The following is a 57671-nucleotide window of genomic DNA, read 5'->3' as shown; positions in this document are numbered from 1 at the left end:
CATGTGGCTCAGGTATCGTACCTCCTCCTGCGTCATTTCGTTGCTTTCACCACCGCAGCCTGTCAGAACCAGGAAAATAGCAGCGAATAGAGCCGTGGCGGTTAACGTTGCTAATTTGTTCATGTCTCTATTCCTTCCTGTTCTTATGCATTCTGGGGGCCTCGGTGCGGATCAGTCTTCCGATGGCTCGGTGGAAGTTTGAATCCGGTATTTGTCTGTCAGGTTGTAGAGGGTGGGCCGGGTGACCCCCAGCAGACGAGATGCCTGTGACATATTAAAGCTACAGCTTTGCAGGGCTTGCAGGATCGTATTGCGTTCTGCATTTTCTCTGACCTGGCGCAGGTTTAGCTGATTGCCCTGGCTTTGGTTGTCGGGATCAAGCTCCAGGTCGGCTGCCGAGACGCGTCGGCTATCGGCCATTATGATGGCTCGCTTGACCTTGTTAATCATCTCGCGAACATTTCCTGGCCATGAGTAGGACTGAATTGCGTTGGCAGCATCATCACTGTACGTGAGGTTGGGGCGCTCCATCTGCTTGCCGAGAGTCTTGAGCAATGACTGAGCGATAACGAGGGCGTCTCCATTCCGTTCGCGAACGGCCGGAACATCAAGGGTTATTTCGCTGATGCGGTAATACAGATCTTCCCGGAAATCACCGGATTCGATAAGTTCTCTCACATTCCGGTGGGTAGCGCAGACTACGCGAACATCAACCGCAATCGCGTTGACCGATCCGACGCGATCAATCATCCGTTCCTGTAAAAAGCGCAATAGTTTCGCTTGAAGTGCCATCGGCATATCGCCGATTTCGTCGAGGAAAAGAGTGCCTCCATTTGCACTTTCGATCTTGCCTTTTTTCGAATGGGTTGCGCCGGTGAATGAACCTTTCTCGAAACCGAAAAGTTCGCTTTCAAGCAAGTTTTCAGGAATTGCGGCACAGTTTATGGCTGCAAAGGGTTTACTTGCTCTGGGGCTTAGCTCGTGCAGAGCTTTTGCAAGCAGCTCCTTGCCAGTGCCAGTCTCTCCGGTAATCAGGGTCGTGATGTCGGTAGGGGCGACCTTTTCAAGGGTTCGGCAAACCGCAAGCATCTCCGGGCTGGCTGCAACAATGCCTTTGATGCTGGTACCGGCGCTTTGGAATGCGAGTTCCCGGTTTTCCCGTTCAAGCTCCGCCAACCGAAACGCCCGATTCACAACAAAGGTCAGAATATCCGCGTCGACAGGTTTCTGATAAAAGTCGGAGGCCCCCATGCCGATGGCTTTCACGGCATTCTCTTTGTCTTCTCGGCCGGTTACCACAATCACTTTGGTCAGGGGTGCAAGGCGGAGAATGTCCTCCAGCAGGGCAAAGCCTTCCGAGGCTCCGCCCGGGTCGGGTGGCAGGCCCAGGTCCAGAGTGACGACTTCAGGCTCCAGACGGCGAAGTGCCGCCAGTGCCGAGTCACGGTCGGCTGCGACAGTAACTTCTACTTCATCGCTGAAGCACCAGCGCATCTGGCTTTGCAGGCCAGGATCATCTTCCACTATCAACAGTTGCTTCACAACAACAACCAATCCTTTGTTCCGTGTACGTGAAGGGTAGCCGACGACAACGGATTCGGCGATTCCTGTCTAGAGTTTTATCTGTTCATTGACACTTTGCAATCCTTGCAAGAAAAAAACCTTCATGGCGTTAATTTATTGACGGCATGCTGGCGTCGCGGTGGCTCGGATTCTGGCACCTCCGGGCTTTGCACGGTTCCGGAAACCTCGGCGAATGGCGTGTCTGCCAGAGGGATGCGAACGGAAAAGCAGGAACCGACGTCCACTTCGCTGGTTACATCAATGGAGCCGCCCAGACCTTGAATATACTCTCTGGCCTGGAAGGCGCCAATGCCCATTCCGGTCAGCCCTTTGGTGCTCTCAAACGGCTTGAACAGGCGGGTATGGATAAAATCCTCGCTCATGCCGGTACCTGTGTCTTGAATAAACAGCACCACGCTGCCTTTTGAGGTCTTAAGGTTCAGGGTGATCTCGCCGGTTGGGGGGGTTGCGTCCTGTGCATTTTGGATCAGGTGATCCAGCACACTGCGAAGTTGCTCCTCATCCGCATAGACATTGATGGCTGGTGGATCTCCAAGCAGGACAGGGGCTGGATTTCGATGACTATTGTGTTCGATGAGCGCTTTCACCTGAGCCGTCAGATCAAGACGAGTTCGCTGCTCGTCGTTTGTCAGCGAAGGCTTGCGGATATGATCTACCAGATTGGACATCTTCCGGACGGCGTGGTCCGTGGTGGAGATCATGTCGTCGATGAAGGCGGGGTTGTTTCGGTGCCTGGGGGCGTTCTTTACCAGCAGCGAGAGTTGCGCAATCAGTGTTTTCAGGTCGTGAACCATAAACGCACTGGCTTTGCTGACGGCCTCAAATTGCATCGCTCTTGAAAGCCGATTCTGGGCATCGTTTTGGGCGATCAGGTTACAGGTTTGCCGGGCAACCACCTTGATCAGGTCAAAGTTTTCCCAGTTCAGTTCCACCTTGGCATAGGGAGAGCCCACCATCACCAGTCCATAGAGTTCGTTATCCAGGTAGAGAGGGATGATTAGCCAGGCCTCTGGTATGTCCGCAATGGCATCGGGTATTTCCAACAGGTTGTAGCTGATGGGGTCTCTTCGGTATTCGTGCAGGTCAATGATCCACTCCCGCTCCTGAAAAAAGCGAACAAGATCCGAGTCGCTGTCGATAATGGTGTACTTGGGGGGCGCAACATTGGTGCTTGAATTAAGAATGAACTCGCCTTTGTCACCCTTGATCCAGATAGCGCCGGTATTGCTTTCTACCAGGCCTGCCAGGGTGCGAACCACCCGTTCAGGCAGGGGTGGGTCATCGCTCAGGTCGGCCAGCTCTTTCGTCAGTTTCAGCCACTCTTCCCGGTAGTCGTACTTGTAATCGAAAAAGTTCTGACTGATGAAGACCATTAGTCGGGCACGGATGCGGCGCGAGACCAGAAGGGTGACCAGGAAGGCGAGAGAGATGGAGATGAACAGCACCTGAAGCGCTTCGCCCCATTCGCCACCAAGTGCCCGAACGTAGTAACCGCCAATGGCCAGAACCAGCAGATAGGAGCCCGCAAAAACCAGGGTGCCGACATGAAAGACGGCCGTGCGCGAGAGCTGGAAATCAACGGGTTGTTTGCGGGTATTGATTACGTTGACTGCAAACAGTGGCATAAGCGCCGCATTCACAAAACCCCGGGCGGTCCAGAAAGAGTCGGCCAGTTCTCCAAACAGCAGCGCGTCGGCGTACATAAAAAAGTCGAAGCAAAATATTGTTGCCACACCAATGCACAGGTACTTCATGCTGGAGCGACCGAACGAGGGTGAGTTCCGCCAGATTTGCTCCACCAGAGACAGGCCCATCAGCGACAGTGCAATTTGCCCTAGCACTTTGGTCTTACCGCTGGCCAATTCGAGCCCGAAAATAAATTCCAGAGTGCCCAGTGATAACAGTGTGACAATGAGAATGGCGGTGGCCGTGCCGAGCACACGTTTGAGCTGACTGTTCAGGTGGCTTTGCCGGAAGCCGTCCCGCAGCATGGCGAAGAGCAGAAGTATCCAGGACGTATCCCTGAGCAGTTCCAGCAGATAGCGCACAAAGAATCCGGGGTGGCCGGTCAGGCTTTGCGTAACCATGATGCCGGACCAGGCCGACGTAATCAGGGCGGCAAGAAGTAGCGCCCGGTCGATGTCACGACGAAGATAACGTGAGGCAACAAGTATGGCCAGAACGCCATACACAGCCGATGCGGCAGCGTTGCTGATAACGCTCAGGTCGCTGATCATGGGCGCTTTCCCTTGCGCCCCAGAAACAGGCCCAGGGTATGGCTTTGCCCTTCATTAAGGACGCGGTAGTCGGAGGCTGCATTAGCGGTTTCGATACAGAGCATTTTTTGCCACCCGGACTCCGGGAAATCGGAAAGCCGCTTCGCTTTCTCCGGCCCGGGGTTCCAGACCACAGTCGAATCGCTGCCAACCGGGTTTAGAATGCGCTTGTTGCCCGGCGTAACCAGACTAACCGGCTCGCCGGCCTCATAAATGCGGTCAACTTCGCCATCAAAATATACCGGGCCCTCCTGGTTAACGTACTGCCAGCCCTGGAGTGTGTCTATGTACTGGCTGCTGCCGAGCCCGAGAATTCGGGTTCGGACGATGTCTTCCGTGGGCAGGTAGGTGTGCAGGGCCTGACTGAAAGCCAAGGGATCCCGGCCAAGGTTGGTGGTGGTCAGGCCAACCTGGCAGCCCCTTACGGAAAAGCTGAAGGTGATCAGAGCCATAGCATGGCCGTGCCATACTGCGGCAAATTCATCATTGGCATGCAGCGATAGACTGATTTCGACCTCGTGGGCGCTTTCACGCACATCTTCCAGGCGCCATAAAGAGGTTCGGGCAAACCCGTGTGGCGTGTCTCTCAGAATGCGTTTGCGTATTTCGGGTGCATTTCTTGCGGGGATGCCGAACCAGGGCCAGCACACCGGCATTCCGCCCCGGATTGCCCGGCCAGGCTGAAAGCGGGCCAGTTCGCTCATCCACAGCCAGTTTCGTTCGTCTGCCGGTGCGAAGTGAGTAAGTTGCGCGCCCTGTAGAAATAACACGGCCCTGAATAGTGGGTGGTTCACCTCAAGAGCTTCGAGTTGGCCCACGGTATTCCAGCGGGTGAACGACCAGTGCCCCGGTGTGGCGGTTGCTGGCGGCCTGCTACTGCTGTCTGACATGATAGGGTACCGCGCCTGTCAAGATTGCTTGCTGTGCTCAGGGTAAATTAAAACGCTAAGATCGGCGAGTTTCAGCGTAGAATAAAAACGGCTGTATACAAGAGGTCTGAACATGGATTCAGAAAAAGGCAATACCATCGTGTTGCCGTTGCACGATCCTCGCCTGGAGCGAACGATCGGGCAGTGGGACAAAGCAGCGGGTGAAGTGTGTGAATTTGGCGGGGCAACGGGTGAGGCAGGCATCGGCGTAAGCGCTGGCTGGCTGGACGATCTGGCCGACGCACTGAGTGAGCGATCCTGGGTTGAGTTGGATCTTTCTACGCGAGTGCCAAACGGGCTATTGCAGGCCCTTCGTGATGAAGTGCGGATTCTGCATAAAACAGAATCCATGGCCCGTGCTGGTATCGGTCGTGGTGCAGAGCTTACCCGGGACCGCAGGGTTCGGCGCGATAAAATTGCCTGGCTGGATGGTGTAACGGCCGCTCAGGCCGAATTGTTCCGCTTTTTTGAAGCGCTTCGACTTGGGCTGAACCAGAGGCTATACCTCGGGCTAAAGCGCTTCGAAGCACACTATGCAACCTATCAGCCCGGGGACTTTTACCTGCGCCACCTCGACAGTTTCAAGGGCAGGGCATCCCGCGCACTCAGTCTGGTTCTGTACCTGAATGAAGGCTGGGGCCTGGAAGATGGAGGCGAGCTGAGGGCATTCAGAGCCGAGCATGACGATGAGGTAGTGAGTGTAATGCGCCCGGAACTTGGGAGGGCGATACTGTTCCTGAGTGAGGAGATTCCCCACGAGGTATTGCCGGCAAGGCGCACCCGCCACAGCATTGCTTGCTGGTTCCGGCAGGATGAAGTGCCCTTGCCGTTGTAGTCCTGATATCCTTCTGTTACTATGCGCGCCGCTTTCGGGGGAAATGCCCGGGAGCGACGTTATGGTGGCCCCATTGGTGCCTCCGCAACACGAAACCGTGAACCCGGTCAGGCCCGGAAGGGAGCAGCCGCAGCGGTGGATGTGTGTGCCGGAGAATTGCTGGTGGGGCCACCCCCAATTCCGCCCCGCGTTTTGCCTTTCCTCTTGTCATTCTGTGTGCTCTCAGCCCGGATCTTTGCTTCTTCTCAACTCCCGTACATGCTAGAGTTAGTGGCATTTTTCAGAGCAGTTGACGGATCATGAGCTATCAGGTTTTAGCCCGAAAATGGCGCCCCCGTACCTTTCAGGACATGGTGGGCCAGGAGCACGTGCTGCAGGCACTGGTTCATGCCCTGGAGCATCAGCGTTTACACCATGCCTATCTGTTCACGGGCACTCGTGGTGTCGGTAAGACGACGATAGGGCGTTTGTTGGCGCGATGCCTGAACTGTGAGACCGGCATTACCCCGAATCCCTGTGGTGAATGCGACAGTTGCAAGGAAATTCTTGAGAACCGCTTTGTTGATCTGATTGAAATTGATGCGGCATCCCGTACCGGCGTCGACGATATGCGGGAGCTCACCGATAACGTTCAGTACGCGCCTACGCGAGGGCGTTTTAAGGTGTACCTGATTGACGAGGTACACATGCTCACCAATCAGTCGTTTAATGCTTTTCTGAAAACACTGGAAGAGCCTCCCGAGCATGTGAAGTTTCTTCTGGCAACCACAGATCCCCAGAAGCTCCCGGTGACCGTGCTGTCCCGTTGCCTGCAGTTCAACCTCAAGCGCATGACCCCGGAACATATCGTCGGCCATTTGAATCATGTGCTGACAGCCGAGACAATTCCCTTCGAAGAGCCTGCACTGTGGCTGCTGGCCCGAGCTGCCGACGGCAGTATGCGCGATGCGCTCAGCCTGACCGATCAGGCTATTGCCTTTGGCAACGAAAACCTCGCCGCCAGCGATGTCAGCAATATGCTGGGCACGATTGATCAGCGGGATATCCAGCGCATAGTGGATACACTGGTTGAACGGGATGGCCCCGGACTACTCTCAGAAATCAGTCGGATTGCTGATTTTGCCCCGGATTACGGTGTGATTCTGGCCGACATGCTCTCGCTGTTTCATCGGGTTACCATGGAGCAGGTGGTACCCGGCAGCGCCGACAACGCCATGGGAGATGCTGCCCAGGTTCAGGCGCTGGCCCGGCGGCTCAGCGCTGAGGATGCGCAGTTGTTTTATCAAACGGCGCTCATTGGCCGTAAGGATCTGGCGGTTACACCGGATGCCCGAATGGGGTTCGAAATGACCATGCTCAGGATGCTGGCGTTCCGGCCGGGCACGGATCGAAGGGAGCCGCCGGTGCTGTCTTCGGCCGGGGAAACGGGCGGCCCGGCAGATTCTGAGCCCGAGCCCGCACAATCTCGGCATCCGGTTCAGGCTGCGGATTCTGCGGTGGCTGCACCGGAGTCTGCCTGGGGTGAGCCTGCTACAGGGCATCAAAAAACGGAAGCGCCAGCACCTTTGGCGCCCGAACAGCCGGTGCCCGTGGATACTCCGCCCTGGGAGCCATTGGATGAGCCTGCGATTGCCGAGGGTGCCGCTTCGGCAGCCGAACCTGAAGCAGCCGGCCAGGGCCCGGCGCCTGTGCCTCAGATGCCGGCGCAATTGGCAGCGGCACCAGCCGACCCACCGTCACCCGCTCACGCGCAACCGACAGATGAAGAATCCCCGGCCGTACCCGATCCCGAGGCGTTCGTGTGGGAGCGGGATTTCCGGGGTCTCGGAATATCCGGGATGCCGGGCAATCTCGCCAGCTACAGCGCAATGGCACAAGACGGTGACGCCATCGTACTTACTATCGACGAAGGGCATGCCCGGCTTTTGAACGCCAGGCATGAAGAAAAGATACTGGCGGCCTTGAGATCCCGGTTCGGAGATGCCACAACCCTCAAGGTAGTGCAGGGAAACCCGGGGCAAAACACCCCGGCTGCCTATGAGGAGCGTCAGCGCGTTGCCCGGCAGAAGGCCGCCGAGGAGTCCATACGACAGGATCCTCTGGTGCAAAGTATTGTGGAACGATTTGACGGGCGGGTCGTCGAAGAGAGTATCCGCCCTGCAGAAACAGTCAGGAGATAGAAACGATGATGAATAACATGGGCGACCTGATGAAAAAGGCCCAGCAGATGCAAGAGCAGATGCAGAAGGCCCAGGAAGAGATCGCCAAAGCAGAAGTTGTGGGAGAGTCCGGTGCCGGGCTGGTAAAAGTCACCATGAATGGCAGGCACGATGTGCGCAAGGTAGACATTGACTCGTCGCTGATGTCTGAGGACAAGGAAATTCTGGAAGATCTTCTGGCCGCCGCTGTCAACGACGCAGTGCGCCGGGTTGAGGCAAACCAGAAAGATAAAATGTCTGGCATGATGTCTGGCATGGGCATGCCGCCCGGCTTCAAGATGCCATTCTGACCGGTTTGTCAAACCTTCTGTGAGGAGTTGTCATGGCATTCAGCCCTCTGGTTGACGAACTGGTGGAGTCCCTGCGCTGCCTGCCCGGCGTAGGGCAAAAAACCGCACAGCGTATGGCTTTTCACCTGCTTGAGCGCGGCCGTTCTGGTGGGATACGTCTATCTTCCGCGCTGAGTCATGCGATGGAGGGTGTACGCCGTTGCGACCGGTGTCAGAACTTTTCAGATGCCGAAGTCTGTCAGATTTGCGAAAATGAGCAGCGCCGCACCGGTACCCTGTGCGTGGTGGAGAGCCCCTCCGATTTGCTGGCGATTGAGCAGGCGGGCGATTACAAAGGTGGCTATTTTGTGCTGATGGGGCATTTGTCGCCTATCGATGGCGTGGGTCCGGAGGAAATCGGTATCGAGCGTTTGCTGTCGCGCGTTCGGGAGGAGGGCGTGAGCGAGTTGATTCTCGCCACCAATCCCACGGTTGAAGGAGAGGCGACGGCCCATTATATAGCCGACCGTCTGGACGGCCACGCTATTCTCATTACCCGACTGGCTCACGGCATCCCCGTAGGTGGCGAATTGGGCTACGTTGACGGTTTTACACTTACCCATGCATTCCGGGGTCGAAAGCCCCTGTCTGACTGAATTCAGGTTGTTTTTATGGTCCAGGTTAATCCGGACAACGGCATTACAGAGTCGCCGGGTACATCCCGCTGGCTATCCACCCCTTCGGAACTGGATCAGTGGTTGCTGGGCCTTCCTCTCGAGGCTCCCGTGGCTTTGGATACCGAATTCGAGCGGGTTTCCACGTTTTACCCCATCCCTGGTTTGGTTCAGCTTGGCGGTGCAGGCCAGTTGTGGTTAGTAGACCCGGAAGTGGCCGCTGGTTCCGATCAGTTTCGGGCCATGCTGAACGATCCAACTCGCCCAAAGCTGTTGTATGCAATGAGTGAGGATCTGGAGCTTTTCCGCCACTGGCTTGATCTGGAGCCCCGGGGAGTGATCGACCTTCAGGTCGGTGCAGCTTTGGCCGGTGCGGGTTTTTCAGTTGGTTATGCCCGCCTGGTCGAAACCCTGTTTGGTGAAGTGCTGGATAAGTCCGCAACACGTTCAGACTGGGTGTCACGCCCGCTCAGTGCCCAGCAAGAAAAGTACGCCATTGATGACATTCGGTTTCTTGAGCCGGTGTATCAATGGGTTGCACCGCGGTTGCAGGAGCGCGGCCTGTCGGCCGCCATGGCTGAGGAGTCGGAACGTTTTGCTGAGGAAGCAGCGGCTGCAGAAAATCCCGAAACCCATTACCTGAAACTTCGTGGTGGCTGGGGGCTGAACCCGGATCAGCAGGTGTTGCTCCAGGCTCTGGTGGCCTGGCGGGAGCGGGAATGCCGCCGGGTAGACAGGCCGAGGAGTCGGGTAATCAACGATGGGTTGCTGATTGCGATTGCCGAGCGCCAGCCTGAATCGCTGGAAGCACTGAGCGATGTGCAGGGCGTGGCGCCGGGTTTTGTTCGCCGCTATGGTGAATCTCTGCTGCAGTTAACCACGGCTGCGCCCGAACTTGACGGAGGGGATTTCGAGTTCATTCCCCGGCCGCTCACGAGGGATCAACAGGCTCTCTACAAAAAGGTTAAAAAGCACTTCAGGAATGCAGCGGAATCTATTGATATTCCTATTGAAATTCTGGCACCCAGAAAGCGTATCGAGGCTGTCATCCAGAGCCGGAACCTGACCGGAAGTCCGTTTTTTGAGGGCTGGAGGCGACAGGTAATCGCCCCGGTTGCGTCTGACATCGAGGAGTTGCTCCGACAATGACCGAGCGAGAGTTTGTAACCGTTTATCGTAGCAGCAAGAAAAGCGACACCTACCTGTTTGTCCGGCGCGGAAAGAACTGGGACGAATTGCCCGAGGCCCTGCGTGAAATCTTCGGTGCTCCGGTGCATGCCATGGATCTGCTGATGACTCCGGAAAAGAAACTGGCCAGAACCAACGGGCGGGATGTTCTGGCGGCCATCGCAGAAAAAGAGTTCTATCTGCAAATGCCGGAAGAGCAGGACACTTACATCGTCGATTTCAGGCGCAAGATTGAGCAACGCCGTAAATGATTGCCTCGATTCCCTTCTGGCAACGGAAACGCCTGGGCGAAATGACGCCTCAGGAATGGGAGTCGCTGTGCGATGGCTGTGGCAAATGTTGCCTGCACAAGCTGGAAGATGAGGATACCGGTGAGGTTTATCATACGGAACTTGCGTGCCGCTACCTTGATACCGACAGCTGTCGTTGCACAGACTATCAGCAGAGGCTGAAAAATGTGCCGGGCTGCACGGTGTTGAGTGCTGAAACGGTGCACCTCTACAGTTGGCTACCCTGGACCTGCGCCTATCGCACCCTGGCCGAGGGGCGACCGCTTTCATCCTGGCATCCTTTGCTAAGCGGAGATCCTGACTCCGTGCATGCCGCAGGTGAATCTGTTCGCGGCAAGGCTGTTTCGGAGGACACGGTGCCGGAAGAGGACTGGGAAGAACATATTATTCATTGGGTTTTATAAATGATGGATGCAGATACGTCTTTGGCCTATGGGATTTTCTGGGCCGCCTATGCGATTGCCTTTGTGGTGCTTTTTTTTATGATGAGGGCGCTTTTCCGGCTGCTGCCATTGTACGGGCTGCAAACCCTTCTGTTGTCAGTGCTGGTAGTGCTCCTGTTAACTCCGGTGGAGTCGCCGGATGTCGCAGGCTGGTGGATACCGGCCTGGCTATTTGCGGGGTACGAACTGATTCTGGGTGACACCAGCGCAGCAGCAACCGCATTGTTCAATTTTACCGTCGCGGGCATGGTAATGGCGCTGGTCTGGATTCTGGATCTGGTGCGTTACCGGTTAGTGAACAAGTAACAAAGACGCAGAACAAGAAAGCAAGGATACAGTAGCCATGGGTGGTTTCCGTCACGTTATTGTCGCAGTCATTACGGTGGTGATGTTCGGGCAGGCAGTTGCCGCCCAACCGCCGCTGGTTTTACCGGAAGATGCGGACGTTCGTATTATTGTCGACATTTCCGGCTCCATGAAAGAGACCGATCCGGACAATCTGCGTCGGCCTGCGGTGCGGTTGCTGGCGCGGATGTTGCCAGCGGGGTCAGACGCCGGACTTTGGACCTTCGGCCAGTATGTGAACATGCTTGTGCCTTACGGTGAGGTGGACGAAGCCTGGCGTGCGAACGCAATTGAGCGGTCGGAGCAGATCAACTCCGTGGCACTGCATACCAACCTCGGGCTGGCTCTGGAAAAAGCCGCAAACGACTGGTTGTCCGGTGGAACGCTTGAAAATACACATCTGATTGTTCTGAGTGACGGTAAAGTTGATATACCCGGTGGGGATCAGGCCAGCAGCGATGAAGAGCAACGTATCAGCAGCGACCTGCTACCCCGCCTGAAAGCCAAAGGCGCGACCATCCACACCGTTGGTTTGTCTGAGCGTGCCGATATCCGCTTTCTGCGACACCTTGCCCGGGAAACCGGTGGTAGTTTTCAGCTGGCACAGTCGGCCGCTGCGCTGAACCTTGCGTTCGCCAATGCCCTGAACACGGCAGTGCCCCAGGAGCAAGTGCCGATCGAGGGCGACGGATTCAGTGTCGACGAGGGTGTTTCAGAGTTTACTGCGCTGATCTTCTCCGGCAGTGATACGCCCCTTGCATTGGCTGAACCGGGCGCGGAGCCGTTCGGGGCCGATAACCTTCCTGACAATGTGCGTTGGGCATCAGAGCCCGGCTACGATCTGATTACGGTGACCAACCCCAAAGCAGGTCGATGGCAGATTGTGGGAGATCTGGGGCAGGGCAGCCGGGTAACCGTTGTCAGCGATCTTCGTATGGCGGTCAGCCCTGTGTCTCTGGAATTCTCTGAAGACGAACCTCTGGTGATAGAGGTAGCCTTCTACGAGCAGGCGGTGCAACTGCAAGATCCGGACTTTCTATCGGTGATGGATGTCAGTCTCTCGATTACCGCCAGTGATGGTCGCAAGGGCACCAAGTTGTTGTCGACGGAAACACCGCCTGAAGACGGGGTTTATCGTGACAAGGTAGCCAGGCTGCCCGCGCCGGGCAGGTACCAGATTGATGTAGTTGCCGACGCCAAAACGTTCTCCCGCAAGTTCAGCGCCATTAGCAGTTTTGTGGTGCCGGGGCAGGAGCCCCCGCTGGAAGTTGTTACCGAGCCGCTGGTACCGGATTTGTCCGAGCAGGCAGAAGCTCCACCGTTGATGGTGCCTGAAGAGGAGCCCGCCGCCAGTGATGAACAGGCAGCAGATGCGGTGCCTGTAACGGCTGAGTCAGAGGCAGAACCGGGCGCGAACGCCGATATCGCCGATGTGGAACCTGCCCCAACTGCGGAAAGCCCGGTGCCCAACACAGAGGCCGGGCCGTCGGCTGAACAATCGCCGGAAACCGACGACTCCGGTTCACTGTGGGGTATCCCACTGTGGGTGCTGGGTGCGGGTGGCGGTGTGCTTGTACTGATTCTGATGTTGGGGGTTATCGCTGCCCGCAAAAAGAAGGCAAGAGCCGCGGAAGAGGCCGCAGCCGGAGAGCGGGAGACAGTTGCAGATCTGCCTGAAGAAGCGCAGGAGCCGCCCGTTGTCGAGGCCGAAGCAGAACCCGAACTTGAGTTAGAGTCTGAACCGGAACCGGATGCAATTCCCGAAGTAACGGATACCCTGCCAGAAGAGCCAGAGCCAGAGCCAGAGCCAGAGCCAGAGCCAGAGCCAGAGCCAGAGCCAGAGCTGGGTATTGCTGAAGAGTTGCCGGAGGAATTCGACTTCAGCGAGGAGTCAGATGATCAGGCTATTCCCGAGTTGACCGAGATTGAAGATACCGCATCGGAAGAGTTGGACGTTCAGGACATTCCGCTGGCAGACGAGGTGGTGACCGATGATGAGCTTGCAGAGACTCAGGTGGCGGCCTTGGAAGACGGCCTGGTGGATGACGAAGACGAGGATGAATTTGGTCTTGAAGACTTTGATTTGTCAGAGTTTGATGATCTTCCGGATATCGACGATGATCCGTCCGAATCAGATAACGAAAAACAGAATACGAAAAAGTAACTCACAGGAAGCACAGACATGAAGTTTACCGGTACCGAAAAGTACGTAGCCACCGATGACCTGCAAATGGCCGTAAACGCCGCGATCTCGCTGCAGCGCCCCTTGTTGATCAAGGGCGAGCCGGGCACCGGGAAAACCTTGCTGGCGGAAGAAATGGCCGCTGCCCTGGGCATGAAGCTGATTCCCTGGCACATAAAATCCACCACTAAGGCCCAGCAGGGGCTGTATGAGTACGATGCGGTATCCCGCCTTCGTGATTCTCAGCTCGGCGATGAAAAGGTCAAGGACATCCGCAATTACATTGTCAAAGGCAAGCTCTGGGAAGCCTTCGAGGCCGATGAACAGGTGGTGCTGCTGATCGACGAAATCGACAAGGCGGACATCGAATTCCCCAACGATTTGCTGCTGGAACTGGACCGCATGGAGTTCTTTGTTTACGAAACCCAGGAGTTCGTAAAGGCCAGGAAACGCCCCATCGTGGTAATTACCAGTAATAACGAAAAAGAGCTGCCGGATGCCTTCCTGCGCCGCTGTTTCTTTCACTACATCAGCTTCCCGAACCACGACACCATGAAAGAAATCGTGGATGTGCACTTCCCGGGTATTCAGCAGCAGGTCGTCAGGGATGCGCTGGAGGTGTTTTTTGATGTTCGGAAAGTGCCAGGGTTGAAGAAAAAGCCCTCTACCTCGGAATTGATTGACTGGCTGAAGTTGCTGATGGCCGATGAGTTGTCCGCACGGGTGCTGCAGGAAAAGGATGCCAGCTCGGCGTTGCCGCCCTTGTACGGGGCTCTGGTGAAGAACGAGCAGGATGTGCACCTGCTGCAGAAGCTGGCGTTCATGGCCCGTCGCCGAAACTGATCTCTGACAAGAGCTCTGCGATATGTTAATCGACTTTTTTCTTGAGGTGCGGCGGGCGAAGGTGCCCGCCAGTCTTCGGGAGTTTCTGGATCTTCTCGAAGCCATCGAGAAGCGCCTGGCCTTTGCCGACATGGAAGAATTCTATTATCTGGCGAGGGTATGCCTGGTCAAGGATGAGCGGCATTTTGACAAGTTCGACCGGGCCTTCCAGGCCTATTTCGAAGGCATCAAGAATCTGGATGACCTGCTCGAAGCCTTGATTCCCGATGACTGGCTGCGCGCCGAATTCGAGAAGCATCTGACCGACGAAGAAAAGGCCAAAATTGATTCTCTGGGCGGCCTGGAAGAGTTGATCGAAACCTTCAAAAAGCGCATGGAAGAACAGCAGGAGCGCCATGCGGGTGGTAACAAGTGGATCGGAACCGGCGGAACATCGCCGTTCGGTGCGAATGGCTATAACCCTGAGGGATTCCGCATTGGCCAGAAGAACGGGCGCCATGGCCGGGCGGTAAAGGTCTGGGAAAAGCGGGAGTTCCGGGATCTGGATGACAGCGTTACGCTGGGCATCCGCAACATCAAGGTGGCGTTGCGCAGGTTGCGTAAATTTGCCCGACAGGGGGCCGCCGATCAGCTGGATATGGATGACACCATTCGTTCCACCGCTCGTAACGCAGGCTACCTGGACCTCAAAATGGTACCGGAACGCCATAATGCGGTGAAAGTGCTGATTTTCTTTGATGTGGGTGGGTCGATGGACCCCCACGTTCGGGTATGCGAAGAACTGTTCTCTGCCGCACGGCTGGAGTTCAAGCACATGGAGTACTTCTACTTCCATAACTTCGTCTATGAGAGCGTCTGGAAGAACAATATCCGGCGCATGAATGAAACCACCAGTACCTGGGATATCCTGCACAAGTACAGCCCGGACTATAAAGTGATTTTCGTCGGTGATGCCACCATGGCCCCTTATGAAATAACCCATCCCGGTGGCTCCATCGAGCACTGGAACGAAGAGGCCGGAGCAACCTGGTTCCAGCGTTTGTCGGAGCACTTCAGAAAGGTGGTGTGGCTGAACCCGTTGCCGGAAAGCTACTGGGGCAGCGGAGGTTCATTGGGCATTACCCGGCAATTGGTGAATAATCATATGTACCCGCTCAGTATCGAGGGGCTAGAGTCTGCGATGAAGCAGCTCAGTAAATAAAAAAAGCCGATGCGGTTGAGGGCATCGGCAAAGCTCGGCATATTCAAGCGGGGGTTGCCCATTCGGGCGCTCCCGCCATTGCACATCAGCAAGTTTTCCGCCATTTCACGTTTTCATCAAATAAATCCGTTAGTTACTTACTTTCCTGTCGCCGCCTGTCTATGCCTCCGATCGGGCAATCTTGACGACTTGTCAAATTAGTCGACGCTTCCTTCTTTTTAATCTACCGGTATGCAGCAAATGTTGATTTGGTGAATCAGGTACCGTTCTTGGCTGTGAGCGGGTGTTACGCTTTGTTTCCGCATGTAAGCCGCTGGCGCTACAGATGTTGGATTTTCAAAGGCAGGTAACCATGCCCGGTAGACAACAAAGACAAAAAGTCGCTGCTAACACCCGGAATCGGCCAATCCGGACTAGGTGTCATAGCCGGGGTGACCGCGGCTTGCACTTCCGGTTTTTCGGCGCGTTGCTCTTTGCCCTGCTCAGTGGGTTCGTTAAGGCCGACGATGAATTGGCGCGGCTGACCGCCGATGTGATGCGCCACAGCGCGAAGGTTCACGCATTGGAGCAGGAACTGCTCCATCCTGCAGACAGCCGTCTGGCGATCTTCCTTTCATTGGCGAGCAACGCCGAACTGGAGCTGGATTCGGTTGAGCTTTTTCTGAATCAACAGCCGGTAACGGCTCACCTCTACAACGCAACAGAGCGGGATTCGCTGGGGCAGGGCGGAATTCACCAGCTGTACCTGGGCAATGTGGCTGACGGAGAGCATCTGCTTAAAGCCGTCATCAGTGCCCGGGCGACCAACAACCGGTTTGTGCGCCGGGAACTTGTCCGCCGGATAGTCAAACAGGCGGGAACCCTGCGCCTGCAGATGGTTTTGAGTGCCCCCGCTCCGGAATTCGAGCCGGAACTCGCCATAAAGACCTGGGATTAGGTATCTGTGATGTGGCCTTGTCGATTGTCGTGCTTTCCAGTCGTGAGTAGGTGCCGGGCGGGTCTTGTCGTTTTGCTGCTCTGGTGCTCGCCGTTGCCCGCTGATGAACTAACCAGAGGGGTCATCCAGTTCGGGCTCGATACCGGAAGATCTGCAGAAGTGATGTCGCTTGTGGCATCACTTGGCAACGCCGAGGCCGATCTGTACCGGGCCCGACTGCTGCAGATAAGCGGCCAGGCTGAAAAAGCCGGTGAGGTCTATCGTACGCTTTTTGCCCGAGAGCAGTTTCGTGGCGAGTCGGCACTGGCGCTGGCGAATCTGGCACGGGCAGCGGGGGATATTGCCGAGGCCCGGCACTGGCTTCGTGGCGCCAGCCGGTTTGGGTTCGGGGATATTGCCGAGCAGGCGCGACTAGGCCTGGCCGAACTCGAACTTGCTTCCGGCAACACAGAGCAGGCGGGCAAAGAGCTGGCTGGTATGGTTGGCGGCTACTGGGCTGCGATTGGTTACATGAACCTGGCGTCGGCTTTCAGTGTGCAGGACAGCAATACCTCAAGAGCTCTGGTCGCTCTGAGAGTTGCCATAGCGATGGCTAAAGAGGATTCTGAGGAAAAACGACGTCAGTCGGTGCTCGACAGGCTGCATTTACAGGCCGGTTTTTTTGCGCTTCAGAACGGTGAGCAGGATAAGGCCATCGACTTTCTGGAAAAGGTCTCGCTTGATGGATACCAGACCCCCAGAGCGCTCTATTTGCATGGCGTAGCACTGGCAGAGAAAGGCAATTACCGTGCCGCCATGCAAAGCTGGCATCGGGCAAAAAAGTTTCCTTTGGCGTTTGCCGGGGTACCTGAAGCCTGGATCGGCATGGGGAGCGGATTTGATCTTGCCGGTTATCCCGGCCAGGCAGGGGAATACTGGCTGGCTGCCAATGCCGCGTTTGAATCCGAGCAGGCGACTCTCTCAGAGCTTGAGCGCAATATTCGCCAGCACGGGGCCTACAAGGCGTTGGTTCAGGATGCCCGTGGCAAGGGCATCGAGTGGTTTCTGGAGGACAGTCTCACTCTGACCCAGCCGAGACTGGGTTATCTGCTCCTGTTTCTGGAGCAGCCCGATGCTCAGGCAGCAATCCGGCGTATGGCCCGCTTTGACGCCCTCAAGCAGACACTGGAGCAACGCCAAAACGATCTGGAAATCTATACAGGCGCCATGCTCAAGCACCGAACCGGCAAGCAGGTGGAAGAAGTAAGCCAGCAAATTCTTGGCCTGCAGAATCAGCACAGCCAATTGCAATCACAAATAGAGAAATTGCTGGCCATGGGGCGGCCTGGGGCGCGGTCTGATCAACTCAAAGAGCTGCAGGAGATTCTTGCGTCTGCCAAGGCTCGCCGCGAAAGCCTTGAAAGCCGAAGCGCCCAATACAGGGGGGCTCGGAGTAATCAGTTGGCACGGGTGCGGGCGTTTACTGCGGAAAATGAAGCGCTGCGCCGGCAATTGGCGGATTCGCGGCAGGCGGCTGCGGCAGCTCTGGATCAGCAGGCGCTGGCTTTCGTGGCACAACAGAAGAACAGGCTGGCACGAGCGCGGAACCGCACCGGGCAACAAATTGCCCATCTGTACGAGGATCTGGCTCTGGAGCATTTGGAGGGTCAGCGGTGAAGCAGAGGGCGCGGCTGAAAAAACTGATATGTTCGATATTGATGGGCGTACCGCTGGCCAGTGCACCATTGATGGCACAAGAGTCTTTCCGTGTAGAGCTGGGGCGTGATGGAGAAACCCTGGGTGACATTCGGCCGGTGTTTCTCAAATTTGACAGTCGGCCCCTGCCAGCCATTGCGCCGGAGGAAGTCGTTCGTCGCTACCAACGCCTGTTTGAAATCTCTGAAGAGCCGGATGTACGTGTCGATGCGCTGAACCGCCTGCACCGTATTCGCAACCGGGCGGGAGAGGAACTGGGCTATTCCGCTGAGCAGGAGATCAGGGACTACCGGGAAATCATCGGAAGCTACGAAGCACTTCTGGGCGACAGCAGCTTTCCCGCTCAGGTTGACGATTTGCTCTATCAGCTGGCCAAGGCACACGCTATGGCTGGCCAGCCCGATCTCTCAATTCAGCGATTGACAGAACTTGTAGACCTCTATCCAGGTTCAGCGCTGGCACCGGAAGCCCGTTTCCGTATTGCTGAAGCGGCATTCTCGGCAGGCGAATTTGCCGAAGCGGAAGCCCGGTACCGGCGAGTGGTGGAGAGCGCCCAGCACCCTGAGCTGGTAAGCAAGGCCCGCTATATGCAGGGGTGGAGTCAGTTCAAGCAGGGCGCAGCGGCGTGGCCACGTGCTGCAGAAACCTTCATGGCCGTTCTGGATCTGGATATTCCGGGCGCCGCCGAACTTGATGGGCTGTCAGGCTCGGCTCAGGCCCGTGTCGGAGACAGCTTTCGCATACTTGCGCATATGGCAAGGAAAAGTGGCGGAACAGAGAGTCTGTCAAGCTGGCTTGGCAATCGCAGCCCCGGTGTCTGGCACTATCTTCTGTACGATCGGCAGGCAGACCTTCATGCTTTTGACGGGCGCTATCGCAAAGGCGTTCAGGTCAATCAGGCATTCCTTGCCCGCTATCCAGCCCACAGGGCGGCCGCTGACTTTGCGGAACAGTCGGTTTCTTTCTGGCTGCAGGCCGGGCAGGAAAGTCAGGCACGATCCGCCAGGGAAGACTACGTAGCCCGCTTTGCCAGTGAGGCCCGTTACCAGAGCCTGAACGATCATCACCAGGTGATCTGGGGCCAATACAGCCGCTCACTGGCTGATTACTATTACGCACAAGGGGTGAGCGCCACGGGGCCTGAAAACCGAACGCCCGCTCTGCTGAAGGCAGCGGATTACTTCGAGGCTTTAGCGCCCCGAGCCCCCGAGCCGGGGCCACTCCATTACCTCGCGGGTGATGCCAGTTTACTGGCTCAGGCGTATGAGCGGGCTCTTGCTCACTACCTTGCTGCGGCGTATGAATACCCCGGTGAGAAATCCCGCGATGCGGCCTGGGCGGCGATTCGAATCTACCATGACCGGCTTGAGGCCGCATCAACGCAGCAGTGGCAATCGCTGATGCAGACGCTGGTGGCTGAGGAGCGCCGTTATTCGAGCCTGTTTGGTAGCGATCACCGTATTTCGGGTCTGAGGGTAGACCTGGCCAATCGTTGGCAGCAGGGGGGGCACCATCAGAATGCACTGACGTTCGCAACCAGGGCTTTGTCATGGTCGGATATCTCGCCGACGGATCGCTATGGCGCATGGCTGGTCGCCGCCCGTGTTCATCAGAATCAGGGGGATTACGGGCAGGCGGAAAGTGCCTGGCGACAGGCCCTGGGCCTGGTAGATGAGGTGGGTGCCGAGGGTGCAGACAAGCCGGGGATATTGGAGCAATTGGCTACGGTCATATATCGCCAGGCGGAGCAGGCAGTTGCACGGCAGGAAACGGATCTTGCTGTCGCCCACTTCCAGCGTATCGAGAATGTTTTGCCGGGCACTGAGATTGCGATCAGGGCCCGCTTCGACGGCGCCAATACGCTTCTAGGCGCAAGCAGATGGCTTTCAGCAATCAACGAGTTGCATCGTTTTCAGGTGGATTACCCCCGGCACCAGCTTGTCAGTGCTATCGGTGAAAAGCTGATTCTGGCCTACCAGAAATCCGGTCAGCCCAGGAAAGCGGCCGCTGTTCTGCTTCAGGTGGCGGAGAAGGCTGACAACCCCTGGCCTGCCCGGTTGCGGGCAGCTGAAATCTACCACTCTATCGGGGATCTGGCATCCCGCAACGAGCTTTACAGCACCTGGCTGGTCGCGGTTCAGGAGCCCGGAACCGCGTCCGGGCATCTGGCCCGGCAGCAAATCCGGCATAGGCTAATTACATCTGTTGATGGCCCGGGTGCAGACCCATGGCGAAAACAGTTGTTGGATCAGGAGCGGGCAAGCGATTGGCACTCAGACGAGACTTTGCGCTGGGCTGCGGATGCCGCTTTCTACTTCGCCGACCAAGCGATTGCCGATTTTAATGATGTGGCGCTTGATCATCCCCTGGCGTCGTCATTGGCACGCAAGCGCCGCGCCATGGAGAGGGCTCGGGAGCTATTGCAGGATGCCGCGTCTTTCGGTGGCAATGAGGTACTTTCCCGGGTGGCGTTTCATCGGGCGGAGCTATACCGAGCGCTGGCGGCAGCGTTGATCGCTTCGGAGGTGCCGGATGAGCTAAATGAACTTGAAACCATGCAATATCGGATGCTGCTGGAAGAGCAGGCGTATCCTCTGGAGGAAAAAGCGCTGGAGTTGCACGCCCGAAATCATCAGCGAATTGTTGAGGCGGGAAGTGACCCCTGGGTGGAGCGCAGCCTCAAGGTGCTTGCAGATCTGTACCCGGCCCGCTACCAGCGCAGTTTGCGCTGGATGACCTGGACAACGGAGGACAGCACGGATGTGTGAGGCTATCGCCAGGATAAGAGCAGTCTCTCTGGCCATGCTGGTGGCGGTTCTGGCGGGCTGTGCGGCTACCGGCGAAGGCACCCGGATGCCGGCTCAGGACACCGCGGTGGTTGTCAGCCCTGCCCAGGTGGAACAATGGGTTTTACAGGGGCTGCGGGCCTATGAGGCGGGCCAGCCAGGCCAGGCCATCGCGGCCTGGCAGAAGGTGTTGCGGGCCGAGCCGGAGCGGGCGGCAGTGAGGAACAACCTTGCGCTTTTGCTCACCCGGGAGGCGCGCTTTCAGGAAGCTGCGGATCTACTCCGGCAGGGTATCGAGATGACGCCGGAAGTTGCCCATCTGCACTTCAACCTCGCGGTGATCTCTGAGCTTTACCTGCTGGATCTGAACAGGGCACTGAACCACTATCGCCGGTTTCAGGCTCTATCTGACCAGGCGGATGAGCAGGTTGCGTCCTGGATTGTTGATCTGGAACGGAGAGTGCAATGAGCGCGCGTATCGGCTGCCTACTGTTGCTGCTTCTGTTGGGGCTTGCCACAAATTCCTTAGCCCGTGCGGAGCAAGTCGTGAACACTCCGGAGTTACCATCCGGTGACCTGGTGGTGCGGGGCATCTCGATGGGAGCTGGCGATGATGAGCCGGCCATTCTTCACATCCTGCCCTGGCAGGAACCGGATCTGCCAAGGCGCCCTGTGACAACTCTGGATCGGCGAGCGCCCGAACTGCTGCAGCCGGTGTCTGCTGATGTGCTGGAAAATCATCGAACATTTCGTGAAACCCTGAATCCGCTGGTGCTTGAGCCGACCGCTCCGCCGCTATCCCGTATACACCATACGCAACCGAAAACACCGTAGTTGATGGAGAATAATTAAATGTTAGAGACCCTTGTTCGCTTTTTTCAGGAAGGTGGCCCTTTTATGTATCCGATCGCGGTGGTGCTGGCGTTCGGCCTGGCGATTGCGCTGGAAAGATTTCTCTACCTTGGAGCCATGAAACGCCGGAACCGGCTTGCTTTCGAGCGTGGCATTCTCCCTGCGTTGCAGAAGCGGGACTATTCCCGGGCCATGAAAGCAGCGGCAGGGTCTAAAAGCGCCATTGCAACGGTTCTGGGAGCAGGGCTTGCGCGGCTGCTGGCTAATCACCGCCGCGAGGACATCGAGTACGCGATGGAGGAAGGCCTGATGGAGGTACTGCCCCGGCTGGAGAAGCGCACCCAGTATCTTGCTACTCTGGCAAACATCGCTACCTTGCTTGGCCTGCTGGGTACCATTATTGGTTTGATTGCGGCCTTCACTGCCGTGGCCGCCGCAGACCCGGCCCAGAAAGCCTCCCTGCTATCCGAGAGTATATCTGTGGCCATGAATACCACGGCCTTCGGGTTGATCTCGGCTATTCCCCTGTTGCTGTTTCATGCTCTGTTGCAGACACAAACCAATGAGCTGGTCGACAGTTTCGAAATGGCGGGCGTCAAGCTCCTGAACCTGGTGTCTGAATCCACAAATCGTGAGCTGCCAGCCTGAGCCTCCGGCTCGGTGGCAGTTGTTCGGGGGCAATAAGTGATGAGACGTCGACACCGCAGGCTGACTGCGTCAGCGGAACTGGATATTACCGCCTTTCTGAATCTGATGATTGTACTGGTGCCGGTATTGCTGCTGGGCATGGTGTTCAGCCAGATACGAATGATTGAGCTGAATTTTCCCGGAATGGAAACGGGCGAGGCCCCCGACGCAGAGTCTTTTCAACTGGTTGTAACGCTATTGCCGGAGGGGCTGGAGGTTGCCGACAGTGAACGTGGTTTAATTGAGGCCTTTCCGGTGGCCGGGGGGCGGCAGAACTATGCCGCACTGAGCAGCCTGCTGCAGCGAATCAAGGGCCGCGTGCCAGAAAAAACAGACGTTACGTTGCAGGTTGGCCCGAACGTGGATTACCAGACTCTGGTAACGGCAATGGATACCCTGCGTTCTTACCCTGCGGTTGTTGCGGCAAGTGTGGTTGAGGCTGAACTGTTTCCTGATGTGGCACTTGTGAGTGCCGGCGAAACTCGCGCTCTGGCTGCCAACCCGGAAAACGGTGACAGGGAGGGAGCATGAAACTGTCAAGAAAGGCCCGTTACCGGCAGCGACACTACAGCCGTATGCACAGAGCGGGTGGCCTTAATCTGGTATCGCTGATGGATATCTTTACCATCCTGGTGTTCTTTCTGATGGTCAACTCGTCGGATGTAAAAGTAATGGAGAGCCCGGCCAACGTTACTCTTCCTGAATCTACCGCCAAACAGCAGGCTATCGAGAGCCTGACCGTACAGGTGACTGGCCAGTCGCTTCTTGTTCAGGGTCGGGAAGTGGCGAGGCTGGATAGTCTCGATGCCGCTGCGCCGGTTATCGCCGGGTTGTCAGAAGAGCTTGCATACCGACGGGCGCAGCAAAGCGAGATACCTGTTGAAGGATTGCAGGTAACCATTCTGGCAGGGCGTGAGGTTGAGTATCGATTGCTGGAGAAGATCATGCAAACCTGCGTAAACGAAGAGTTCCGGCAAGTTCGGCTGGCGGTAGAGCCTGAGGTGCGCAATGGCTGAGTTGGCGATGGCAGAAAGCCGGTTGCCCTGGGCGAGGGATCCCGCCGAGCGGCTGACTTTCGTGATGATTGTCTGTTTGATGCTGCTTGCTTTTGCTGTTCCGGCCTGGCTGATATCCGGCATGGATTTGCCGGAAAGGGATCGGGAGACGGCAGAAAAGCTGCCACCACAGCTTGCCAGGCTTATCCAAGCGAAAAAAGAGCCCAAGGTTGTTCCGGAGGTAGAACCAGCGCAGCCAGAGGTGCCTGCGGCACCGAAGCCTGAACCAGAGCCGGTTGCGAAGCCAGACCAGCCAGCGCCCGCTGCCCGGCCTGCCGAACCGGCCTGGAAACCTGCAGCAGTCGACAATCCGTCGTCTTCCCAAACGACTGAGCAGGCAAGGGAGTCTGCCTCCAGATCTGGGCTGTTTGCGATGCAGAGTCAATTGTCCGCATTAGCCGCCGTGGACGATGCACCGGCGGTGTCACGCAGAAAAGCCAATACCTCCAAAAATATAGCTGTACCGGCCGCAACGGCGAACCAGGAGGCGCGGGTTCTGGCGGGCAGTGGGGGTGTTTCAGACCAGCTTGCGCCGGTTCAGGACGTGGTACTGGCGGAACATCGGGCTCAGGCTGCCCGAATACCCGCTGAGCAGACAACGGCGATTGCCAGGAATGAGGGGCCGCCCCGCCACTCAGGGGGAGAGCGGGCTATGAGCAATATTCGTCAGGTTTTCGATGCCCAGAAGAGCGTTCTTTATTCGATCTACCAGCGGGAGTTGCGCCGAGACCCTACTCTGGAGGGCCAGTTGACGCTTGAGCTGGTTATTGAGCCGGATGGCAGTGTCTCGGAGTGCAGGGTTGTGGGCTCCGAGTTGGCCCATGCAATGCTTGAGCAGCGAATAGCGATGCGGGTGCAGATGTTCAACTTCGGCGCTGCCGATGTTGATACCCGGACGGTTAGGTTTCCGATCGACTTCCTTCCGGGCTAATGCAACGGCCCGGTTATCCGGCTGACACCGCATAACCGGGCGGCCAGCTTAGTCCGCAATGGTGATTTTTGGCAGGCGAGGCTTCTGTAACGACATCTTTTCGGTGGGGGCAATCACCTTGGCTTCACCGGCAACAACTTCCGCATCGTTTTGATTACGAACAACGCACGATAAGACCACGCGGTTTTTCGGCTCCTTGCGCAGCACGGCCAGGGTGACGGTTAGGGTGTCGTCCAGTTTTACCGGGCGCTTGAACGCAAGACTTTGCTCCAGATAAATGGTGCCGGGGCCGGGCATGACCGTTGCCAGTGCCGCTGAAATGAGTGACCCGCTCCACATGCCGTGGGCAATGCGTTCCTTGAACATCGAACCGGCGGCAAACTCGGAATCCAGGTGCACCGGGTTGACATCGCCGGAGACCGCCGCAAACAGCACCAGTTCGTCTTCCGTCAGTGTGCGTGTGAAGGTTGCGGAATCGCCCTCGTTCAGTTCGTCGTAGGTGATGTTCTCAAGGGTGTCGAGGGTGTCAGTCATCGGATGGCTCCAGTGAATCCTGCTGTAGTCTGGTTATATGATTTGCTGTTTTGAAAACTACCTCATTGCTGCCAAAACTGCTATTCTCTCCCCACTTTTTTCGGGCTGATACTTTTGTCGGGTTGTTTTTCCCGGTTTTTCAGTGTTGGTCGATTGTGGTAGAAAGGGGGCGCTGGGCACAGCTGGCGGGCCTCTGCACAGCATCAACCAGACAGGAGATGGTGATGGATTTCGAGCAGTTCTATCAAGACAAGTACCCGGCGGGCATTTCCCGGGAGGTGGATCTCGATAAATACAAGAACATGGTAGATGTCTTTGAACAGGCGGTGCAGAAATACGCAGATAAGCCCGCATTTACTGCGCTCGGTGCCACTCTGACCTACCGGGATCTTGATACCCAGAGCCGTAACTTCGCAGCCTGGCTACAGAACAAAACCGATCTCAAGCCCGGCGACCGCATTGCCGTGCAAATGCCAAACGTCACCCAGTACCCCGTGGTGGTGTTTGGTGCCATGCGTGCAGGGCTGATCGTGGTGAACACCAACCCCTTGTACACCACCCGGGAGATGGAGCACCAGTTTAACGATTCAGGTGCCCGCGCACTGGTGGTTCTGGCCAACATGGCTGACAACGCTGAGAAAGTGCTCCCGCATACCAGTATCGACCACGTGATCGTTACTGAAATTGCGGATATGCATTCACCCCTCAAGCGCACACTGATGAACGCGGTGGTTAAGCATATCAAGAAGATGGTACCGGCGTTCAGCATTCCCGGTGCGCACAAGTTGCCCGCAGTGCTCAGCGCAGGCGCGCGGGAGAAGTTTACCCCGGTGGATATCAAGCTTGATGACCTGGCGGTGCTGCAGTATACGGGCGGCACAACCGGGGTCGCCAAAGGCGCTATGCTTACCCACGCCAACCTGGTTGCCAACCTGACCCAGGTGCGGCCGATGCTTGAAGACCAGGTACAGGAAGGCAAAGAAGTCATTATCGCTCCGCTGCCTCTCTATCACATTTATTCGTTCACACTGAATTGCGGCATCATGCTTGAAGCCGGTGCCCACAATATTCTGATTCCGAACCCGAGGGACATTCCAGGCTTTGTGAAGGAGCTCCAGAAACAGCCGTTCTCGGGGTTCATTGGCCTTAACACACTGTTTGTTGCCCTGTGCAATAACGAGGATTTCAAGAAGCTGGACTTTTCACAGTTGAAGCTGACCGCTTCCGGGGGCATGGCGTTGACCAGCGATACCGCAAAGTTGTGGCAGCGGGTTACCGGTTGTGAAATCAGTGAGGGCTACGGCATGACAGAAACCTCGCCGGTGGTCACCTTTAATCCGCACAGCGCGGTTCAGATCGGCACCATCGGTTTGCCGATTCCGTCAACGGTGGTTAAAACCATTGATGATGAGGGTAATGAAACGCCAGTGGGTGAGCCGGGTGAACTCTGTGTGCAGGGACCGCAAGTGATGCGCGGCTACTGGCAGCGCCCGGACGATACCAAGAAGTCCTTCACTGACGATGGTTTCCTGAAGACCGGCGACGTCGCTCTTATTCAGGAAGATGGCTACATCCGCATTGTCGACCGGAAGAAAGACATGATTATCGTGTCCGGCTTCAATGTGTTCCCCAATGAAATCGAAGATGTTGTGACCAGCCATCCCAAGGTTGTGGAGTGCGCGGCGGTCGGTATCCCCGACGCCAAGAGCGGAGAGGCCGTCAAGGTATACGTGGTGCCAACCAAAGAGGGTGTTACCGCGAACGAGCTGAAGGAATTCTGCCGCGAGCGTTTGACGGCCTACAAAGTGCCCAAGCATTTTGAGTTCCGTGATGAGTTGCCCAAGAGCAACGTGGGTAAAATCCTGCGCCGGGAACTTCGTGACGAGGCAACCGCCGAGTAGGCCGACACCCCACCCGACGAAACAAAGACCCCGCTCCGGCGGGGTCTTTGTGTTTCTCGGCCGCGCTTTTCCCGATAGACTGTCTCGCCCTGATGCCCATTGATTGTTTTACGAGCCTGCTGTTTCATGACTGATCGTACACCTTCTGCCTCTGCCCCCACCGGAATGTCTGTTTCTGCGCTGACCGGACAGCTGGACACGTGTAACCAGCAAGAAGCGGCCCGCATTCTTCGGCGTCTTGGCCGGTGTAAGGGAAAACCTGGCCAGCAAGACCTGAAGAAAATGAGTGACTGGCTGACGGCCGGGCAGGAGAAGGTTCGAGCGCGCCAGTCTTTGCACAAACCCGCGACTTTTCCTGCAGGGCTGCCGGTCAGCGAGAGGGTTGAGGACATCAGCGTCGCTATCGACAATCATCAGGTTGTTATTATTGCCGGTGAGACCGGCTCCGGAAAGACGACACAGATCCCGAAGATTTGCCTGAACCTCGGGCGTGGTATTCGTGGCCTGATCGGCCACACCCAGCCCCGGCGAATTGCCGCCCGAAGTGTCTCCAGCCGCATTGCTGAAGAGCTTGGAGAGCAGGTTGGCCAGCAGGTTGGATATCAGGTGCGGTTTACCGACAACACCTCGGAATCGTCCCGGGTGAAAGTAATGACCGATGGCATTCTTCTGGCGGAAGTTCAGCATGACCGCTTTCTTGATCGTTACGATACGCTGATTATTGACGAGGCCCACGAGCGCAGCCTCAACATTGACTTCCTGCTCGGTTATCTGCGGCAACTGCTGCCCAAACGGCCGGATCTGAAGGTGATCATTACCTCGGCCACCATAGAAGTAGAGCGCTTCAGTTCATTCTTTAACGAAGCCCCGGTTATTGAAGTCAGCGGACGTACCTTTCCGGTGGATATCCGCTACCGGCCGTTAGCCGGTGATGAGGATGACCGGGATCAGGGCTGGACCGATGGTGTGCTGTCCGCCCTGGAAGAGATCGAGCAACACGAGCGCAACGAGAAAAAATCACCGGGCGATGTGCTGGTGTTTCTGCCGGGTGAACGGGAGATCCGTACCCTGAGCAAGGTACTGCGCCACGCGGACTTACGCCATACCGAGGTGTTGCCGCTCTATTCGCGCCTTAGCAACCAGGAGCAGAACCGGGTATTTCAGAGCCATCGGGGGCGCAGGCTGGTGCTTTCGACCAACGTGGCGGAAACCTCACTGACGGTGCCCGGCATCCGCTATGTTATCGACACAGGCGTGGCCCGGATTAGTCGCTACAGTGTCCGATCCAAGATTCAGCGGTTGCCGATCGAGCCGGTCTCTCAGGCCAGCGCCAACCAACGGGCCGGTCGTTGCGGCCGGGTTGCGCCGGGCATCTGCTTCCGTTTGTATGACGAAGCCGATTTTCTGAATCGGCCGGAATACACAGATCCGGAGATTCTCAGAACCAATCTGGCATCAGTCATTCTCCAGATGGCCACGTCTGGTCTTGGCGAGATCCGGCATTTTCCGTTTCTGGAAGCCCCGGATCGGCGCCAGATTAATGATGGCTACAAACTGCTGGAAGAGCTTAGCGCCGTGGACGACAAGCGGCGGGTTACCCGGCTAGGTCGAACCATGGCACGTTTGCCGCTGGATCCCAGGCTTGCTCGAATGCTGGTGACGTCCGCCGAACTTGGCAGCCTGGCCGAGGTATTGATTGTGATTGCCGGGCTGAGTATTCAGGACCCGAGGGAGCGGCCGCAGGATAAACAGCAGGCGGCGGATCAGGCCCATGCGCCATTCAACGACAAAGAGTCAGACTTCGCGACCCTGCTCAACATCTGGCGTTGGTATGAAGAGCAGCGTCAGGAACTGTCGCAGAACCAGCTCAAGAAACTGTGTCAGAAGAGTTTCCTCAGCTGGATGCGGATGCGAGAGTGGCGGGATATTCACCGACAGCTCACGTTGATTTGCCGGGAACAGAAGTTGGCCCTGAACGCGCAGCCAGCCAATTACGACGCCATACACAAGGCGATCCTGGCCGGGCTGTTGGGGCAGGTGGCGGTCAAGGTAGAAAAGCGGGAGTACCTGGCGACCCGAAATCGCAAAGTCATGATTTTTCCGGGCTCCCGGGTCGTGAAAACCTCGCCGAAATGGATTGTCGCTGCAGAAATTGTTGAAACCAGCAAGGTGTTTGCCCGGATGGTGGCGGCAATCCAGCCGGAGTGGGTGGAGCCGCTTGGGCAGCATGTGGTCAAACATCATTATTTTGAGCCCCATTGGGAGCAGAAGCGCGCCCAGGTAATGGGCTACGAAAAAGTCACGCTTTATGGCCTGGATGTCGTGTCCAGGCGCCGGATTCCGTATGCGAAAGTGGATCCGGCGGAATGTCGCACGCTGTTTATCCGCCGGGCGCTGGTAGAGGGCGACTATCGCTCCCGGGCACCCTTTTTGGCGCGTAACCGGGAAATGCTTGATACCGTCGAGAATCTGGAAAAGAAAACCCGGCGCCGCGATCTTCTGGTCGACGACGAAGTGTTGGTGGCGTTTTACGACGAGCGTTTGCCAGCGGATATCGTAAGCGGGCGGCATTTTGAAACCTGGTGGAAGAGCTTGTCCGCAGAACAGCTCAAGGAGCTTGAGTTGAGCGAATCGGACGTGTTGCAGCGCCCTGTTGACCAGGCCGCAGAGCAGCTGTATCCGGACTTCCTGGAATGGGAGGGGGTGAAGTACCCGCTGAGCTACGAGTTTGAGCCAACCAGCGAACGGGATGGCGTGACTCTGAACGTGCCCCTGATGGCACTGCGCCAGATTCCCGTGCGCCGCCTGGAGTGGCTGGTGCCGGGTTTGTTGAGGGAGAAGTGCATTGCCCTGGTGAAAGGCTTGCCCAAAGCACTTCGGCGCAACTTTGTGCCGGTGCCGGACTTTGTTGATGCCGCCATTGAAAACTTGCAACCGGGTAACGAGCCCCTGGCGATCAAGTTGGGTGAACAATTGCGCCGGATGACTGGCGTTCAGATTGACCCCGAGAACTGGCCCACAGAAGAGTTGCCCCGGCACCTGCGAATGAACCTGCGGGTAACCGGAGACAAAGGTAAGGTGATTGACGAAAGCCGGGATACCTCGGAATTGCAGGCGCGGCTTGAAGGGCAGGCAGAGCAAGCTCTGGCCTCGACTACCCGAAGCAATGAGGCTCCGGGTGAGGATCGGGATTTCAGTGACTGGCAATTCGGAAGGATTCCGGAGCAGGTTCAGACCGAAAAAGGCGGAATGCAGGTAACCGTCTATCCATCTCTGGAAGATCGCGGCCAGCAAGTGCGTGCTATTCGTTGTTTGGATCGCCTGACTGCGGAAGACAGCTTGCGCCGTGGGGTTGCCCGGCTCATTGTGAACCGCTTCGGCAATACGCTGGCAGGGCTTGACCGCAAGCTGCCAAGGTTCAAGCAGTCTGCGCTGATTTTCTCACCTGTCGGGCAGGCTCGAGCGCTGTTGGATGATCTGGTGATGTCGACGGTAATGGCGCACTTTCTTGCCGAGGGCCTGCCGCGAAACGAGCAGGCCTTCGACCAGTGCTTTGAACAGTATCGCGGCGACTTCATTCCGGCGCTGGAAGAAGCAGACGAACGGCTATTCCAGGCCATGAAGGGCTATCAGTCGGTGGCCCGTCAGCTTAAGGGAAAAATCAACCTTGCGCTCGCCAATAGTATGGCCGACCTGAAATTCCAGTTGCAGCACCTGGTGTATCCCGGCTTTCTGTCTGATACACCGGGCCAATGGCTTGCCCGGTTTTCGGTCTACTTTGAGGCCGCCGCGAACCGGCTGGAGAAGATGCCTCGGGAGATGGGCCGCGAACGGGAGTTCCTGCATACCATTGAGCCCCTCTGGGCACGTTATGAAAGTAAAAGAGACCAGCTTAAACGCCAGGGCATTCGCGACCCGGAACTTGAACTCTATCGCTGGATGCTGGAGGAGTTCCGGGTGTCATTTTTTGCCCAGCAACTGGGAACAGCCGTGACCGTGTCGTTGAAGCGACTTGAAAAACAGTGGCAACAGACCCGTACATAATTGAACAATGCTTCCACGGGCAAACCTGCAACACTGTGATAGTATTTCCGTAGACTCATTGTTTCTTCAGATATGACGTGGGGTTATCGTGATTAAAGCCGTCATCAGCGGAACCGGCCTCTATACGCCGCCTGCCACCATTGAAAACGACGAACTGGTCGAAGCGTTTAACCGGTATGTCGACTTGTACAACAGCGAACATGCTGGCGAGATTGAGCGGGGTGAGCTTGTCGCCCTGCAACCGTCATCCTCAGCCTTCATCGAAAAAGCATCGGGTATCAAGCGCCGGCATGTGATCGACCGGGAAGGCATTCTGGATCCGGAGCGAATGGCGCCACGGATTCCCGAGCGCAGTAACGATAAGCCCTCTGTGCAGTGCGATATGGCGGTTGCAGCCTGTCGCGAGGCATTGGAGCAGGCTGGCAAAACGGCTGACGATGTGGACGCAGTGATCGTGGCCTGCTCCAATATGCAACGGGCCTACCCGGCCGTCTCGATTGAAGTTCAGCAGGCATTGGGTATTGAAGGTTTTGCCTATGATATGAACGTGGCCTGCAGTTCGGCAACGTTTGGTTTGCAGGCGGCGGTCAATTCCGTTGAAAATGGTGCCGCTCGCTCGGTACTGGTGGTCAGCCCGGAAATTTGTTCCGGCCACCTGAACTTCAGAGACCGGGACAGCCATTTTATTTTCGGCGATGCCTGCACCGCCATACTGGTAGAACGGGAAGAAAACACCCGGGCCGGACAGGGTTTCGAGATACTGGGTACCCGCCTGAAGACCACGTTTTCCAATAACATCCGCAACAATTTCGGCTTCCTCAACCGGGGCGATGAATCCGGCATCGGTAAGCCGGACAAACTGTTTATCCAGCAAGGTCGCAAGGTGTTCAAGGAAGTCTCACCGCTGGTAGCGGCCACCATTCAGGAGCATCTGGAGTCTCTGTCGCTGGCGCCGGACAATCTGGCCAGAATGTGGCTGCATCAGGCGAACCTGAATATGAATCAGCTGATTTCCCGTAAGGTATTAGGCCGGGATGCAACCCTGGATGAAGCGCCGGTCATTCTGGACGAGTACGCCAACACCAGTTCGGCCGGTTCTATTATTGCCTTCCACAAACACAAGGCAGACCTGAAAACCGGCGACCTGGGTGTGATCTGCTCGTTCGGTGCCGGTTATTCTATCGGCAGCGTTGTGGTTCGTCACCGCTGACCCCCGGCGCTTGTCTATACCGCTGCCAGGGCTCTCAGGGCCTCTGGCAGGCGGGTAGATGAGCGAGTTTTCCAGTCCATCCAAACGATCTTCGCATAGCCCTCGGCATACACCGCGCCGCTGACTTCATCCTTAAGCAAATAGTAAGTATCCAGACTGGTATTTCCGGCTTTGTCGGCGTATGTTTCCACAACCACGCTGGCCGGGTGCATCAGCTCTTTCAGAAACGTGGCACTGGTTTTTATGATAACCGGGCCTGTGGATTGATCGATGTCTCCCATGTCCAGTCCGGCAAGCCATTGGATTCGGGCTTCCTCGAAGAAACGGAAGTAAACGGTATTGTTGGCATGGCCGTATGCATCCATATCGCCCCACCTGAGGTTCATGGTGAGGGTGCTGACTGGATTACCTGGTACTGACATCTGATTTCCTCCGGAACAGGGCAACAATAAAAAGCGCCGGTATTGTTGACGAATTCGAGCAGGTTAGACAACCCGAGAGATGGATATGAGAGAGTTTTGTGGCCGGAAGGCGTTGGGGAAAGCACTTCTGACGGCGTTTTTGCTGTGTGCGCCGGTGCTGGCGGCGAACGCCCAGAACCTGCAGGAGCCCGCAGATTCCAGAGCCATGCCTGTGAGCGCCGAGGACCCTTACGAAAGCTGGAATCGTAAAGTTTTCACTTTCAACGATACCATTGACCGCTGGGTGCTGCGCCCGGTGGCAAAGGGCTATCGCACAGTCACACCGGATATCGTCGATCGCGGTGTCAGCAATTTCTTCAACAACCTCTCTGAGATCCGGAATTTCACCAACAGTTTGTTGCAGCTCAAAGGTGAATCAGCCGTAGTCGCTTTCGGCCGGTTTACGTTTAATACCGTGTTCGGGCTGGGGGGCATTTTTGATGTCGCCAATGCATTCGACTTGCCCGAACGGCCGGAAGACTTCGGTCAGACATTAGCCACCTGGGGGGTGGATTCCGGTCCCTATCTGATGCTGCCATTGCTCGGGCCCTCAACACCCCGCAACTTCGGTGGCATGCTGACCGACGGATTTATGTTGCCGTCGGCCTGGAATACCGTGGACAGCCCCGAGTGGTATTACCTGCGAGCCCTGCAGATTGTCGACAAACGAGCAGATTTAATACCGGCCGAGAGCTTTATTTCCGGCGACCAGTACACGTTTATGCGCAATGCATTTCTCCAGCGTCGGGAATTTCTCATTAACGATGGTAAAATCAAGGATGATCCATTCGCGAGCGATGACGACGAACTGATGCTCGAAGATTTCTGAGGTGGTATGCCAGGAGGCGCCCGTTGATCACAGACCCGAGGATATCCCGGTTTCGCAAGATGCTGGCGCAGGCTGGCACCTACGAGCAATGGAAGGCGGCTGCGCTTGAGCTGGATTTCCTGGAGGGTAATGCCGACTGGAAAGAGGATTTCGCCTCAGATCTCTACCACTACGAGCTCATCTACGACCGCCTCAGTCACCTGAAACAGTATCGGCAGCAAAACGACTTTGATCGCCTGAAACGGGCGCTTCGTGAAGGCCTGCATCACGACCTGGGCAATATGGGCAACCCTGCGCTGTACACGCGTTCCCGGGTAGGTACCAAACACCTGATTGAAGAGTACATCACCCAGGTGTGTGAATCCCTGGACTTTATTTGCGATCACCCGGTGCCAGGGTTTCCGGTTTACGATAAGCTCCAGTTCTTCCGCGATACGCTCACCAGTTATGGCAGGCCTGCGCTGCTGCTCAGTGGCGGAGCCAGTCTCGGCATGTTCCATTTCGGAGTCATCAAAGCCCTGTGGGAAAAGGGGTTGTTGCCGCAGGTTATTGCCGGATCCAGCATTGGAGCCATTATTGCCGGTATTCTCGGGGTGCATACCGATGCCGAAGTGCCGGAAATGCTGGTGCCCGAAAACCATAACCTCAAGGCCTGGAAATGGCGTGGACTGCTTAGCGCTATGCGCGGTAAGGGGTTAATGGACCAGGACACCCTGCGCCGTTGCCTGCGCGAGAATATAGGCGACTACACGTTCGAAGAAGCGTATCAGCGCACAGGCCGGAGCATTAATATCAGTGTGTCGCCGGTGCAGGCGCACCAGAAGGCGCGCTTGCTATGCGGGTACACGTCACCGTATCTGCTGGTCTGGAGTGCAGCGCTGGCGAGTGCCGCAGTGCCAGGTATTTTTCCGCCGGTCACTCTGATGAAAAAAGACCTCGGGGGCAATACGCTTCCTTACATGCCGCGCCTCAGGTTTGTCGATGGTTCTGTGGTCAGCGACCTGCCGATTGAACGGCTGATGCACCTGTACGATGTCAATTTCACCATTGTCAGCCAGACCAACCCCCATGTAGTACCGTTTCTGACCGATCGGGGGCAGGACGAAAAGCTTTCCCTGGCCAACCTGCCGGGGCATCTGTTCAAATCGGAAGTCCAGTTTCATGGCCAGGGGTTGTTTGATTACCTGCGCAAACGGGTGCGTCCGGAGTTGCTAAGGCAGCTCTCCGGTCAGATGTACACCATTATGGCCCAGCGTTACTATGGCGATGTCACCATCGCCCCCCGCTATTCAATGAAGCATTTTCAGCGGATGCTGGCCAACCCAAGCCCGGAGTATGTCCGCGAGATGATTCTGGAGGGAGAGCGGGCAACCTGGCCCAAGATCTCCATGATCCGGTCTCACGCCCGGATTTCCAAAACATTGGAGCGGTGTGTGCGGCGTCTGAAACATCAGAACCGGCGGGCGGCAGAGTTGCGCCTGGTTCATGATGCTATGCCAGGCAGGCCCTGAGCACCATGTACTACGACTTCTTCGGCTTTCGGGAGCCGCCGTTCTCCATAGCGCCAGACCCGCGCTACCTGTACCTGAGCGACCGGCACAAAGAGGCTCTCGCCCACCTGATGTACGGAGTTCAGGGGCAGGGCGGATTTATCGTGATCACCGGTGAAGTCGGCACCGGCAAAACCACCGTGTGCCGCTGCTTTATTGATAACGCCCCCGGGCATGTCGATATTGCACTGGTGCTGAACCCGCGATTGTCTGCCCGTGAACTTCTGTCCGCCGTGTGTGACGAGTTGGGCATTCCACATCAGCCCGATGCCAGTATCAAGGTTCTGGTAGACGGCATTAACGAGAGTCTTCTGGCTGCCCATGCCGCGGGCCGCCACAAAGTGCTGATTATTGATGAGGCCCAGAATCTCTCAGCGGATGTGTTGGAGCAGTTACGCCTGCTGACGAACCTGGAAACCTCTGAGAAAAAGCTTCTGCAGATCGTTCTGCTGGGGCAGCCGGAGCTGAAACAGATACTGGCGTTGCCGGAATTACGTCAGCTGAACCAGCGCGTCACCGCCCGCTATCACCTGGATGCTATTGATCGGGATGAGTTGCCCGCCTACCTGCAGTACCGGCTGGGCGTAGCGGGCATGCGAGGCGAGGTGTTTACGCCGGGTGCCGTGCGCAGGCTCTATCGGGCCAGCCATGGTATTCCGCGGCTGATTAACCTGATCAGTGATCGGGCGTTGCTGGGCGCCTATGCCGAAGGTGAGCATCTGGTGTCGGCTGTTTTTGTGAAGCAGGCAGCAAAAGAAGTCGGACATCAGTCGTTGGCGGCCAGCCCGGTAAAAACTGCACCACTGACTGGCAATGGCTGGATAGTGGCGGCCCTGGTGGCGCTGGCGGTACTCGGTACGGTCTGGCTTTTCTCGCCGGAAATCGGGCAGAACAATGCAGAGGTGGTGGCCCGGAACGACAGCGTTGCGTTTGCCGGGCTTGTTGAGCGTGAGCCTTCGGGCAGTGACGCAGAGTCGCTGCCGGTGCAGGATGGCGCAGAGGGTGACGAGTTGGTCGCTGAGCCAGCGCCCGAGCCAGAGCCAGAACCTGCCCCGATGTTCCGGTTCGGTCAGCATACCCAGAGCCTTGCCGGGGCTTTCGAGCAGTTGTTTGGGCTCTGGCAGGTCGAATTCCAGCGTTCCGGCAATCCTATCGCCTGCGATTACGCCACTTCGGTGGGGCTGTCTTGCCTTGAACGCCAGGGCAGCCGCCGCAGTCTGGAGGCGATTAATCGCCCCGCCATTCTCGAATTGCGGAATTCGGAGGGGCAAACCGGGTATGCGGTGCTCGCAGGCATGCAGCAAGGGGAGGCGCTGTTGATGACGGGGCTCGGTAACCTGTCCGTGCCCTTCAGTGCTATCGAGCCTTTCTGGTACGGCGATTTCCGGGTGTTATGGCGCCTGCCGGAATACCAGACCGGAGAAGGCCTTTACGGCGACAGCTCGGGCGAGCAACTCTGGCTGGGCGCCAGAATGATGGCGCTTGCCGATCAACTGTCGGTATCCGGGCAGGAGGCCGAACGGGTGAAACGGCTGGAAATGACGGAGCAGGTTCGCTGGTACCAGCGGCAGCGGGGGTTGGTAGTAGACGGGATACCCGGCGCCATGACGATCATCCAGATTAATAACGACCTGGCAGCGGATATCCCGAAGTTACGTCCGGCCGTGGCCAAGGGTGACGGGTAGGCTATGTCGTATATTCTTGATGCGCTGAGGAAATCTGAGGCAGAGCGCCGGCAGGGCAAGGCCCCGGATCTCGGGCAGCAGATGCAGGTTGTCTATCGGCCAAAGAAAAAGCCGGTATCCGCGATGTTGTGGGTGGCACTTGCACTTCTGGTGAACGCAGCGGTTTTAGCCTATGTTTTCTGGCCGGGCCAGAACCGAGTGCCTGAGCCCGTGCCGTATGGGAATCTCGACAATCCGCAATCGGCATCCAGTGAAGCGGCACCGGTGAGTGATCCGGAGCTGGCGCTTACCGAACCATCGCCTGTTTCCGGCAGCCAGCGCGGTGTTGATGCGACGGATGCTGCAAAGTTAGCGGTTCGCGATACTGAGCCGTTCCCGGCTGAACCGATGGCTCAGGAGCCCGTGGTGGTTGCACCGGCTTTCGAGGCGCCTGCCGTTATTGTACCCAGCCGATCCGCAGCGACGCCTGAAAACACCCCGGGCTTGACGCCGGCGATGCCACAGGGCAGGGTGCCGCACCTGGTTGAGCTACCCCTATCCTTTCAAAAGAGTGTTCCGGATTTGACCTTCAACAGCCATATTTTTTCGTCCGACCCGTCAGCCAGTCGGGTCATGATCAATGGCCATTATCTCAGGCAGGGCGACCGCTTTGGTAATCTGGTTGTCGTCAGAATTACAGAAGACGGTGTTGTTCTGAGTAAAGACGGCCGCTATTTTCGCGTTGGCACGGTGCGTGACTGGGTGAGCCCGGGCTAATGGCGCTTACAGATGACGTAAAACAGAAAATCCAGCAGGCCTACCGGGATGTTCTTGCCGGAAAGGAGGTGCGTGCCCGCTATGGGCAACGCCTGATGATTGCAGAAATCGCCCGTTACATGGGCGAGATCACTGAAAGCGACGGACTACGTACGTCACCTCCGTCTGCCTGTGTGGTGGAGGCCGGAACCGGAACCGGTAAAACGCTGGCTTATCTGATTGCTGCGATTCCTGTCGCAAAGGCGCTGGGGAAAACACTGGTTATCTCAACGGCCACGGTGGCGCTTCAGGATCAGATCGTTCTGAAAGATCTGCCGGATTTGCGCAAGCACAGCAAACTCGATTTCACCTGGACACTGGCCAAAGGCCGTGGCCGTTATTTGTGCATGTCGAGGCTGGAAGCCCGGCTCCACGATGAGGGCCATGGTGACAGTGATACCATGCCCCTGTTCCTGCTGGATCAGCCGATAGACGATGAAGCACGCAGCCGGGCAACGTTCGAGAATATGCTGGCCAGCTATGGTTCACGCGAATGGGACGGCGACCGCGATCACTGGCCGGAACAGATTCCGGACGAAATCTGGCGGCAGGTGACCACGGATCATCGGCAGTGCACCAACCGCCACTGTGCCTACTTCGACAGCTGTGCGTTTTTTGATGCCCGCAAAGACCTGGATGATGCGGATGTGGTGGTTGCGAACCACGATCTGGTACTGGCGGACCTTGCCCTTGGCGGAGGTGCCATCCTGCCGGAGCCGGAAAACGCCCTGTTCATATTTGACGAGGCTCATCACTTACCTGATAAGGCGCTCAACCACTTTGCAGCCTCTGTACCGCTGAACTCCACACGGCAATGGTTGAAACAGCTGTCTCAGGCCCTGGTTAAAATGCAGCCCTGGCTGCCAGCAGGATCCCAGGCCAGTAAAGCCGTCGAGAAAATGAGTCTGGCGGGGCGGGATCTGGATCTGGCCCTGGCTCGCGTCTACGAGGAAGTTGAGCAGAACACCGGTTGGGATTTCAATGAGGAGCGCCGCAGCGCGCAGTGGCGGTATCCCGAGGGTGCTTTGCCCGAGGTGTTGGCAGAGCTCGCGGGCGAGACCCGCATCGCCACGGCAGGCTTGTGCCGGCACCTGGGTAGCCTGGTTGATGAACTCCAGAGTGCCTTCGATGAGCGAAAGGATCCTGAGCTGGACCGGGATACCGCAGATTCCTGGTACCCGGTGATTGGTGCTTTTCACGCCAGGGCTGAAGATCAGCTACGGTTGTGGGTTTCCTGGAGTGAGGGCCAGCCTTCACTGGAAGCGGATGACGCTAAACAAGAGCCGTCACCGGCGGCATCCGTTGCCCGGAAAAGTCCGCCAGCGGCCAGATGGGCCGTGCGCCAGCGTTGGGATCATGCCGAAGATATTACCCTCTACAGCTCTCCGGTGCTGGCCGATAACCTGCTGTATTCGCGTCTCTGGTCTCGGGCTTACGGTGCTGTACTCACCAGCGCTACGTTAACGGCACTGGGCCGCTTTGACCGGCTTCGGTCCCGGGCAGGTCTTCCCGAGGCCAGCCGCTATCTTGTGGTGCCCAGCTCGTTCCGTTACGCCGAGATGGCCACCGTTGAGGTGCCTGCCATGGGCGCTCTGCCTACCGATGACGGTTTTGCCGATGCACTGGTGCAGCGCCTGCCGGAGCTGTGGGCCGGGGAAAAGGCTACCTTGGTGCTGTTTACCTCGAGGCGGCAAATGCAGCAGGTGAGAGATGCGCTGGCCCCCAATTTCCCGGAATTGATCCTTACGCAGGACGACATGGCCAAGAACGAAGTTCTGCGTACACACTGCCTCCGGGTAGATGATGGCAAGCCGAGCGTCCTGTTCGGTGTTGCCAGCTTTGCCGAGGGCATTGACTTGCCCGGGCGGTACCTGCACCACGTTGTGATTACCCGCCTGCCGTTCTCGGTTCCGGACGACCCTATTGAGGCCAGCCTGGCTGAGTGGGTGACCCAGCGCGGTGGCAATCCGTTTATGGAAATCACGGTGCCAGATGCGTCGGTAAAGCTGGTTCAGGCCGTTGGGCGTTTGTTAAGAACCGAGCAGGATACTGGCCGGGTGACCATTCTGGACCGGCGTATAGTGGCTCGCAGATACGGTCAGCTATTGCTGGATGCGTTGCCACCGTTTCGACGGGTCATCGAGCACTGAGTTGTGGGGCAGGGTAAAAAAAAGAGCCAGCTTCGGGGAAGCGGCTCTTGTTGAAGGGCTCTTTCGAGCCTGGGCGTCATACGAACGCGGAACAAGAAGTCTGAAGGCCTGAAGTTCAGAGTTCCGGGCAAGGCCAGCGCCTCACCATGGTTTTATATTAGGGGCAACAGGGGCGTAGACGGATCGTCCAAAGGGCGTAGCGGCGGGGCGTAATAAGGCCTAATTGTGACGCAGATCACATCTATGCAGGGTTATCCAGTAGCTTCAGCTCCCTCGCCCTGGCCAGAGCCTCTGTTCGCCGGCCTACACCCAGCTTGCTGTAAAGATTGCGGATGTGTGCTTTCACCGTCGCGGGCGCTACGCTCATGCGCTCGGCGATGTCTTTATTTGCCAGCCCCTGATGGATCAACGACAGCACTTCCTGCTCTCGCTGGCTCAAAGGCTCGACCAGTGAGCTGCTGCTCCCGGCCTCACTGCGTCCAGTTTGCGCGGGCTCCATCAACGTGTTGTCTTCTGCCTGAGCTGCTTCGGCCCGGAGCATCGCAAGCAGCTCCCCGGACCATCGTCCGGACTGAAGGAGACCGGGCCGCTCGGCCAGCCTGGCCTGCAAACGCGGGCTTTCTTCAGCGAACAGTCTTAGAAAGCCCGCTTCCTCGGCCCTTTCAAGGGCCTCATCGAGGGCCTGATCCGCGCTGTCCTCCTGGTTATCTACCAGGTATGCCTCGGCCGTAACCAGCAGGATTTCGACGAGGTGACGGTGATGCGCATTTTTTTGAGTGTCTGCCCTCAGCGGGGAAAGCGTGTTGATGGCGGCTTTGCTGTTGTCTTCTGCAATTTGCACCCGCGCCAGCGAGATCAGGTTCTGTTCCCGGTTAAGCGGATTGCGGGCAGCAGGCTCCAGCGCGGGGGTCAGGCAGGCTCTGGCTTTGCGAGGGTGGCCACATGCCAGGTAACAACGTGCAAGCAGTGCAGCCGCCGCGGGAGGTTCGAAAACAATATGTTCCCGGCGGCGTTGCCCCGTCGCCAGGGCATCCTCCAGTGCCTCGATGGCCTCTTCGTAGCGGCCCTGACTGAACGCGAGATGCCCGCGGGCATACTGTATCACCACGTGCTGACCGGGCTCTGTTCCCTTGCTGACATGTTCGAGTAATGGGGCAAGATAGCTCCCGGCTGTGGTTAGCTGGTTTTTCTCCCGGTAGATTTCACACAAGGCACTGTTTTGCCAGCAGGAGATCAGCAGGGGGTGGCGGAAATCCGTGCAGTGCTCATCTACCCAGTCCCGCACCTGGCGGGTTGTCTCCAGCGCCACTGTAATATCGCCTCGGTTGTATTGTATCCAGGCCAGAAGTCCGCCGGATGACAATGCGGTGCTGGGTTTTCGTTCCAGCTTCCCGTAGTGAACCGCCGATTTAAGAGCCTCAATGGCATCGTCCAGAGCACCCTTACCGAAGTAATCGAGGCCCAGACCGTAAAAGGTGACAGACTTCAACGGAATACGAATCTGGTCGATATCCTTGAGCACTTGCCGGGTCAGGTCGGCGGCGTGCTTGTCATCATTGCGCGTGCGGGCCAGGTAGGAGCGGATCAGTGATATTTCACTCTGCAATGCAAGGGCGCCTTCAGCTTCCGGATGGGAGTCGGCGACCTGCCGATCCAGCAGATCCTCGGTATCGGTCAGCAGGGGCTCCAGCCCCTCAACCCGGTTGGCAAAAAACAAGGCCCAGACCCTGAGCATCTGTAACCGGGGGCTCCACTGCAACCGATCGGTGGGTATCAGATCCAGCCAGCTCAAGACCGGCAAATGATAACCGCCATGAATCAGGTTGTTGCCGTGTTCGCAGAGGGCCCTGGCCAGCATCTCGGCATCCTGGCGGTACACAATCAGCGAGAGCCCTTCGTGCACATATCCATGGTTCATGAACCATTCAATCGTGCGCAACTCGAGTGCTTTGGCGTGATCTGGTGCGGAAACCTGTATTCTTTGCAATAGTGCCTGGCGAAAAAGATCATGATATCGGAACCAGTGATTATCATTGTCCAGCGGCACCAGAAAAAGGTTCTGTGACAGCAGGTGCAGAAGCTGTTCCTGACTGTCGGCGGTCTGTCGAATAGCATCGCAGAGCTCGGCAGACAGTCTTGGACAACAGGCGGTTTCCAGCAGAAAGCCGACCTGATCGGCTGGCAGTTGCTGTAATACTTCTGTCAGCACGTAATCGGTAATCAATGGGTTGTCGGCTCTGACGACAGAGCCGGATGCCGAGGCGGCTGCCTGATTCTGGCCCGACAGGGCTGCCAGTTGCATGGCGGCCACCCATCCTTCAGTTTTCCGGAAGATGGTCTGGATATCGGAGTCTGATAACTCGAGCGCCATGGTGCCCTGAAAAAACGCCCTACACTCGTCTTCTGAGAAGGCCAGTAACCCCGGATGAATGTCCTGAACCTGTTGCCGCACCCGCCAGCGGGCCAGGGGCAGCGGTGGCTCGGTGCGGGAGGTGAGAGTAACCAGTACCTCCGGCGGCAGGTAATCTATAAACCAAGACAGTTGCCGGTGCAGTGCTGGCTTGCGGATAACATGGTAGTCGTCCAGCACCAGGCACCAGGCTTCGCCGGTGTCGGTCAAGCGGTTGAGCAGGGCCGTGATGAGAGGGGTGGCATCGTCGCCGTTCAATTGCGATAACTGGGCTTTGCATGCCTCAAGGCCAATCAGCCCGGAGTGTTCAAAGGCACCGATGACATATTGCCAGAACTGGTGAACCTGATTGTCCTGACCATCCAGAGACAGCCAGGCGGTGTGCGCACGATTGCCGGAACACCATTGGCTGACAAGCGTGGTTTTCCCATAACCGGCCGGTGCGACCACCAGGTTAAGACGTTTGGCCTGTTTTGGTTGCAACAGGGAGTCCAGCCGTGGACGCCGGACGGCCCGGGAATCCGGTGTTGGCCGTAGCAATTTTGTGGTTAGCAGCATGGCAGTCCGGGTGCTGGTTTTCTGGTGTATCGGATTGTCGGATTTGCGTGAAACAAGTCAAGTTCCGGAAACGCGAAAGCCGGGTTTTGGTCTACACTGAGGTAGAATGACACTGTATGCCAAAAAAGAATGAAAAAACTCCTTTTTATGCGTAAAATCCGGTATCAAGCATGTCAAGCAGACGACACAGGCCCGGGTGAGCCGAGCCAAGCCGGAAATTCAGGGAGCAACAGCGTTCATGAAATTACAACAACTTCGGTATATCTGGGAAGTGGCGCATCATGATCTTAATGTGTCTGCCACTGCTCAGAGTCTATTTACCTCACAACCGGGTATTTCCAAGCAGATCCGCCTTCTGGAAGATGAGCTGGGGCTGGAAGTGTTCGCCCGCAGCGGTAAACACCTTACCAGGATCACCCCCGGCGGCGAGATTATCATTCGCGAGGCAGGTGAGATCCTTCGCCGTGCGGAGGGGATCAAAAAAATCGCGCAAGAGTTCAGCAACCAGCGCAAGGGCGACCTGAGTATTGCCACCACGCATACCCAGGCCCGGTATGCCTTACCGCCGGTGATTAGTGGGTTTATTGAAGAATACCCGGATGTATCCCTGCACATGCACCAGGGAACGCCGATGCAGATCTCGGAAATGGCGGCCAATGGTGCGGTCGACTTTGCGATTGCTACCGAGGGCATGGATCTGTTTAACGATCTGATCATGATGCCCTGTTACCGCTGGAACCGGTGCGTGATTGTGCCCAAGGATCACCCGCTGGCCCAGGGGCAGGAGCTCACCCTGGAAGAGTTGGCTGAATACTCTCTGGTTACCTATGTATTCGGCTTTACCGGCCGCTCCAAGTTGGATGAGGCATTCCAGTCCCGCGGGCTGACTCCGAAAGTCGTGTTTACCGCGGCGGATGCCGACGTGATTAAAACCTATGTCCGCCTTGGCCTGGGTGTTGGCATTATTGCCACCATGGCCTTTGATCCCAAGGTGGATACGGATCTGGTTGCCCTCGATGCCAGCAAGCTTTTTCGTTCCTCTGTCACCCGTCTCGGTTTCCGTAAAGGTACCTTCCTGCGGGGTTACATGTATGATTTCATGCAGAGGTTTGCGCCCCATTTAACACGGGAAATGGTTGATCGGACAGTGGCCCATCAAGGCAGTCGTACCGAAATGCAGGCTTTGTACAAGGATATCGAACTGCCGGTTTACTGAGGCAGCCAGCGGAATCAAAAAAGCCCGCGTTGTCTGCGAGAGACAGGGCGGGCTTTTTTTAATACGAACACCAGGTTATCAGCCGGCTTTTCCGATCAGGTTGCCTGCGTGCAGGCCGCACTCCTTGTGGGTGGCCTCTTCCCACCACCAGCGGCCCTCACGTTCATGCTGGCCGGGGAGAACCGGGCGGGTGCAGGGCTGGCAGCCGATGCTGACAAAGCCTTGTTCGTGCAACCGGTTGTAGGGGGCTTCCGACATCCTGATGTAATCCCAGACCTCTTTTGAGCTCCAGTTGGCCAGGGGGTTGAATTTGATCAGAGGCTCGGTGCCGGTTGAAAATGCGGAATCAACTTGCACTACCGGTACATCGTTGCGGGTGCCCGGGCTCTGATCTTTGCGTTGTCCGGTTACCCAGGCGTCGAGCGTCTTCAGTTTCTTGCGCAGCGGGTTAACCTTGCGAATACCGCAGCATTCGCTGTGGCCATCTTCGTAAAAGCTGAACAGCCCTTTCCGGTTAACCAGTTCCTGCACTTCGGAAGCTTCCGGAAAAAGCACCTCGATGCTGATGCCATAGTGCTTGCGCACCCGGTCAATGAACTCGTAAGTCTCCGGGTGCAGTCGCCCGGTATCCAGGGTGAATACCTGCAGTCTCTCGGTCAGTTTGTGAGCCATTTCGATCAGGGCAACGTCTTCGGCGCCACTGAATGAAATGGCGATATTGCCGTAATGGGCCAGTGCGGCTTTCAGGATCGCCCGCGGGCTCTGATGTTCCAGCTCTGCTCTCAGGGAGTCGATGTCAGTCATAGCCATCCAGTCGGTGTGAATAACAGATGTCGCCAGCTTAACAGGAAACCTCTAATGCCATAAAGGAATGAGCATCTATATGTTTATTCCGGGAAGCATTGACTCAGCGCGATTCACGGTGCAATCAGGATCGGATTTTCATATCATACCCGGACTCTGGCGGGCGAACCTTTGCCCGAATCCAATCCAACCGTTCAGGAGACCGTTGTGGAACTCGCATGTCTTGACCTTGAGGGCGTACTTATCCCGGAAATCTGGATCGCCTTTGCAGAAAAAACCGGAATAGAAGAGCTCAAGGCTACCACCCGGGATATTCCTGACTACGATGTGCTGATGAAGCAGCGGCTTCGTATTCTGGATGAGCATGGTTATGGCTTGCCCGAGATTCAGGAAGTTATCGGCACACTGGATCCCCTGCCTGGTGCCCGAGAGTTCCTGGACTGGTTGCGTGAGCGCTTTCAGGTGGTAATCCTGTCGGATACCTTTTATGAATTTGCCATGCCGCTGATGAAGAAACTGGGCTATCCGGCGCTGCTTTGCCACAAGCTGGAAGTTGCAGAAAATGGCCAGATTACTAACTATCTATTGCGTCAGCGCGATCCCAAGCGCCAGTCGGTGCGGGCGTTCCAGTTGCTGAACTACCGGGTGATCGCAGCCGGTGATTCCTATAACGACACCACCATGCTGGGGCAGGCGGAAGCTGGCATTCTGTTCCATGCACCGCAGAACGTGATTGATGAATTCCCGCAGTTCCCGGCGGTGCACAACTTTGACGACCTGCGCCAGGAATTTCTCAAGGCCAGCGCTATTCATAGTGCCTGATTGATCGCGCCCTGCGGCCTGAACTACACAGGCCGCAGGGCGTTCAGTTAATCACCAACTCTTCCAGAAACCGCATCAGCGGCCCTACCTTGTCCAGGGTTTCCTGGTATTCGGAATCCGGATCTGAATCCGCCACTATGCCGCCGCCGCCCCAGCAGTGCACGGTGCCGTCATCACTGCAAAGCAGTGTCCGGATGGCAATGTTGCTGTCGAGTCGCCCGTCCAGCCCGTAGTAAAACACCGAGCCGCAGTAAGGCCCCCGCCAGTGGGGCTCCAGTTCTCTGATGATTTCCATAGCCCGGATTTTCGGTGCCCCGGTGATCGAGCCGCCGGGGAAGGCATCCAGAAACGCCTGAAAGGGTGACACTCCCGATTTCAGGCTTGCCCGGATGTGGCTGACCAGGTGGTGAACATTGCGATAGGACTCCAGAGCGAAGAGTTCATCAACGGTCACACTGCCGGGTCGGGCATTCAGCCCCAGGTCGTTTCGCAGCAGATCCACAATCATCAGGTTCTCGGCCCGGTCTTTCTCAGAAGACCGTAAGTCCCGGGCCAGGGCCAGGTCTGCATCAGGCGTATCGCCCCGGGGTCGGGTACCTTTGATGGGGCTGGTTTTCACTGTGCCGTTTTCTATCGCCAGAAAACGCTCGGGAGAGGCGGACAAAATCGAGTGTTTGCCCGCCCTTAGGAAGGCACCGTAGGGTGTGGGATGGCTCTCGGTAAGCGCTTGGTACGCAAGCCAGGGCGTGCCGCAATACTGCCCGGAGAAGGCCTGTGACAGGTTGGCCTGGTAGCAGTCGCCAGCGGTAATGTAAGCCTGCACCCGGTTCAGACTGGTTTTGAACTCCTCAGCACTTTGTCTTGCTGCAAACGGGGCGGTCATACGCCATTGCCGTGTCGGCGAGGGGAGCGGCTGTGCCAGCCATTGCACCAGCTTGTCAGTCACGGCTTCCGGGCACTTCGGGTGAACCCACAGGGTGCACGAACCCGTCTGCTGGTTTCGACTGGCGGTCCAGAGGTAGAGCCCGGCCTGAAACAGAGGCAGGGGGATCGGCTGGCGCAGTGCCTGCAGTCGCGATTCTTTCCAGTAGCCCAACTCGTAGCTGGCAAAGCCAATCCAGCCGCCTGCCAGAGCGCCCGGGGCAGCGCGCTGCGGGGCAAGGGAGGATCGATGCGCTTCTATTTGGTGGCCCAAGTGCTTCAGGCTTTCACGGTCGGAGACCTCCGTTGTCATTACGAGGCTCGAAACGGCTGCGCATGAAAAGCCGCTGAGGTTTCCTCTTCCCGGCCCGTCAGCGGTGCTTCCTAGAAATACAAAGTCAGGCTCTTGCGAGGCGTGCAGTTGGAGTTTCTTGTACTCGGAATGGGTTATCTGTCGGACGGTTGCCAACACCAGGGTAGCTCCGGAGATTTTTGGAGGAATGATAAACAGGGCACAAAACGGGCGTTGTCCTGCCCTTTGCTGCGCTGATCTAATAAAACGCGGCCTATTCAAAAGGCCATTTTAACCGAGTTCCGGGGGTACCCCCAGCGCAAATTAGATACGTAGGGTTGGCCCTGTTTGCCTACCGATAAAAAAAGGTGAAAGAAAATGACATTGACGAAAGCCTCTCTGATCTTGCTGGCCAGTTCAATCCTGTTCGGCCAGGCCCTTGCGCGGGAGCCCTCCGGCAACGGGGTACTCGATGACGGCAAACTTACCCGGGAAGAGTTGGCCGCCGCCATGCTCACAGCGGAACGGGATCTGTCCGGGATGCTGGAACAGGCGATAGACCAGGTTGAGGGTGATATGGCCAGTGCCGGTATCTTTGCACCGGCGGCCTGGATGGTGATGAAGGATCGGGAGTTGAAGAGCGTGAAGCTGTCGAGCGAGGCTGATCAGGCGCCGCCGTCAATCAAGGTTCAGATGTACCGGGCCAGTCTGAGATCCCTGGCCAGACATAACAGGATTGACGCGGTGCTCATTGTTTACCCGGGCACGATTACCAAAGACGGCGTTAAGGAGAGAGTTGTGGTTGTCGAGCATGAACATCGCCTGGGGGTTTCCGGCTTGAAGTTGATTCCGCTCAGTTACGAACAGTCCGAGGCTAGCTTTGGTGCTCCGATCGATCAGGACAAGGAGTTTCAGATTTTTTACGACGAAAAAGCGTGAGTGGACAGATTTGCCGGTTACTGCCGGAAGTGTGCGTTCATTCACGGACTAGGACTGTAAAACAATCTTAAATGGGGGTGTGAGGTTTACAGAACGTCACAAAAAATAAAACTCAGAAAATAATCACAACGAGTTTCCTCAAGGAGATAATAATGAAAGGCCTGAAAAAACTTGCACTTGCAACTGCCGTTGCTGCCGTTCCCTTCGCTGCGCAAGCAGACTTGAAAGCACTTGATGACTCCACCATGGGCAATGTCACCGGTCAGGCCGGTGTCACCATTGAGCTGGAAACTCGTGTTTCTATCGGCGAATTCACTTACACCGATGAAGGTACTTTCGCGGTAAGCGGCATCGAGCTTGGTGGTTCCACCGCCAGCGGCCTGGCGTCAGCAGCAGCTGCTCCAACCGCAGGCAACCTGCTTGACCGCCTGTCTATTGATATCGACGTTGAAGATGACGGCGATGCGATTATCCACGTTGCGTCCCTGGATGAAGACGCCAGCGGTAACCCGGTGCCGATTGACTGGGGTATCAGCGTTGATTCTATGTCGCTGCGCGGTAATGGCGGTGAGAACACAACTCTGGTTTCCGGTATGAAGGCCTGGGGTCTGCTAGGTGCGCTGGATATCCGTGTCGATACCGACGATGTTAGCGGATACGCCAATACCGGTACCTTGATGCTGGACGTGGCCTTCGATGTTCGCCAGATGGACTTCGAGGTTGATTTCCTTGCGGTGGGTATCACCGGCATGTCCATCACTGGTGCTGCGGCCGATGGTGATGCCATCGACTTTACGGTTCTGGACAAGGCGGATCCGGCCAACGCTTCTGAGGTTGCCCAGGACGCCCGGATGAGAGCTCTTGGCGCGGCAGGCTTTGCAATCGCTCGTCTGGATGTATACAAGGGTGATAGCCTCTACGCGTCTACTCAGGCCAATCCGAAGACTGAAGTACTTCGTGTAGATGTCAAGGATGTCCTGCTTGACGTTAACATTGCGGAGACCCGTATCGGTGGTACCAACATCGGTACTATCGGTATCGATAACCTGCACATCTCTGATACCCGCCTGGCAGTCTACGGTCACTAATCTGGCCTGATTGCTTGAACGGTTAATGCCCCGCTCTGCGGGGCGTTTTTCGTAGGGGAAGGCAGTCATCAGAGTCAGCCCAATAAAAAACGGCGGCCTTTACAGGTCCGCCGTTTTTTCAAATAATCAGAGTGCCTACTGATCGGGCACCTGAATCGACAGGTCAAATCCACCTCCGGGCCTGGGTATCAGGTTGACCGGCCCTTCATTGATGCCTTCCGGAACCTGTATCTGGTCAATGCCCGGTAGATTGCCAATGCTGAAATTCAGGTTCCGGCCATCAAACCCGATGCCTAGCTGATCATTCAGGAAAGTCTGGGCGAAGGGTTCGTCGGGTATCTCCGGTTGTTGTCCGAAGATGATGGGCAGGGTTCTTGGGGTAAAATCCGCTGGCGGCTGTACCCGGGCCAGCTCATCCACGGGCAGCAGAAGCGCCCTGCGGAGAAATTCTTCTTCCGCATCGGTCAGAGCATTCTGTTTGCCTTCTTCCAGATACCGCTGTAAAGCCTCACGATAGGCCTCTTCTTCAGCTTCTGTCAGAACGGGCTCTCCCGGTGAGATGGTTAACGACCGGATGACTTTTTCCCGCGCAGCCTGGGTAGCTTTCTGCTGCTGGCGTGGTACAACGATAACGGCAGAGTCTTTTACATAGGTGTCGACCATTTCATCGGATGTCATGGTTTGCACACCGGCAGCGACGGGAGTGATTACAGCGGTGCTGATGGCGAAAGCAAAGAGTTTGCGGCGCATTGTGGGTTACCTCATGCTAGACCTGTATGGAGTGGCGCAGCTGAAGGTACGGCGAAGGTCAGTACGCAATTTACTGAAGTATTCGGTTTGTCGGACATTATTTCAACAGTGATCTGGTCAGGGTGTGATCAGAATCCGCTGTCAGTGAGTAAAACCCGTTGATAAATGCCGCCCGGGCGGCCAGAGTCTTATGTTTTGTTGCACAAGCCGTTGTTCGGCTCCCAGAGGCAGGATGCGTAACCGTTTCAAACAGCGATGGAATACCTGGATCAATCGCAGGGTACCAAGGTCTGACAGCCAGACCCTCAGCCAGCGGAATATTTTTATTCTGCCGACAGCGGCGGGCGTGGTTTTTGGCATTTTGCTGCTGATCATGTTGATTACCGGCATCAACTATCAGAACAGCCTGATCTATCTGCTGACCTTTGGCCTGGGCGCACTGTTTGTCGGCGCCATGCATCAGACTCACCGCAACCTCTCAGGCCTGACGCTGGCCCTGGTCCGTGCGGGACAAGGGCAGGCGGGCGAAGAGATTCCTTTTGTGTTGCGGGTTACCGCAGCCAGAGAACCCGGGCTGGGGCTGGTTTTGTCGGTTCCGGACTCCCGGATAGCGGGTGTGCATGTGCCGCCCGGCGAGTTCCGCGATGTGGTTCTGCCGGTACCCTCGGCCCAACGGGGCTATTTGCGCCCCGAGCGTGTGCAGGTTGAAACCCGTTTTCCTTTCGGTTTGTTGCGGGCCTGGTCTTGGTTACGGCCCGCTACTGCCGGTGTTGCTTATCCACGGCCTGTTCCGGCCCCGGAAGCCTTTGGGCAACTGGAAGATGGCCAGCAGTTGGACGCCGCGAGGCCGGTTCAGGGGAGTGATCACGCCGATCTTCGCCCCTGGCGAGAGGGCGATCTTAGCCAGCGAGTGATGTGGAAGCGGTATGCCCGCTCCGGCCAGATGGTGGTAGCAGACTGGGAAGGTGAGCAAGGGAGCCCGCAGTGGCTGGATTTCAGTGCGTTCCCGGGCGTCGACACCGAGTTACGCCTGAGTTATCTGGCCTGGCTGGTGTGTGAGCGGGGGCAGCAATCGGCCCGCTTTGGGCTTGGTTTGCCCGGAGAAACCATTGAGCCCGATGCTGGCCCTGCCCACGTTGAGCGCTGCCTGCGAGCACTGGCGGTCTGGGGACAGCAGCCGCCACGGAGTTCCGGGAGTCTGGCACACGGTACCCGGAATACGGAGCTCACGGATCTGGCAGGAGATGCCCGATGAAGATCTGGCCAGTTCGTCAGCTTAGTGGCAACAGAAATCTCCCGCTTGGCGTCGATGCTTTGCCGGCTATCGCGCTTTTCTGGTTGCTGTGCAGTTTTGCCTTGCTGTTGATTCCGCAGTGGGATCGCCTGCCATTGTGGCTGTTGGGGGCCTGCGCGGTGCTTGCGGGGTGGCGCTGGTTTGCACAACAGGGTCGTGTCCGCCTGCCTGGACGACTGCTAAGAACCGCAATTATGCTTGGCCTTGTCGGGCTCTATATAGCTACGGTGCAGGGGCGTTTTACGGTAGAGACAGCGTCGTCTTTTTTTGTTCTTGCCGTTGGCTTGAAGTGGCTGGAAACCCGCACCAGCCGGGATTTCTATGTGTTGTTTTTTATTCAGGTGTACCTCGCCGCAGTCAATTTCCTTTTTAAGCAGGATATTTTGTGGGCGCTCGTCGTTTTCGCCGCCATTGGCTGTCTGTTGGTGGGGCTGCAAGTGCTTAATGCACCGGATTTGCCCCGGCAACTGCGCTCAGGCTGGAAGCGCCTTGGGCTTCTGCTGCTGAAGACCCTGCCGGTGGTGGTTCTGCTTTTTGTGTTCTTCCCCCGTTTGGCTCCGCTCTGGAGTGTGCCTTTGGTATCCGGGCAGGCCAGGAGCGGGATTTCTGATACCATGCGCCCGGGGGATATTTCCAATCTCGCACAAAGCAGTGCCCGCGCTTTCAGGGTTACATTTGGCGGCAGTCTGCCCGGCTATCCGGAGCGCTACTGGCGAGGGTTGATTCTGGATTACCTTGACGGAGAAACCTGGCGCCAGCGCGACCAGGATCCCATACGCCGGTTGGGTCGGGTGAATTTAGATGGTGGCGTGGGTGAGCTGGCGAGCGGTGAGTATGATGTGCTCATGGAGCCCACAGATCAGCGCTGGGCTTTTGCCCTGGATAACTCTGTCGCGGTCTCTGGTAACGTGTTCCGCACGCCGGAAAACCTGTTCCGTTTTGAGCGCCCAGCGGACAGTCCTATACGGTACCGGTTGGCACTCAGCAATGACACCAGCGTTGATCCGGGCAGTCTTTCAGAAGATGAACAGCGGCGTTACCTGCAGTTGCCCCGATCCGGTAACCCGAGGGCGCGGGACTATGCCCGGGAGCTGGCTTCCGGCAAGCGCCCTGTTGATGTGGTGAATACGCTGCTGAGCCGGTTTCGCACTCAGGCCTACTACTACACGCTGCGTCCGCCAGCCATGCCGCGGGATGGTATTGATGCGTTACTGTTCGATGAAATGCGGGGGTTTTGTGCTCACTATGCAGGCGCTGCAACCTTTGTCTTTCGCGCGGCGGGCATTCCTGCCCGTGTTGTGGTGGGGTATCAGGGAGGCGACCCCGGTGCGGGGGGGGAATACCTTATTGTTCGTCAATACGATGCCCACGCATGGGTTGAGGTATGGCTGCCCGGACAGGGGTGGGTGCGTGTAGACCCAACCGCGGCCATTGCACCCAGCCGGATCGAGTCCGGCTTGCGGGATGCGGTGGAAGAGGAGGGATCGTTTCTTGAAAACGAACTGACTTCTCCCCATCGTTACCGGGATTTCGCCGCCCTGCAATGGGCCGCGTTGCAGTTAGACAGAATCAACTATCAGTGGCAGCGGTGGGTTGTGGGATACCAGGGGCAAAGCCAGCTGGATCTGATGTCCCGGTTGCCGGGCGGTTTCGGCCTCAGGGAGCTCGGTTACCTCACTGCCGGTGTTATTGGGGCTGGCCTTCTGGTTGCGGGCCTTGTGTCGGCGCTGTCTTTGCGGAGGGGCGAAAAGAGGGATGCGTTTGGCCGGGTAATGCTGTCCTGGCAGCGCCTGTGCGAAGAGGCAGGAGTGCCGGTGAGAACGGGTGAGACGCCCTTTACTCTGGCACAGCGGCTGTCGGCAGCGCATCCGGAGCTTGGCAATACGCCGCAGCTTTTTGCCCGCGCAGCCAACTCCCATTACTATAGCGATCCACCATCAGGAACCCCTGGTGAGGATGTACAGCGACTCGCGAGACTATTAAAAACCATGAAACGACGTTTGCGCCGGGGTTCAGCCCGGGCTTCCGAGCATGACTGATATCGCAGCCACCATGCCCTGGCTTGAGCGGGCCTGGAGCAGGGTGCAGCACCGTCTTTCGCAGCAGCGGCTACCTCATGCCCTGCTGGTGATCGGTGAGCAGGGCGTTGGTAAGCGGGCCTGGGCCGACGCAGTTGCAGGATTGCTCCTGTGTGAGCGTCCTGTAAATGCGGTACCGGATCGACCGGTTGCCTGCGGCCAGTGCCGACAGTGTGAGTTGGTGGTCGCCGGGAGCCATCCGGATGTGAGAGTGTACGCGCCGGAAAAATCACGGGTGGTAAAAATTGATCAGATTCGTGCGCTCTCGTCGTTTGCTGTCGGATCGCCCCGGGTTGCGCATCATAAAGTGGCTATTGTTGACCGTGCGGATCAGTTGAATATCAATGCTGCAAACGCCTTGCTAAAGACTCTGGAAGAGCCTCAGGCAGACACCACTCTGTTGCTTTTGCAGGAAGCTGGCAGGCCGGTGCTGCCAACCATTCGCTCCCGTTGCCAATCACTGACAATTCCTGTTCCCGGGCCAGAGGAAGCTTCCGCATGGCTTACGGCGAGAGCTGGCTGTCTGGATGCAGCTGAACGGCCAGCATCCGCCGTGCTGGCAAAGAGTCTCTGGCTGGCGGGCAACGCGCCGAGGCTTGCGTTTGAATATGCAACCGGTGAGTATCCGGCGCTGCGGGATGAGGCGTTCGAGGCATTCCGGCAGTTCATGAAGGGGCAGGTGACCGTGGGTGATGCCGCAAAGCGCTTCAAAGCACTTGGGCTGGACGATACTCTCTGGTTGTTCGAGTCCTGGGCGGCGGATCTGGCCCGTTGCGGTGCCGGCGGTGAGGTATCAGACCCGGAGGCCGCTGATATGTTGGCCTATCTCGCCAGAACCAATCCACCCTGGCGGGCCCATGAGTTGCTCGATATGGTGAAAGAGAGCCGGAGCGCTGCCGTTTATAACGCCAGCCCGGAACTGGAGGCGAGCAGGCTGTTGATTGCCTGGCGGTCCTTGATGCCACGAAAGCAGCAGAGAACATGAGCGTTGATTTTCATCAGCTGCTATCATGTCGATATATCAGTAAATTAGCAGAAAAGGTGATCCATTATGGGGCTTGGATTCGGGGCTCGCAGCGGCATTCTGACCCTGACGATCAAAGACAAGGCGGTGCTCTATGCGGCTTACATGCCGTACATTCGCCAGGGTGGATTATTTATCCCGACCCAGAAGCAGTATCAGCTCGGGGATGAGGTATTTCTGTTGCTGAACCTGATGGACGAACCGGAAAAAATTCCAGTTGCGGGCAAAGTGATCTGGATCACGCCCAAAGGGGCTCAGGGAAACCGGGCTGCGGGGATCGGTGTGCAGTTCAACGGAGAAGATGAAACCGCCCGGACCAAGATTGAGTCTTATCTGGCGGGCTCTCTCAGTTCCGATCGCCCCACCCACACTATGTGAGGCCGCACAGGGATGGCGGATTCGTTGTTGTCAGGCAGTGTGCCAGGCGCTGATTCTCAATGTCGTGAGGCGCGCTGGCCATTGCAGCATATTACCCTTGCCGGCCTTGACTGGCCTGCCCGCCCTGAGGGCATTACCCGGCCACCGGTTCTGATGCTGCATGGCTGGCTGGATAATGCCATGACCTTTGCCAGGCTTGCGCCATTGCTTACCGGTGGGGCCGCATTGCATGCCATTGACATGGCCGGGCACGGTCACTCGGGCCACCGCCCGCCCGGCACCGGATATTGGTTGATGGACTATGTGGCGGATCTTTCGGAGTTGGTCGAGCGTCACTTCCCCGAAAGCGAGCGCTTTCCGTTGGATCTGGTTGGGCATTCCCTCGGGGGTATTATCTGTGCCCTGTATGCCGCGGCGTTTCCCGAGCGGGTGCGCAGGCTGGTCATGATTGACAGTCTGGGGGCGCTCAGTCGCCCCGCCCGTGAAACCATTCCTCAGCTCAGGCGCGCTCTGCTCAAGCGCCGTAACGGTTCCGCCCCGGCGGCCGTCTATCCCGACATACCCACAGCGGCGCGTATCCGTGAGGGTGGCCTCAGCCCGCTGACGCCTGAAGCCGCCACGACCCTGGTACCACGGAACATGAAGTCGTCCGGTGAAGGCTATGTGTGGCGCACGGATCCCCGGTTGCGCTATCCGACAGCGCTGATGATGACCGAGGAGCAGGTAAGGGCGTCTCTGGGGGCGCTAAAAGTTCCGTCCCTGTTTGTAAAAGCCAAAGAGGGCTTGCTGGCATCAAGAGACGGCACAGACTCACGGGCAGATCTCATCGAGAACCTGCTTACCATTCAAGTGCCCGGGGGGCATCACTGCCATCTTGATGGCGAGGTGGCTCCGGTGGCAGATGCCGTCAACAGGTTCCTGTTCCATGACTGAGCGCCGTATTTCAAAATGGTTATGGCCGGCATTGCTGGCTTTTGTTGTGTTCGTAACCCTGCCGGTGGTGGCCCGGGAGCTTCCATCCGGTCTGCCAGCCCCCTATCCGCAGTCGACCCTCGAAGTCTCGGTTGATATCCAATCTTCGGGGCACCTGGTGTTGTTCAGTCCGGTCAGGGAAATTCGCGATGAAATCCGCTCTGACGTCATGGCACGCCTGCCTGTGTCGGGGCAGGGCCAGTTGTTCGAACTCAACCGGGATGCATCACGGCAGGCTGCGAGGGCGCATTACCGTGATCAGCTCAGTGCTGCTGGCGCCTCGGTGCTGTTTGAGTGCACGGGTATCGCCTGTGGCCGGAGTAATGTCTGGGCAAACCAGATATTTCAACAGGCACGATTACTGGGGCGCGACGCCAACCAGGACTATCTGGTTACCGCCATCAGCGGATCAGATGGAAACAACTGGCTGACGCTGGTGTACACCGTCACCCGGGGCAACCTGAGAGAATATGTCTGGGTAGAGCATCTGGCGGTGCCTGAAAATGTCCCGATTCCCGGCTTTGCGGGTGGAGGCGGCCTGGTAAAGGGGCCGTTGGTTGTGCCCTGGCAGGGCGGTATTACCTATCGGTTTGATTGGTCGGCCAACGATCGCAGAACTTTGAACGACTGGGCGAATGGCAACGCCGACGTGATTATTGCCTCGTTCACCGGCGTGAACCCTGAAGAAAGTTTCGAAGCGGCACTGGAGCGTGCCCGGCGCGCCGCAGAGAGCCTGTCGGAGGTTCTGGCTAAAACCGGGGTCTCCCGCAGTCAGATCCGAATTGTGCCGGTGGGGCCTGCGGTAAAGGTCGGGGATGCAACCCGCCAGGGGGATCGCATTGAAGTACTGGTAATCAGGAGGTAGTGGGCATGGGTGATAAGGACAGCTCTCCGGAAAAGACGTCAGAGAATGCGCCGGTTCAGGATGGCGCAAGTGCCGTTTTGAGCAGTTCTGATGTGTCGCCGGCCAGTGCCCCTGAAAGCACCGATCCGGGCAGCCAAACGCGCTCGGGAGAAGGGAGGACTGTTGCTCTGACCCTCGGCAGTGGCGGTGCCCGGGGCTATGCCCATATTGGCGCGATTGAGGTTTTGCACGAACGCGGTTACAACATTGTCGCTATCTCCGGCTGTTCTATGGGCGCCCTGGTGGGCGGCATGTATGCAGCGGGCAAACTGAAAGATTACAAAGACTGGGTAACCGGTCTCGGCCAGTTTGATGTGTTGCGTTTGCTGGACGTTACCTTCAATGCTGGCGGCGCTATTCGCGGTGAGAAGGTTTTTTCTGTGGTGCGCGAGATACTCGGGGATACCCGCATTGAGGATTTGCCCATAGCCTACACTGCGGTGGCGACCGATCTTCTCGCCCACAAGGAAATCTGGTTTCAGGAAGGGCCTCTTCACAAGGCTATCCGCGCATCGGTTGCCATACCCAGTGTGGTTACGCCGCTGATCCTTGACGGCCGGGTACTGGTTGACGGCGCTCTGCTAAACCCCTTGCCCATTATCCCCACCATTTCAGCCCATGCGGATCTCGTGATGGCGGTCAACCTTAGTGGGGAGGATCAGCAAAAGCCCCAGAGGATTCCCGATGCTGCGTTCGCACCGGATGAAGAAGCTGGCAATGATGTGGAAGAGTGGGTTGATGCGATTCGGGATAAGGCATCACGATGGTTCGACTGGGATGCTCTGAGATCCCTCACCTCCCGGAAGGCAGACAATGGCGAGTCTCCGGAACAGAAAATAAGCCGTGAAATGGCTCGAAAGGCCGATCAGCAAAGTCATAGCAGTGACGCCGGTCGGGTGGGGGATGAGGCGGAAAAGTCCCGTCGTTCCAAAGACGAACATGACACTATCGACTGGGACAAGCTTGGTATTGGTAAATTCGATGTGATGAACCTTACCATCGAAACCATGCAGAGTGCTTTGGTGCAATACAAAATTGCGGGTTATCCGCCGGATTTGCTGGTAAATATTCCTAAAAATGCCTGTCGGAGTTACGACTACCATAAAGCGCCAGAGCTTATTCAGTTGGGCCGGGAGCGAATGATAGAGGCTTTGGATCGATTCGAGAGCAGTCGCAGCAGCTCGGGGCCGCTGGCGCTCTGAGGCCGGTTCGGGCGTTCGTTTTCAGATAACGGTAAGGGCTGCAGCTGGCCCGCCAACGTGCGTATAATGCGCGCTCTACTTTTTTCAGTGCAGGACTATTTTATTTTGACCAGCCCAGCCGATGATTTGTTGACCGTCCGCGACTTGCTGCGTTTTGCGGTTTCCCGCTTCGCGTCGTCGCCCCTGTATTACGGGCACGGAACCGATAACCTGTGGGACGAAGCCGTTCATCTGGTACTTCGGAGCGTTCATTTGCCACTGGAAAACAACAACGTATTCCTGGATGCCCGGCTGACCCGACCTGAACGGGAAATGATTCTGGGCCGTATCGAGCGTCGGATCAGCGAGCGCATCCCCGTGGCGTATCTGCTGGGCGAGGCCTGGTTCATGGGAATGCCTTTTCATGTGGATGAGCGGGTGCTGGTGCCGCGCTCCCCGCTGGGCGAGTTGCTTGAAAATGGGCTTCAGCCCTGGCTGGGCGATGCGCCCGTGGCGCGAGTGCTGGATTTGTGTACCGGCAGTGGCTGCATCGGTATCGGGGCGGCCACGGTCTTTGATCAGGCGGATGTCGATCTTTCTGATGTTTCACCGGAAGCGCTGGCCGTTGCCGAATCCAATATCGGATTGCATGGGCTTGAG

The 57671-nt window shown here is 57.2% G+C and carries 50 protein-coding genes and 1 other RNA gene (2 of these 51 running past the window's edge); 41 read left to right on the top strand and 10 right to left on the bottom strand.

What is annotated here, in order from left to right; all coding sequences use genetic code 11:
• The 4 genes from C7H09_RS17615 to C7H09_RS17600 form a co-directional block, all read right to left on the bottom strand.
• Positions 1 to 123, bottom strand: the start of a protein-coding gene (locus C7H09_RS17615; RefSeq protein WP_106765176.1) for a tetratricopeptide repeat protein. 2577 nt of this gene lie to the left of the window's left edge; only the first 123 of its 2700 coding nucleotides appear in the window; it begins with the start codon at positions 121 to 123; its stop codon lies beyond the left edge, outside the window.
• 48 nt (positions 124 to 171) lie between these two features.
• Complete coding sequence (gene prsR / locus C7H09_RS17610; RefSeq protein ID WP_106765525.1) at positions 172 to 1542, bottom strand: PEP-CTERM-box response regulator transcription factor; 1371 nt, start codon at positions 1540 to 1542, stop codon at positions 172 to 174.
• Positions 1543 to 1664: 122 nt separating this feature from the next.
• Positions 1665 to 3821, bottom strand: coding sequence for an XrtA/PEP-CTERM system histidine kinase PrsK (gene prsK, locus C7H09_RS17605; protein ID WP_106765174.1), 2157 nt, complete (start codon positions 3819 to 3821; stop codon positions 1665 to 1667).
• On the bottom strand, positions 3818 to 4750 hold the full coding sequence (locus C7H09_RS17600; protein WP_106765172.1) for a D-hexose-6-phosphate mutarotase: 933 nt from the start codon (positions 4748 to 4750) through the stop codon (positions 3818 to 3820). The genes prsK and C7H09_RS17600 overlap by 4 nt, the downstream gene beginning before the upstream one ends.
• Positions 4751 to 4862: 112 nt before the next feature.
• Here C7H09_RS17600 and C7H09_RS17595 point away from each other — a divergent pair, with 112 nt between their 5' ends.
• From C7H09_RS17595 to C7H09_RS17495, 21 genes are all read left to right on the top strand, one after another.
• Positions 4863 to 5624: a 2OG-Fe(II) oxygenase gene (locus C7H09_RS17595; RefSeq protein WP_106765170.1), complete on the top strand. Its 762-nt coding sequence runs from the start codon at positions 4863 to 4865 to the stop codon at positions 5622 to 5624.
• 71 nt (positions 5625 to 5695) lie between these two features.
• An RNA gene (ffs, locus tag C7H09_RS17590) (signal recognition particle sRNA small type) lies at positions 5696 to 5792 on the top strand.
• A gap of 131 nt (positions 5793 to 5923) precedes the next feature.
• Positions 5924 to 7804: a DNA polymerase III subunit gamma/tau gene (dnaX, locus tag C7H09_RS17585; RefSeq protein ID WP_106765167.1), complete on the top strand. Its 1881-nt coding sequence runs from the start codon at positions 5924 to 5926 to the stop codon at positions 7802 to 7804.
• Between the two features lie 5 nt (positions 7805 to 7809).
• Positions 7810 to 8133, top strand: a complete 324-nt coding sequence (locus tag C7H09_RS17580) for a YbaB/EbfC family nucleoid-associated protein (RefSeq protein ID WP_106765165.1) — start codon at positions 7810 to 7812, stop codon at positions 8131 to 8133.
• Positions 8134 to 8165: 32 nt separating this feature from the next.
• Positions 8166 to 8768 carry a recombination mediator RecR gene (gene recR, locus C7H09_RS17575; RefSeq protein ID WP_106765163.1) on the top strand — a complete coding sequence of 201 codons (603 nt, stop codon included), beginning with the start codon at positions 8166 to 8168 and terminating at the stop codon, positions 8766 to 8768.
• Between the two features lie 15 nt (positions 8769 to 8783).
• Complete coding sequence (locus C7H09_RS17570) at positions 8784 to 9935, top strand: ribonuclease D (protein WP_106765161.1); 1152 nt, start codon at positions 8784 to 8786, stop codon at positions 9933 to 9935.
• Positions 9932 to 10225 carry a YcgL domain-containing protein gene (locus C7H09_RS17565; RefSeq protein ID WP_106765159.1) on the top strand — a complete coding sequence of 98 codons (294 nt, stop codon included), beginning with the start codon at positions 9932 to 9934 and terminating at the stop codon, positions 10223 to 10225. The genes C7H09_RS17570 and C7H09_RS17565 overlap by 4 nt, the downstream gene beginning before the upstream one ends.
• Complete coding sequence (locus tag C7H09_RS17560; protein WP_106765157.1) at positions 10222 to 10668, top strand: YcgN family cysteine cluster protein; 447 nt, start codon at positions 10222 to 10224, stop codon at positions 10666 to 10668. The genes C7H09_RS17565 and C7H09_RS17560 overlap by 4 nt, the downstream gene beginning before the upstream one ends.
• A complete protein-coding gene (locus C7H09_RS17555; RefSeq protein WP_106765155.1) occupies positions 10669 to 11013 on the top strand; it encodes a hypothetical protein in 345 nt (114 codons plus the stop codon).
• A gap of 37 nt (positions 11014 to 11050) precedes the next feature.
• Positions 11051 to 13216 (top strand): vWA domain-containing protein, encoded by a 2166-nt coding sequence (locus C7H09_RS17550; RefSeq protein WP_106765153.1) that lies wholly within the window; start codon positions 11051 to 11053, stop codon positions 13214 to 13216.
• An 18-nt stretch (positions 13217 to 13234) separates the two neighbouring features.
• Positions 13235 to 14077: an AAA family ATPase gene (locus tag C7H09_RS17545; RefSeq protein ID WP_106765151.1), complete on the top strand. Its 843-nt coding sequence runs from the start codon at positions 13235 to 13237 to the stop codon at positions 14075 to 14077.
• Between the two features lie 22 nt (positions 14078 to 14099).
• On the top strand, positions 14100 to 15278 hold the full coding sequence (locus C7H09_RS17540) for a vWA domain-containing protein (protein ID WP_106765149.1): 1179 nt from the start codon (positions 14100 to 14102) through the stop codon (positions 15276 to 15278).
• Positions 15279 to 15720: 442 nt separating this feature from the next.
• Positions 15721 to 16215 (top strand): AraC family transcriptional regulator, encoded by a 495-nt coding sequence (locus tag C7H09_RS17535; protein ID WP_240616645.1) that lies wholly within the window; start codon positions 15721 to 15723, stop codon positions 16213 to 16215.
• A gap of 162 nt (positions 16216 to 16377) precedes the next feature.
• Positions 16378 to 17871 carry a hypothetical protein gene (locus tag C7H09_RS17530; protein ID WP_106765146.1) on the top strand — a complete coding sequence of 498 codons (1494 nt, stop codon included), beginning with the start codon at positions 16378 to 16380 and terminating at the stop codon, positions 17869 to 17871.
• Positions 17868 to 20678: a tetratricopeptide repeat protein gene (locus tag C7H09_RS17525; RefSeq protein ID WP_240616644.1), complete on the top strand. Its 2811-nt coding sequence runs from the start codon at positions 17868 to 17870 to the stop codon at positions 20676 to 20678. Before C7H09_RS17530 ends, C7H09_RS17525 begins: the two co-directional genes overlap by 4 nt.
• Positions 20671 to 21165: a tetratricopeptide repeat protein gene (locus C7H09_RS17520; protein WP_106765144.1), complete on the top strand. Its 495-nt coding sequence runs from the start codon at positions 20671 to 20673 to the stop codon at positions 21163 to 21165. The genes C7H09_RS17525 and C7H09_RS17520 overlap by 8 nt, the downstream gene beginning before the upstream one ends.
• A complete protein-coding gene (locus C7H09_RS17515) occupies positions 21162 to 21530 on the top strand; it encodes a hypothetical protein (RefSeq protein WP_240616643.1) in 369 nt (122 codons plus the stop codon). Before C7H09_RS17520 ends, C7H09_RS17515 begins: the two co-directional genes overlap by 4 nt.
• 18 nt (positions 21531 to 21548) lie before the next feature.
• Complete coding sequence (locus tag C7H09_RS17510; protein ID WP_106765142.1) at positions 21549 to 22196, top strand: MotA/TolQ/ExbB proton channel family protein; 648 nt, start codon at positions 21549 to 21551, stop codon at positions 22194 to 22196.
• Positions 22197 to 22235: 39 nt separating this feature from the next.
• Positions 22236 to 22766: an ExbD/TolR family protein gene (locus C7H09_RS17505; protein ID WP_106765140.1), complete on the top strand. Its 531-nt coding sequence runs from the start codon at positions 22236 to 22238 to the stop codon at positions 22764 to 22766.
• Positions 22763 to 23251 carry an ExbD/TolR family protein gene (locus C7H09_RS17500; RefSeq protein ID WP_106765138.1) on the top strand — a complete coding sequence of 163 codons (489 nt, stop codon included), beginning with the start codon at positions 22763 to 22765 and terminating at the stop codon, positions 23249 to 23251. Before C7H09_RS17505 ends, C7H09_RS17500 begins: the two co-directional genes overlap by 4 nt.
• Positions 23244 to 24221, top strand: coding sequence for an AgmX/PglI C-terminal domain-containing protein (locus C7H09_RS17495; protein WP_106765136.1), 978 nt, complete (start codon positions 23244 to 23246; stop codon positions 24219 to 24221). The genes C7H09_RS17500 and C7H09_RS17495 overlap by 8 nt, the downstream gene beginning before the upstream one ends.
• A gap of 48 nt (positions 24222 to 24269) precedes the next feature.
• Here the strand turns inward: C7H09_RS17495 and C7H09_RS17490 are convergent, their stop codons facing one another.
• Positions 24270 to 24755: a MaoC/PaaZ C-terminal domain-containing protein gene (locus tag C7H09_RS17490; RefSeq protein WP_106765134.1), complete on the bottom strand. Its 486-nt coding sequence runs from the start codon at positions 24753 to 24755 to the stop codon at positions 24270 to 24272.
• A 224-nt stretch (positions 24756 to 24979) separates the two neighbouring features.
• On the opposite strand from C7H09_RS17490, the gene C7H09_RS17485 reads away from it, so the two are divergent.
• The 3 genes from C7H09_RS17485 (at position 24980) to C7H09_RS17475 (ending at position 31910) form a co-directional block, all read left to right on the top strand.
• On the top strand, positions 24980 to 26656 hold the full coding sequence (locus C7H09_RS17485) for a long-chain fatty acid--CoA ligase (RefSeq protein WP_106765131.1): 1677 nt from the start codon (positions 24980 to 24982) through the stop codon (positions 26654 to 26656).
• A gap of 126 nt (positions 26657 to 26782) precedes the next feature.
• Entirely contained in the window at positions 26783 to 30700 is a 3918-nt protein-coding gene (gene hrpA, locus C7H09_RS17480) for an ATP-dependent RNA helicase HrpA (protein ID WP_206074355.1), read from the top strand.
• Between the two features lie 88 nt (positions 30701 to 30788).
• Positions 30789 to 31910, top strand: coding sequence for a beta-ketoacyl-ACP synthase III (locus C7H09_RS17475; protein WP_106765128.1), 1122 nt, complete (start codon positions 30789 to 30791; stop codon positions 31908 to 31910).
• 14 nt (positions 31911 to 31924) lie between these two features.
• Here C7H09_RS17475 and C7H09_RS17470 read toward each other — a convergent pair whose 3' ends face one another.
• On the bottom strand, positions 31925 to 32332 hold the full coding sequence (locus C7H09_RS17470) for an acyl-CoA thioesterase (protein WP_106765125.1): 408 nt from the start codon (positions 32330 to 32332) through the stop codon (positions 31925 to 31927).
• A gap of 205 nt (positions 32333 to 32537) precedes the next feature.
• Here C7H09_RS17470 and C7H09_RS17465 point away from each other — a divergent pair, with 205 nt between their 5' ends.
• The 5 genes from C7H09_RS17465 to dinG are packed head-to-tail and all read left to right on the top strand — an operon-like array spanning position 32538 to position 39380.
• A complete protein-coding gene (locus C7H09_RS17465) occupies positions 32538 to 33200 on the top strand; it encodes an MlaA family lipoprotein (protein ID WP_106765521.1) in 663 nt (220 codons plus the stop codon).
• 23 nt (positions 33201 to 33223) lie between these two features.
• A complete protein-coding gene (locus C7H09_RS17460; RefSeq protein ID WP_106765123.1) occupies positions 33224 to 34711 on the top strand; it encodes a DUF3336 domain-containing protein in 1488 nt (495 codons plus the stop codon).
• Between the two features lie 5 nt (positions 34712 to 34716).
• Complete coding sequence (locus tag C7H09_RS17455) at positions 34717 to 36435, top strand: ExeA family protein (protein ID WP_106765121.1); 1719 nt, start codon at positions 34717 to 34719, stop codon at positions 36433 to 36435.
• A 3-nt stretch (positions 36436 to 36438) separates the two neighbouring features.
• Positions 36439 to 37191, top strand: a complete 753-nt coding sequence (locus C7H09_RS17450; protein ID WP_106765119.1) for a general secretion pathway protein GspB — start codon at positions 36439 to 36441, stop codon at positions 37189 to 37191.
• On the top strand, positions 37191 to 39380 hold the full coding sequence (gene dinG, locus C7H09_RS17445; RefSeq protein ID WP_106765117.1) for an ATP-dependent DNA helicase DinG: 2190 nt from the start codon (positions 37191 to 37193) through the stop codon (positions 39378 to 39380). The genes C7H09_RS17450 and dinG overlap by 1 nt, the downstream gene beginning before the upstream one ends.
• 241 nt (positions 39381 to 39621) lie before the next feature.
• Here the strand turns inward: dinG and C7H09_RS17440 are convergent, their stop codons facing one another.
• Entirely contained in the window at positions 39622 to 42348 is a 2727-nt protein-coding gene (locus C7H09_RS17440) for a winged helix-turn-helix domain-containing protein (protein ID WP_106765115.1), read from the bottom strand.
• A 238-nt stretch (positions 42349 to 42586) separates the two neighbouring features.
• Here C7H09_RS17440 and cysB point away from each other — a divergent pair, with 238 nt between their 5' ends.
• The gene (gene cysB / locus C7H09_RS17435; RefSeq protein ID WP_106765113.1) at positions 42587 to 43564 is read left to right on the top strand and encodes an HTH-type transcriptional regulator CysB; all 978 of its coding nucleotides are present in this window, start codon (positions 42587 to 42589) and stop codon (positions 43562 to 43564) included.
• 78 nt (positions 43565 to 43642) lie between these two features.
• On the opposite strand, the gene C7H09_RS17430 is transcribed toward cysB, so the two are convergent.
• The gene (locus tag C7H09_RS17430; RefSeq protein ID WP_106765111.1) at positions 43643 to 44368 is read right to left on the bottom strand and encodes a phosphoadenylyl-sulfate reductase; all 726 of its coding nucleotides are present in this window, start codon (positions 44366 to 44368) and stop codon (positions 43643 to 43645) included.
• Between the two features lie 207 nt (positions 44369 to 44575).
• Here C7H09_RS17430 and thrH point away from each other — a divergent pair, with 207 nt between their 5' ends.
• A complete protein-coding gene (gene thrH, locus C7H09_RS17425) occupies positions 44576 to 45190 on the top strand; it encodes a bifunctional phosphoserine phosphatase/homoserine phosphotransferase ThrH (RefSeq protein ID WP_106765108.1) in 615 nt (204 codons plus the stop codon).
• Between the two features lie 43 nt (positions 45191 to 45233).
• Here thrH and pabB read toward each other — a convergent pair whose 3' ends face one another.
• The gene (gene pabB, locus C7H09_RS17420) at positions 45234 to 46424 is read right to left on the bottom strand and encodes an aminodeoxychorismate synthase component I (protein ID WP_420844199.1); all 1191 of its coding nucleotides are present in this window, start codon (positions 46422 to 46424) and stop codon (positions 45234 to 45236) included.
• Between the two features lie 357 nt (positions 46425 to 46781).
• Here pabB and C7H09_RS17415 point away from each other — a divergent pair, with 357 nt between their 5' ends.
• Both C7H09_RS17415 and C7H09_RS17410 read left to right on the top strand, forming a co-directional pair.
• The gene (locus C7H09_RS17415) at positions 46782 to 47342 is read left to right on the top strand and encodes a hypothetical protein (protein ID WP_106765106.1); all 561 of its coding nucleotides are present in this window, start codon (positions 46782 to 46784) and stop codon (positions 47340 to 47342) included.
• A 152-nt stretch (positions 47343 to 47494) separates the two neighbouring features.
• On the top strand, positions 47495 to 48430 hold the full coding sequence (locus tag C7H09_RS17410; RefSeq protein ID WP_106765104.1) for a DUF6160 family protein: 936 nt from the start codon (positions 47495 to 47497) through the stop codon (positions 48428 to 48430).
• A 135-nt stretch (positions 48431 to 48565) separates the two neighbouring features.
• Here the strand turns inward: C7H09_RS17410 and C7H09_RS17405 are convergent, their stop codons facing one another.
• A complete protein-coding gene (locus C7H09_RS17405) occupies positions 48566 to 49180 on the bottom strand; it encodes a hypothetical protein (RefSeq protein WP_106765101.1) in 615 nt (204 codons plus the stop codon).
• A gap of 232 nt (positions 49181 to 49412) precedes the next feature.
• Here C7H09_RS17405 and C7H09_RS17400 point away from each other — a divergent pair, with 232 nt between their 5' ends.
• The 8 genes from C7H09_RS17400 to prmB all read left to right on the top strand — a co-directional run.
• A complete protein-coding gene (locus C7H09_RS17400) occupies positions 49413 to 50435 on the top strand; it encodes a DUF58 domain-containing protein (protein ID WP_106765099.1) in 1023 nt (340 codons plus the stop codon).
• A complete protein-coding gene (locus C7H09_RS17395; RefSeq protein WP_106765097.1) occupies positions 50432 to 52513 on the top strand; it encodes a transglutaminase TgpA family protein in 2082 nt (693 codons plus the stop codon). Before C7H09_RS17400 ends, C7H09_RS17395 begins: the two co-directional genes overlap by 4 nt.
• Positions 52506 to 53537, top strand: a complete 1032-nt coding sequence (locus C7H09_RS17390) for a DNA polymerase III subunit delta' (RefSeq protein WP_106765094.1) — start codon at positions 52506 to 52508, stop codon at positions 53535 to 53537. Before C7H09_RS17395 ends, C7H09_RS17390 begins: the two co-directional genes overlap by 8 nt.
• Positions 53538 to 53603: 66 nt before the next feature.
• Positions 53604 to 53954: a PilZ domain-containing protein gene (locus C7H09_RS17385; RefSeq protein ID WP_106765091.1), complete on the top strand. Its 351-nt coding sequence runs from the start codon at positions 53604 to 53606 to the stop codon at positions 53952 to 53954.
• Positions 53955 to 53966: 12 nt separating this feature from the next.
• Complete coding sequence (locus tag C7H09_RS17380) at positions 53967 to 54887, top strand: alpha/beta fold hydrolase (RefSeq protein ID WP_106765089.1); 921 nt, start codon at positions 53967 to 53969, stop codon at positions 54885 to 54887.
• Positions 54880 to 55791 carry a DUF4892 domain-containing protein gene (locus tag C7H09_RS17375; RefSeq protein ID WP_106765087.1) on the top strand — a complete coding sequence of 304 codons (912 nt, stop codon included), beginning with the start codon at positions 54880 to 54882 and terminating at the stop codon, positions 55789 to 55791. The genes C7H09_RS17380 and C7H09_RS17375 overlap by 8 nt, the downstream gene beginning before the upstream one ends.
• Before the next feature lie 5 nt (positions 55792 to 55796).
• Positions 55797 to 57032 carry a patatin-like phospholipase family protein gene (locus C7H09_RS17370; protein WP_106765085.1) on the top strand — a complete coding sequence of 412 codons (1236 nt, stop codon included), beginning with the start codon at positions 55797 to 55799 and terminating at the stop codon, positions 57030 to 57032.
• Positions 57033 to 57137: 105 nt separating this feature from the next.
• Positions 57138 to 57671, top strand: the 5' portion of a protein-coding gene (gene prmB / locus C7H09_RS17365) for a 50S ribosomal protein L3 N(5)-glutamine methyltransferase (protein ID WP_106765519.1). 372 nt of this gene lie beyond the right edge of the window; the window shows 534 of its 906 coding nt (coding positions 1-534); it begins with the start codon at positions 57138 to 57140; its stop codon lies off the right edge, out of view.

It is taken from the genome of Marinobacter fuscus (genome assembly GCF_003007675.1).
GTDB classification, from domain to species: Bacteria; Pseudomonadota; Gammaproteobacteria; order Pseudomonadales; family Oleiphilaceae; genus Marinobacter; species Marinobacter fuscus.
This window is presented reverse-complemented; position numbering and strand designations above follow the sequence as displayed.

Excerpts from the sequence above, each read along its gene's own strand:
- C7H09_RS17595 (WP_106765170.1), top strand. The coding sequence starts at position 4,863 with ATGGATTCAGAAAAAGGCAATACCATCGTGTTGCCGTTGCACGATCCT.
- C7H09_RS17510 (WP_106765142.1), top strand. The coding sequence starts at position 21,549 with ATGTTAGAGACCCTTGTTCGCTTTTTTCAGGAAGGTGGCCCTTTTATG.
- C7H09_RS17385 (WP_106765091.1), top strand. The coding sequence starts at position 53,604 with ATGGGGCTTGGATTCGGGGCTCGCAGCGGCATTCTGACCCTGACGATC.
- C7H09_RS17450 (WP_106765119.1), top strand. The coding sequence starts at position 36,439 with ATGTCGTATATTCTTGATGCGCTGAGGAAATCTGAGGCAGAGCGCCGG.
- dinG (WP_106765117.1), top strand. The coding sequence starts at position 37,191 with ATGGCGCTTACAGATGACGTAAAACAGAAAATCCAGCAGGCCTACCGG.
- pabB (WP_420844199.1), bottom strand. The coding sequence starts at position 46,424 with ATGACAACGGAGGTCTCCGACCGTGAAAGCCTGAAGCACTTGGGCCAC.
- C7H09_RS17440 (WP_106765115.1), bottom strand. The coding sequence starts at position 42,348 with ATGCTGCTAACCACAAAATTGCTACGGCCAACACCGGATTCCCGGGCC.
- C7H09_RS17565 (WP_106765159.1), top strand. The coding sequence starts at position 9,932 with ATGACCGAGCGAGAGTTTGTAACCGTTTATCGTAGCAGCAAGAAAAGC.
- C7H09_RS17555 (WP_106765155.1), top strand. The coding sequence starts at position 10,669 with ATGATGGATGCAGATACGTCTTTGGCCTATGGGATTTTCTGGGCCGCC.
- C7H09_RS17410 (WP_106765104.1), top strand. The coding sequence starts at position 47,495 with ATGAAAGGCCTGAAAAAACTTGCACTTGCAACTGCCGTTGCTGCCGTT.
- dnaX (WP_106765167.1), top strand. The coding sequence starts at position 5,924 with ATGAGCTATCAGGTTTTAGCCCGAAAATGGCGCCCCCGTACCTTTCAG.
- C7H09_RS17400 (WP_106765099.1), top strand. The coding sequence starts at position 49,413 with ATGCGTAACCGTTTCAAACAGCGATGGAATACCTGGATCAATCGCAGG.
- C7H09_RS17520 (WP_106765144.1), top strand. The coding sequence starts at position 20,671 with ATGTGTGAGGCTATCGCCAGGATAAGAGCAGTCTCTCTGGCCATGCTG.
- C7H09_RS17550 (WP_106765153.1), top strand. The coding sequence starts at position 11,051 with ATGGGTGGTTTCCGTCACGTTATTGTCGCAGTCATTACGGTGGTGATG.
- C7H09_RS17495 (WP_106765136.1), top strand. The coding sequence starts at position 23,244 with ATGGCTGAGTTGGCGATGGCAGAAAGCCGGTTGCCCTGGGCGAGGGAT.
- C7H09_RS17505 (WP_106765140.1), top strand. The coding sequence starts at position 22,236 with ATGAGACGTCGACACCGCAGGCTGACTGCGTCAGCGGAACTGGATATT.
- C7H09_RS17430 (WP_106765111.1), bottom strand. The coding sequence starts at position 44,368 with ATGACTGACATCGACTCCCTGAGAGCAGAGCTGGAACATCAGAGCCCG.
- C7H09_RS17455 (WP_106765121.1), top strand. The coding sequence starts at position 34,717 with ATGTACTACGACTTCTTCGGCTTTCGGGAGCCGCCGTTCTCCATAGCG.
- C7H09_RS17600 (WP_106765172.1), bottom strand. The coding sequence starts at position 4,750 with ATGTCAGACAGCAGTAGCAGGCCGCCAGCAACCGCCACACCGGGGCAC.
- C7H09_RS17415 (WP_106765106.1), top strand. The coding sequence starts at position 46,782 with ATGACATTGACGAAAGCCTCTCTGATCTTGCTGGCCAGTTCAATCCTG.
- C7H09_RS17370 (WP_106765085.1), top strand. The coding sequence starts at position 55,797 with ATGGGTGATAAGGACAGCTCTCCGGAAAAGACGTCAGAGAATGCGCCG.
- recR (WP_106765163.1), top strand. The coding sequence starts at position 8,166 with ATGGCATTCAGCCCTCTGGTTGACGAACTGGTGGAGTCCCTGCGCTGC.
- C7H09_RS17375 (WP_106765087.1), top strand. The coding sequence starts at position 54,880 with ATGACTGAGCGCCGTATTTCAAAATGGTTATGGCCGGCATTGCTGGCT.
- C7H09_RS17390 (WP_106765094.1), top strand. The coding sequence starts at position 52,506 with ATGACTGATATCGCAGCCACCATGCCCTGGCTTGAGCGGGCCTGGAGC.
- cysB (WP_106765113.1), top strand. The coding sequence starts at position 42,587 with ATGAAATTACAACAACTTCGGTATATCTGGGAAGTGGCGCATCATGAT.
- C7H09_RS17530 (WP_106765146.1), top strand. The coding sequence starts at position 16,378 with ATGTCGCTTGTGGCATCACTTGGCAACGCCGAGGCCGATCTGTACCGG.
- C7H09_RS17560 (WP_106765157.1), top strand. The coding sequence starts at position 10,222 with ATGATTGCCTCGATTCCCTTCTGGCAACGGAAACGCCTGGGCGAAATG.
- C7H09_RS17515 (WP_240616643.1), top strand. The coding sequence starts at position 21,162 with ATGAGCGCGCGTATCGGCTGCCTACTGTTGCTGCTTCTGTTGGGGCTT.
- C7H09_RS17465 (WP_106765521.1), top strand. The coding sequence starts at position 32,538 with ATGCCTGTGAGCGCCGAGGACCCTTACGAAAGCTGGAATCGTAAAGTT.
- prsK (WP_106765174.1), bottom strand. The coding sequence starts at position 3,821 with ATGATCAGCGACCTGAGCGTTATCAGCAACGCTGCCGCATCGGCTGTG.
- C7H09_RS17570 (WP_106765161.1), top strand. The coding sequence starts at position 8,784 with ATGGTCCAGGTTAATCCGGACAACGGCATTACAGAGTCGCCGGGTACA.
- C7H09_RS17580 (WP_106765165.1), top strand. The coding sequence starts at position 7,810 with ATGATGAATAACATGGGCGACCTGATGAAAAAGGCCCAGCAGATGCAA.
- C7H09_RS17380 (WP_106765089.1), top strand. The coding sequence starts at position 53,967 with ATGGCGGATTCGTTGTTGTCAGGCAGTGTGCCAGGCGCTGATTCTCAA.
- C7H09_RS17500 (WP_106765138.1), top strand. The coding sequence starts at position 22,763 with ATGAAACTGTCAAGAAAGGCCCGTTACCGGCAGCGACACTACAGCCGT.
- C7H09_RS17545 (WP_106765151.1), top strand. The coding sequence starts at position 13,235 with ATGAAGTTTACCGGTACCGAAAAGTACGTAGCCACCGATGACCTGCAA.
- hrpA (WP_206074355.1), top strand. The coding sequence starts at position 26,783 with ATGACTGATCGTACACCTTCTGCCTCTGCCCCCACCGGAATGTCTGTT.
- C7H09_RS17540 (WP_106765149.1), top strand. The coding sequence starts at position 14,100 with ATGTTAATCGACTTTTTTCTTGAGGTGCGGCGGGCGAAGGTGCCCGCC.
- C7H09_RS17405 (WP_106765101.1), bottom strand. The coding sequence starts at position 49,180 with ATGCGCCGCAAACTCTTTGCTTTCGCCATCAGCACCGCTGTAATCACT.
- C7H09_RS17490 (WP_106765134.1), bottom strand. The coding sequence starts at position 24,755 with ATGACTGACACCCTCGACACCCTTGAGAACATCACCTACGACGAACTG.
- C7H09_RS17470 (WP_106765125.1), bottom strand. The coding sequence starts at position 32,332 with ATGTCAGTACCAGGTAATCCAGTCAGCACCCTCACCATGAACCTCAGG.
- C7H09_RS17395 (WP_106765097.1), top strand. The coding sequence starts at position 50,432 with ATGAAGATCTGGCCAGTTCGTCAGCTTAGTGGCAACAGAAATCTCCCG.
- C7H09_RS17485 (WP_106765131.1), top strand. The coding sequence starts at position 24,980 with ATGGATTTCGAGCAGTTCTATCAAGACAAGTACCCGGCGGGCATTTCC.